The sequence below is a fragment of the Kineococcus sp. NBC_00420 genome, assembly GCF_036021035.1.
Classification (GTDB): domain Bacteria; phylum Actinomycetota; class Actinomycetes; order Actinomycetales; family Kineococcaceae; genus Kineococcus.
The window spans coordinates 1,093,407-1,151,077 of record NZ_CP107930.1 but is presented as its reverse complement, the minus strand read 5'-3'; the positions used below and the strand labels follow the sequence as shown (position 1 = coordinate 1,151,077).

Below are 57,671 nucleotides of genomic sequence, written 5' to 3'. Positions count from 1 at the left end.
GACGACGTCCCTGCGCATGATCAACCGGATGATCGAGCCGACCGGTGGGCGCATCACCATCGACGGCGACGACGTCCGCAGCAAGGACCCCGCGGCCCTGCGCCGCGGCATCGGCTACGTCATCCAGCACGCGGGCCTCTTCCCGCACAAGACCGTCCTCGACAACGTCATGACGGTCCCCAAGCTCGTCGGCCGCGGCAAGCAGCGTCAGGTCGCCCTCGAGCTGCTCGAACGCGTCGGCCTGCCGACGGCTTTCGCCGACCGCTACCCGGCCCAGCTCTCCGGCGGCCAGCAGCAGCGCGTCGGCGTCGCCCGGGCGCTCGCGGCCGACCCGCCCGTCATGCTCATGGACGAACCGTTCTCCGCCGTCGACCCCATCGTGCGCGGTCAGCTCCAGGAGGAGTTCCTCCGGCTGCAGGGCGAGCTCGGCAAGACCATCGCCATCGTCACCCACGACATCGACGAGGCCATCACGCTGGGGGACCGCATCGCCGTCTTCCGCGAGGGCGGCCACCTCGCCCAGGTCGGCTCGCCCCGGGACCTGCTGACGAAACCGGCCGACGACTTCGTCCGCCACTTCGTCGGCCGTGACCGCGGCTACCGCGGGCTCTCCTTCGAGGGCCTGCAGGACCTCCCCGTGCGGCCCGTCACCGACGAGACCTTCACCACCCTCGCCCTCGACGAGGCCGGGCGACCCGTCGGGATCGACGGCTTCCGCGCCGGCGACTCGCTGCGCACCGTCATCGACCTGACCCTGACCTCCCCGCACGGGATCGCCGTCCAGGTCGACGACGAGGGCCGCGCGACGGGGTTCGTGCACCACCACGACGTCGTCGACCTGCTGGAGAAGCGCCGGTGAGCTCGATCCTCGACTACCTCCGCGACAACTCCGGGATCGTCCTCGACGCCCTCGGCCAGCACGTGCTGCTCGCCGTGATCCCGCTCGTCGTCGGGGTGGTCGTGGCGCTGCCGATCGGCTACCTCGGGGTGCGGTTCGGCTGGCTCTACCACCCGATCCTCAACATCTCCGGCGTCGTCTACGCGATCCCGTCGCTGGCCATCTTCGTCACCCTGCCCTACGTGCTCGGGACGAAGATCCTCTCCCCGGTGAACATCGTGGTGGCGCTCGCGATCTACACGGTGGCGCTGATGTCGCGGACCGTCGCCGACGGTCTGCGCTCCGTCGACCCGGCGCTGACGGAGGCCGCGACGGCCATGGGCTACAAGCGGACCCGTCGCCTCCTCGAGGTCGAGCTCCCGCTGGCGGCGCCCGTCATCCTCGCCGGGGTCCGGGTCGCGGCGGTCTCGAACATCTCCCTCGTCAGCGTCGGGGCCCTGCTGGGGATCGGTGGCCTCGGGGCCCTGTTCACCCGCGGGTTCCAGCTCTTCTACACCGCACCGATCGTGGTCGGGATCGTGCTCTCGATCCTGCTCGCCGCGATCGCCGACGTGGTGATCGTGCTGTTCCAGCGGGCCGTCACCCCGTGGACCCGAGCCGGGGCAGGAGCCTGACGTGAACGACACCCCGTACCTGCTCGACCCCGCCCACTGGGACTGGGGGACCACCGGTTCGATCCCGCACCTGCTGGTGACCCACCTCGGCTACACCGCGATCTCGGTGCTCGTCGGCTTCGTCATCGCCTTCCCCATCGGGCTGCTCATCGGCCACACCGGCAAGGGCTCGTTCCTGGCCATCAACGCCGGCAACGCCGGCCGGTCGCTGCCGACGCTGGGGCTGCTGAGCCTGCTCGTGGTCCTGATGGGGCTGCGGTTCACCCCCGTGCTCATCGCGCTCGTCGTGCTGGTCATCCCGCCGATCCTGACCTCGACCTACGCGGGGCTGCGCTCGGTGGACCGCAACGCCGTCGACGCGGCGAAGGGGATGGGCATGACGTCCACCCAGGTGCTGTTCCGCGTCGAACTGCCGATGGCGCTGCCCGTCGTGTTCGGCGGGCTGCGCGCCGCGGTGCTGCAGGTCGTCGCGACGGCCACCGTCGCGGCCTACGTGGGGCAGTCCGGTCTCGGTCGCCTGCTGGTCGACGGCCTCGCCGTCAACGACTACGGCCGGGTCGTCGCGGGGGCCGTCGTGGTCGCCGCGCTGGCCATCGTGCTCGACCTGCTGCTCGGTCTCGTGCAGCGCTACGTCGTCTCGCCGGGGATCACCGGGCGCGGTCTGGGCCGCGCACGGGCCACAGGATCCGTGGCAGAGTCCCCCGAAGAAGTTGAACTCGTTGGTGCTGGATCGTCGAAAGGCTCGTCATGAACCGCCGGAACCTCCTCGGACTCGCCCTGGTGGGCTCCCTCAGCGCGACCCTGGCCGCGTGCGGTGGTGGGGACGACCCGTTGTCCACGACCGACACCTCCTCGGGGTCGGTCGACAGCGCGACGGTCATCGTCGGCTCGGCGAACTTCCCCGAGAGCGAACTGCTGGCCGAGATGTACTCGCAGGTCCTCGAGAAGGCCGGCGCGAAGGTCACCCGCAAGTTCAACATCGGGGCCCGCGAGGTCTACCTCAAGGCCCTCGACGACGGCTCGATCGACCTGCTGCCCGAGTACAACGGCGCCCTGCTCGCCGGCCTCTCCGACAGCGGCAGCGCCCCGGAGGGTGTCTCCACCCCCGAGCAGGTCCTGGACGCGCTGAAGAAGGTCCTGCCCCAGGGCACCGAGGTGCTCGAGCAGTCCGCGGCCGAGGACAAGGACACCCTTTCGGTGTCCGCGGCCACCGCGAGCCAGTACAGCCTCAAGACCATCGAGGACCTCGCGCCCGTCGCGAAGGACCTCGTCTGCGGAGCCGGGCCGGAGTTCCAGGAGCGCTACCAGGGTCTCGTCGGGCTCCAGGAGCTCTACAGCGTGAAGTTCAAGGAGTTCAAGGCCCTCGACGCGGGTGGCCCGCTGACCGTCGGTGCGCTGGTGGACGGCTCGATCCAGGTCGGCAACATCTTCTCCACCGACTCGGCCATCGAGACGAACAAGTTCGTCACCCTCGAGGACACCAAGAACCTGTTCCTCGCGCAGAACATCCTGCCGCTGATCCGATCCTCCAAGAACACCTCGCAGATCACCGACGCCCTCAACGGGCTGTCGGCGAAGCTGACCACCGCGGACCTGACCAAGTACCTCGCGGAGGTCCAGGTCGACAAGAAGCCGTCGGCCACCGTCGCCAAGGACTACCTGACCTCCCTCGGCCTGCTCTGATCCGGCCTGCTGCGACCTGGAGTTGACCTGGAGTCGACTCCAGGTCGTAGCGTCTGCGCCATGACGCAGACGTACCAACGCACCCCGCAGGAACCGGTCGGCTCCGGATTCGGACACGACTCGACCGCGATCGAGGTCCTCGAGGGCATCGACCTGACAGGGAAGCTCGTCGTCCTCACCGGCGGCTACTCGGGCATCGGCCTCGAGGCGACCCGGGCCCTCACCGCGGCGGGCGCGCACGTCGTGGTCCCCGCCCGCCGCCCGGAGCACGCCGCCGCGGAACTGGGCGGCGTCGGTGAGGTCGCGGAACTCGATCTCGGGGACCAGGGCAGCATCGCCCGGTTCGCGAACACCTTCCTCGACTCCGGCCGCAGCATCGACGCCTTCATCGGCAACGCCGGGATCATGGCGAACCCGCTGATCCGCATCGAGGGTGGCTGGGAATCGCAGTTCGGGACCAACCACCTCGGTCACTACGCCCTCGTGAACCGGTTGTGGCCGGCGATCGCCGCGGGCGGTGGACGGGTCGTGTCGCTGTCGAGTTCCGCCCACCACCGTTCCGGCATCCGGTGGGACGACGTGATGTTCGAGCGCTCCGAGTACGACAAGTGGGCGGCCTACGGCCAGGCCAAGACGGCCAACGCGCTGTTCGCGCTCCACCTCGACGCACTGGCTGCGCCGCAAGGGGTCCGCGCCTTCTCGGTGCACCCGGGCGGGATCCTCACACCTCTGCAGCGCCACCTCCCCCGCGAGGAGATGGTGAACCTCGGCTGGATCGACGCCGACGGGAACCTCCTGATGGACGGGTTCAAGACCCCGGCCGGGGGAGCCTCGACGGAGGTCTGGGCGGCGACGAACCCCAAGCTCGACGGCCTCGGCGGGGTGTTCTGCGAGGACTGCGAGATCGCCCTGCCCGTCGACGCCGAGCGCCCGCGGTTCACCGTCGGGGTGGCCCCGCACGCGACCGACCCCGAGGCCGCGGCCCGGCTGTGGGCGTTGTCGGCGGAACTGACCGGCGTGGACGCCTTCGCCTGAGTCGCCCCACGCGAACGGCCGACGGTCCGGCAGGGTTCTCCCCGCCGGACCGTCGGCCGTCGTCAGTTCCGGGTGGTCCCGGTGATCAGCGTCAGGCGGGGACCAGCCAGGTCACGCCGAGCGGCGGGACGCGCAGGGCGGTGGAGAACTGCTGACCGTTCCAGGCCACGTCCTCACCCTTCAGGACGCCGGTGTTCACCACACCCGATCCCGCGAACTCCTCAGCGTCGGTGTTGAGGATCTCGCGCCACGGCCCCGCGCTGGGCAGGCCGACGCGGAAGTCCTCGTAGGCGGCACCGGAGAAGTTGCAGACCGCGACGAGCGGTTTGCCGTCGGTGGACCGGCGCACGAACGAGATGAGGTTGCGCTGGTTGTCGGCACCGTCGATCCACTGGAAACCCTCGGACGTGAAGTCGTCGGACCACAGTTCCGGGCGTGTCTTGTAGACGGCGTTCATGGTCGAGACCAGGCGGTGCAGACCCTGGTGCCACGGGGTGTCCAGCAGCCACCAGTCCAGCGAGCGGGACTCCGCCCACTCGGACTCCTGGCCGAACTCCGAGCCCATGAACAGCAACTGCTTGCCGGGGTGGGACCACATGTAGGCGAGGTAGGCGCGGACGTTGGCGAGCTGCTGCCAGCGGTCGCCGGGCATCTTGCGCAGCAGCGAGCCCTTCCCGTGCACGACCTCGTCGTGCGAGATCGGCAGGGTGAAGTTCTCGGTGAACGCGTAGACCAGGCTGAACGTCAGCTCACCGTGGTGGTACTGCCGGTTCACCGGGTCCTGCGCGAAGTAGCGCAGCGAGTCGTTCATCCAGCCCATGTTCCACTTCAGGCCGAACCCGAGACCGCCGCCGCTGGTGGGGGCCGTGACGCCCGGGTAGGCCGTGGACTCCTCGGCGATCATCATGATGCCCGGGGTGCGCTTGTAGGCGGTGGCGTTGGCCTCCTGCAGGAAGGCGATCGCCTCGAGGTTCTCCCGGCCGCCGTGGCGGTTGGGGACCCACTCGCCCTCGTTGCGGGAGTAGTCCAGGTAGAGCATGGAGGCGACCGCGTCGACGCGCAGGCCGTCGGCGTGGAACTCCTCCAGCCAGTACAGCCCGGAGGCGACGAGGAAGTTGCGGACCTCGCTGCGCCCGAAGTTCGGGATGTAGGTGCCCCAGTCCATGTGCTCGCCGAGACGGGGGTCGGGGTGCTCGTAGAGCGCGGTGCCGTCGAACTTCGCCAGGGCGAACTCGTCCTTGGGGAAGTGTCCGGGGACCCAGTCGATGATGACGCCGACGCCGGCCTGGTGGAGGGCGTCGATGAGGTGACGCAGCTCGTCGGGGGAGCCGAAGCGGGAGGTGGGCGCGAAGTAACCCGTGACCTGGTAGCCCCAGGACCCGCCGAACGGGTGTTCCATGACGGGCAGGAACTCGACGTGGGTGAAGCCCGCCGCGCTCACGTAGTCGACGAGCTCGGTCGCCAGGTCGGTGTAGCTCAGCCCCTGCTTCCAGGACCCGAGGTGCACCTCGTAGACCGAGACCGGCCCGTCCTGGGCGCTGCGGGCGGCGCGCTGCTCCAGCCACGCCGCGTCGTTCCAGGCGTAGGACGACTCGGTGACGACCGAGGCCGTCGCGGGCGGGACCTCGCTGGCGCGGGCCATCGGGTCGGCCTTCTGACGCCAGTGGTCGTCGGCGCCGAGGATCTCGAACTTGTAGCGGGACCCCGCGGCCACCCCGGGCACGAAGATCTCCCAGACCCCGGAGGACCCCAGCGAGCGCATCCCGTGCTCGCGGCCGCTCCAGTGGTTGTGGTCGCCGACAACGCGCACCGCCTTCGCCGCGGGCGCCCACACGGCGAACGCCGTGCCCTCGACGGCCCCCCGCGGCCCGTTCCAGCGCTTGACGTGGCTGCCGAGGACGTTCCACAGCTCCTCGTGGCGGCCCTCGCCGATGAGGTGCAGGTCGACCTGGCCCACGGTGGGGAGGAAGCGGTACGGGTCGTCGAGCAGGACCGGTTCCGCGCCGGGGTAGGTCACCTCGACGCGGTAGTCGCCGACCGCCCCGCCCGGCTGGACGCCGACCCAGACGCCGTCGTACTCGTGGACGAGCCCGACGCGGCTGCCGTCCTCGGTCACGACGGTGACGGCCGAGGCGAAGGGCTTGAGGACCCGGTAGGTGAGCGCGTCACCGTCGGGGTGGGCGCCGAGGACCGAGTGCGGGGACCAGTGCGCCCCGGCGGCGGCCCGGGCCAGGTCGTCGGCGTCGACGGGGCGGGGGGTCGGGGCGGGGGAGGGGGCTTCACTGGACATGGTCGGAGTCTCCCGTGGTGATCAAGACCTCGCCTCTCAGGACGGGTCGGTGGAGGCGGTCTGGAGCAGGCGGTGGACGGCGTCGAGGGGGATGCGCAGCCAGTCGGGCCGGTTGCGGGCCTCGTAGACGACCTCGTAGAGGGCCTTGTCGAGTTCCAGCGCGGCCAGCAGGACCGCCTGGTCCCCGGCGCGCGGGTCGGCACCGACGACCTCGGTGTAGCCCGCGAGGAACGCCTCGCGGCACGCCTCCCCCCAGCTACCGGGGTCGGGGACGGTCGAGGCCGCGTAGTCGAAGGACCGCAGCATCCCCGCGACGTCGCGCAGCGCGAGGTCGGGCACGCTGCGTTCGGCGAGCGGTCGCAGCGGCTCGCCCTCGAAGTCCAGCAGGACCCAGCCGCGGGTGGCGGAGTGCAGGACCTGACCGAGGTGGTAGTCGCCGTGCACGCGCTGCAGGGCCGGGGCGTGGGTGACGTGGCGGACAGCGTCGACGCGGGCGCGGGCCGCCTCGGCGACGTCGCGCAGCTGCGGTACGGCGGTGCACGCCCAGGCGACCCGTTCCAGCAGGCCGTCGGCGAGCACCCCCAGCCGGTCGGGGGTGGCGGTCTCGGTGGGCAGTTCCACGGCGAGGACGGCGTGGACCTCGGCCGTGGCCCGACCCAGCTCGCGCGCCTCCGGCGAGAAGTCGCGGCCCTGCGCGACGGCCGCGGTGGCGACGCGCCAGGCGTCCTCGGAACCGGCGAGGAACTCCGTCACGTGCACGAAGTGCCCGACGGCGCGGCCACCCTGCGCGTCGGTCCACTGCCCGTCCACCCAGCCCGAGGGGCGGGGCACGCGGCCGCAGCCGGCGTCGGCGAGCGCCGTCTGGACGACGACGTCGGGGTTGTCGCCCGCGGAGAGGACCCGGAACACCTTGGCGATGAGCGGGGTCTCGCCCTCGTCGGCGGAGACGACGATGGAGGTGTTGGACTGCTCGCCGCTGAGCACCTTGGTGCGGGCCGCCGCGGGGACGGGCAGACCACCGTGGGCGCTGTGGCCGTGCACGCCGAAGGCGCGCGAACCGGCACCCTCGCCGCTGGCGACGAGGGTCAGCAGGGAGCGGGTGAAGGTCGGGTCGTGCGGACCGTCGTAGATCCAGGCGCGGACGCCGTCGACGTCGGGCAGTTCGCCGATGAGAGCGTGCGCGAGCGCCTCGTCGGGGGCGGGCCGGACGCTGATGGGGACGGAGTAGACGGTGCGGGGGGCGTCGTCGGCCTCACCGGAGCGGACGGTGAGCGCGACGAGCTGCGCGACGCCGGTCTCGTCGAGCGGGGTGCGTTCGATGCGTTGCACGTGGGCCGCGACCCCCTTGTGCGCGAACCAGCGCTGGGCGGGCGCCCAGTCCCGCAGCAGGGAGGCGATGGCCTCGTCGGAGGCGGTGGAGGTCCTGACGTCGGCGCTCACGAGGTCACCTTCAGCCAGTAGAAACCCCGCGAGCCGAGCGTGACGACCAGCGACCCGTCGGCGTCGACCTGCCCGAAGGCGGCACCGCCGAAGACGTCGCGGACGGTGGCTCCGGCGTGGTCCGGCATCCGCAGAGCGGCGGCCTGGGGGTGGTCGGAGAGGTTGTTCAGGCAGAGCACGGTTTCACCTTCCTCGTCGTGCGTCGGCTGCAGCACGCGCAGGAACGCGAGCACCGCCTCGTTGCTGCAGGAGCCTTCCTCGGGGCGTGCCTCGGCGCGCGTCGGGAGCGGCACGTAGGCCCCGCGCCCGAAGGCCGGGTGCGCCCGCCGCACGGCGAGCACGTCGCGGACCCAGTGCAGCAGCGAGGATCCCGTCGCGAGCTGCGCTTCGACGTTCACGGACTGGTAGTGGTAGACGAGCGACTGGATCGTCGGCAGGTAGAGCTTGCCGGGGTCGGCGGAGGAGAACCCGGAGTTGCGGTCGGGGGTCCACTGCATCGGGGTGCGGACGGCGTCGCGGTCGTCGAGCCAGATGTTGTCGCCCATGCCGATCTCGTCACCGTAGTAGAGGCACGGACTGCCCGGCAACGACAGGACGAGGGCGTGGATGAGCTGGATCTCGGGTCGGGAGTTGTCCAGCAGTGGTGCGAGCCGGCGGCGGATCCCGACGTTGGCGCGCATCCGCGGGTCCGGGGCGTACCAGCCGTACATGGCGGCCCGTTCCTCGGTCGTCACCATCTCCAGCGTCAGCTCGTCGTGGTTGCGCAGGAACGTGCCCCACTGACCGCTGGAGGTGGGGATGTCGGGGGTGGCCGAGAGGATCTCCGAGATCGGGGTCGCCCGCCCCTCCCGCAGCGCGTAGTACAGCCGGGGCATCACCGGGAAGTGGAAGCACATGTGGCACTCCGGGGCCTCCTCGGTCCCGAAGTACTCCACGACGTCGAAGGGCCACTGGTTGGCCTCGGCGAGCAGGACCCGGCCGGGGAACTCCTCGTCGACCATCTTCCGCAGCCGGTGCAGGTAGTCGTGGGTCTGGGGGAGGTTCTCCCCGTTGGTGCCCTCCTGGACGTAGAGGTAGGGCACGGCGTCGAGGCGGAAGCCGTCGATGCCCATGTCCAGCCAGAAGCGGACGGAGTCGAACATCGCCTCCTCCACGGCCGGGTTGTCGAAGTTCAGGTCCGGCTGGTGGGAGAAGAAGCGGTGCCAGAAGAACTGCCGCCGGACCGGGTCGAACGTCCAGTTCGAGGTCTCGGTGTCGACGAAGATGATGCGCGCGTCGGGGTACTTCGTGTCGTCGTCGCTCCAGACGTAGAAGTCCCCGTAGGGCCCGTCGGGGTCGTTGCGGCTCGCCTGGAACCAGGGGTGCTGGTCGCTGGTGTGGTTCATGACCAGGTCGATGACGATGCGGATCCCGCGCTGGTGGGCCTCGGTCACCAGGCGCTGGAAGTCGTGCAGGGTCCCGAACTCGGGCAGCACCGCGTTGTAGTCGGAGATGTCGTACCCGCCGTCGCGCAACGGGGAGGCGTAGAACGGCGGCAGCCAGAGGCAGTCGATCCCGAGCCACTGCAGGTAGTCGAGCTTGGCCGCGAGCCCGGCGAAGTCACCGGTGCCGGAACCGTTGGAGTCCGCGAAGGCGCGCACCAGCGCCTCGTAGAAGACCGCCGTCTTGTACCACTGGGGGTCGTTCTTCAGCCCGCCGCGGTCCCCGAGCCCGGCGAAGTGGAGACCTTCCACCGTCAGGACCGCACGTGGAACACGTGCGCGGGTTCCTCGTAGGGGTTCAGCCGCACGAAGTCGTGCTCGCCCCACTCGAACTCCGCACCGGTGAGTTCGTCGCGCACGGTGAAGCGTTCCCACCACTCGCGCCCGATCGCGGCCATGTCGAGGTGGACGTTGGTCTCGCGGACGGCGTGCGGGTCGAGGTTCACGACGACGAGGACGAGGTCCTCGGTGCCGTCGGCCTCGACCCGGCGACGGCTGAAGCACAGGACGTTCTCGTCGTCGGTGGCGTGGAAGACGGTGCCCCGCAACTGCTGCAGGGCCGGGTGCGCGGCGCGGGCCTGGTTCAGCTTCTTCAGGTAGGGCGCCAGCGACCAGCCCTCGGCCTCGGCCTTGGCGAAGTCGCGGGGACGGAACTGGTACTTCTCGTTGTCGAGCTGTTCCTCGGCCCCCGGACGGGCGGCGTGCTCGACGAGTTCGTAGCCGGTGTAGATGCCCCAGGACGGGCTGAGCAGGGCCGCGAGGACCGCGCGCAGCTTGAACACCGGCGGCCCGCCGTACTGCATGGTCGGGGTGAGGATGTCGTGCGTCGTCGGCCAGAAGTTCGGCACCATGTAGTGCGCGGACTCCTGGGAGAGCTGCTCGACGTACTCGCGGATCTCCCACGCGGCGTTGCGCCACGCGAAGTAGGAGTACGACTGCTGGAACCCGACCTTGGCCAGGGTGTGCATCATCGCCGGCTTCGTGAACGCCTCGGCCAGCCAGATGACCTCGGGGTGCTCGACGCGCACCTCGGTGATCAGCCACTCCCAGAACTCCACGGGCTTCGTGTGCGGGTTGTCGACGCGGAACAGCGTCACCCCGTGCTCGATCCACACGTCGACGACCCGCTTGACCTCGGCGTAGATGCCGGCGGGGTCGTTGTCGAAGTTCAGCGGGTAGATGTCCTGGTACTTCTTCGGGGGGTTCTCCGCGTAGGCGATCGTGCCGTCGGCGCGCGTGGTGAACCACTCGGGGTGGCTCGCCACCCACGGGTGGTCCGGCGCGCACTGCAGGGCGATGTCCATCGCGACCTCGAGGCCGAGCTCCCGGGCGCGGGCGACGAAGAAGTCGAAGTCCTCGAAGGTGCCCAGGTCGGGGTGCAGCGCGTCGTGGCCGCCCTCGGCCGCGCCGATCGCGTACGGGGAGCCCGGGTCGAGCGGGCCGGCGGTGAGGGAGTTGTTGGGGCCCTTGCGGTTGATCCGCCCGATCGGGTGGACGGGCGTGAGGTAGGCCACGTCGAAACCCATGTCGGCGATCGCGGGCAGCCGCTGCGCGGCGGTGCGGAACGTCCCCGAGACCCAGCGCTGCTCGTCCTCGAGCCAGTGCGCCCCCTCGGAGCGGGGGAAGAACTCGTACCAGGAGCTGAACGTCGCCAGCTTCCGTTCCACCCGCAGCGGGAAGGTCTGCGACGGGCTGACCAGGTCGCGGACGGGCAGGGCGTCCAGGACGCCCCGGACGGCGTCGCCGCGCCCGGCGTCGAGACGGTCGTGGTCGCTGCGGGAGGTGTCGCGCAGGCCGTTGGCGGCGTCGTGCAGCACCTGCGCGTCCCCGTCGGGACGCCCCGGGGAGGCCGCCGCGCGCTCCATCAGCCGCGCACCCTCCTCCAGCATGAGGGCGACGTCGACCCCGGCCTCGACCTTGATCGTCGCGTCGTGGTCCCAGGTGCCGTAGGGGTCCGACCACCCTTCGACGCGCAGGCCCCAGTCGCCCTCGGCGTCGGGGGAGAGCGTCGCCACGTAGGCGTCGAGGCCGGCGTTGACCAGCGTCATCCGCGTCGAGGGGCCGTCCGTGCCGTCCGGGCGGACCAGCACCGCGGTCGCGGCGACGGCGTCGTGACCTTCGCGGAAGACGGTGGCGCGCACGGGGATCAGCTCACCGGGAACGGCTTGGGCGGGCCAGCGGCCGGCGTCGACGACGGGACTCACCCCGAGCACCGGGATGCGCCCCACGACGGGGGTGCTGGTCGCCGTGCTCTGCACGGTCAGCGTCTCGAGGTCTGCGGCGCGGTCGGTCGTCACGGGGCGAACCTACCGAGGGCCACGCCTCCCGTCGCGCGGGAGGGGCACGGGGAGTCGGGCGGGAGTCGGAAAGGTCTCCGCGCGTCGTCGCGGTGGCGTGATCCCGAGGACTAGGGTCCGGCGCGTGAGAGCAATCAGGCGCTTCACCGTCCGCACCGTGCTGCCCGCGCCGTTGGCGCCGCTGGGTGAGCTCGCGAGCAACCTCCGCTGGTCCTGGCACAAGCCCACCCGGGACCTCTTCGAGTCGATGGACCCCGCGGCCTGGGTCGCCGTGCACCGAGAACCCGGGGCGCTGCTGGGCGCCCTGAGCACCGAACGCCTCGAGGCCCTCGCCGCCGACCCGCGGTTCGTGGCGCGGGTCGAGGCCTGCGCGGAGGACCTGCACACCTACCTGGAGCGACCGGGCTGGTACGCCACGCTCGGGGCCGACGCGCCGGCGACCGTGGCCTACTTCTCGATGGAGTTCGGCATCACCGGTGCGCTGCCGCAGTACTCCGGCGGCCTCGGGATCCTCGCCGGGGACCACCTGAAGTCCGCGAGCGACCTCGCCGTCCCCATCGTCGGCGTCGGCCTGTTCTACGCCACGGGGTACTTCAAGCAGTCGCTGTCCCGTGACGGCTGGCAGCAGGAGACCTACCCGGTGCTCGACCCCGACGGGCTGCCGCTGTCGCAGCTGCGCGAGACCGACGGCAGCGCCGCCAAGGTGTCCGTCGACCTGCCCGGCGGGCGTCGGCTCTGGGCGCAGGTCTGGAAGGCGCAGGTCGGGCGCGTCCCGTTGCTGCTCCTCGACTCCGACGTCGAGGAGAACGACGACGCCGCCCGGGGGGTCACCGACCGTCTCTACGGCGGCGGCGGCGAGCACCGGCTGCAGCAGGAACTCCTCTGCGGCATCGGCGGTGTGCGCGCCCTGCGCCTGCACGCCCGTCTCACCGGGACCCCGCAGCCGGAGGTTTACCACACCAACGAGGGCCACGCGGGGTTCCTGTCGGTGGAACGGATCCGCGAGCACGTCGAGCGTGGACTGAGCTTCGACGAGGCCCTGGAAGCCGTCCGCGCCGCGACGGTGTTCACCACCCACACCCCCGTCCCGGCCGGGATCGACCGCTTCGGCCGGGACCAGATCGAGCTGTACTTCGGCGGCGACAACCCGCTGCCGGGCGTGCCCGTCGAGCGCATCCTGGCGCTCGGGGCGGAGGACTACGAGGGCGGGGACCCCGGCGTCTTCAACATGGCCGTCATGGGGTTGCGGCTCGCGCAGCGCGCCAACGGGGTGTCCCAGCTGCACGGAGCCGTCAGCCGCGGGATGTTCGACGGCCTCTGGCCGGGTTTCGACGCCCCCGAGGTGCCGATCGCCTCGATCACCAACGGTGTCCACGCCCCGACGTGGGTGGCGCCCGAGGTCATCTCCATGGGCCGGCAGTACATCGGCAAGGAGATCGCCCGCGACGGTCTGGGCTTCGAGAAGGTCGGCCAGGTCCCCGACGAGGAGATCTGGCGGACCCGGCGGGTGCTGCGTGGTCGTCTCGTCGAGGACGCGCGGCGGCGGCTGAAGCTGTCCTGGTTGCAGCGGGGGGCCTCCGAGGCCGAGCTCGCGTGGACCAAGGACGTGCTCGACCCCGACGTGCTCACCATCGGTTTCGCCCGTCGCGTCCCGACCTACAAGCGCCTCACGCTCATGCTGCGCGACCCCGAGCGGCTCAAGGCGATGCTGCTGCACCCGCAGCGTCCCGTGCAGCTGGTCATCGCGGGCAAGTCGCACCCGGCCGACGAGACCGGCAAGCGCCTCATCCAGCAGATGGTCCACTTCGCCGACGACCCCGAGGTGCGGCACCGGATCGTCTTCCTGCCCAACTACGACATCACGATGGCGCTCTCGCTCTACCCCGGCTGCGACGTCTGGCTGAACAACCCGCTGCGCCCCTTCGAGGCGTGCGGGACGAGCGGGATGAAGGCCGCGCTGAACGGCGGCCTGAACCTCTCCATCCTCGACGGCTGGTGGGACGAGTGGTACGACGGCGGCAACGGCTGGGCGATCCCCACCGCCGACGGCGTGGAGGACGCCGAGCACCGCGACGACCTCGAGGCCTCCGCGCTCTACGACCTCGTCGAGAACTCCGTCGCCGCGCGGTTCTACGACCGCGACGAACGGGGTCTGCCGGCCCGCTGGCTGGAGATGGTCCGCCACACCCTGGCCTCCCTCGGCCCGAAGGTGCTGGCGAGCCGGATGGTCACCGACTACGTCGAGCAGCTCTACGTGCCGGCCGCCCGGGCCGGCCGCGCGGCGCTCGCGGGTTCGGGGGCCGCGGCCAAGGACCTCGCCGCCTGGAAGGGCACCGTCCGCCGGGCCTGGCCGTCCGTGCGGGTGGACCACGTCGAGAGTTCCGGGGTCGGTGACTCCGCCGAGATCGGCGACGTCGTCCACGTCCGGGGCTTCGTGTCGCTGGGGGAGCTCTCCACCGACGACGTCGAGGTCCAGGTCGTCCACGGCCGGGTCAACGACTCCGACGAACTGCGACCCTCGGGCACGGTGTCGCTGCACCACGGTGAGTCCTTCGGCGACGGCCGGCACCGGTTCGAGGGGGAGTTCACCCTCCGCCAGACCGGCCCGTTCGGCTACACCGTGCGCGTCCTGCCGCGCCACGCGGGTCTGGCCACCCCCGCCGAGCTGGGCCTCGTCGCCAACGCCTGAACCCCGGGCGCCTGGTCACCCCCTCCGAGGGGGGTGACCAGGCCGTGGCGAGCGGCGCCGGGGAGCCCGACGGGTCGTGTCGACGCCGACACGGCCGCGCCGGACCCGGCCCCGCGTTTCGTGAGAGTTCCGTGTCCTGAACGTGCTTGCGTCCGCCGAGGGGGGTGTCGTAACCTCACGTAATCCATTGCGCAATGGATTACGTCTCGAGCCACAGGCAAGGGTGCCCATGAGCGAGTGATCAGCCGTCGATCTCCACCGCACTCCACCGGCACCGCACTCCACCCGTGGTCGCACCCACCGCGCCCGTCCACCCCGTGTCCCGAGCTCGCGGTCCGCCGCGGCGGACACCCCGACGCACCACCCGTCTCCGACGGGCCCGCCCAGCAACGTCCAGACCTCGTCGAGGTCACCAGGAGGAACAGTCATGCGCGCCACCACCCGCAGGTCCCGCACCATCGCCCTCGCCGCCGTGCTCCTCGCCGTCCCCACGGCTCTCGCGGGCTGCAGCGCCACGAAGACGGGTGACACGGGCGCCAGCGGCGACAGCGGCGGCACCCTCAAGATCGGTCTGGTCACCAAGACCGACTCCAACCCCTACTTCGTCTCCATGCGCGACGCCGCCACGAAGGAGGCCAAGGCCGAGGGCGCGGAGCTGATCGCCAAGGCCGGCACCGCCGACGGGGACAACGACAGCCAGGTCACCGCGGTGGAGAACCTCATCGCCTCCGGGGTCAAGGCCATCCTCATCACCCCCAACGACTCCAAGGCCATCGTGCCGACCCTCAAGGCCGCCCAGGCCAAGGGGATCTTCGTCGCCGCCCTCGACACCCAGACCGAGGGCAACCAGGGGGTCGACGCGACGTGGGCCACCGACAACACCAAGGCGGGCGAGGAGCAGGGCGCCTACGTCAAGGCGGCCCTCGGCAGCACGGCCCCGGTCCTCGCCATGCTCGACCTGCAGCCCGGCGTCTCGGTCGGCGACCAGCGCCACGACGGCTTCCTCACGGGCATCGGGCTCACCGACGACAGCCCCGAGATCGCCGGCAAGCAGGACACCAGCGGTGACCAGGCCAAGGGCCAGACCGCGATGGAGAACCTGCTGCAGAAGAACGACGCCATCAACGCCGTCTACACGATCAACGAACCCGCGGCGATCGGCGCCTACACCGCGCTGAAGAACGCGGGCAAGGACACGACCACGGTGCTGGGCTCCATCGACGGCGGCTGCACCGGCGTCACGGCCGTCAAGGACGGCAAGATCGCCGCGACCGTCATGCAGTTCCCCTCCAAGATGGCGGTCGAGGGTGTGAAGGCGGCCGTTGCGTTCGCGAAGGACGGCACGAAGCCCACCGTCCCGGCCTCGGGGTACATCGACACGGGCGTGCAGCTGATCACGGACAAGCCGCTGGGTGGCCTGGATGCGAAGGACACCACGTGGGGCCTGCAGAACTGCTGGGGAACCGCCTCCTGATCCCGCGCGGTCCGGCGCGGCGTCGCGCCGGACCGCGGTCCTCGACCGTGAACAGCGACCCGAAAGGCGTCCCGATGTCCGACTCCCTCCAGGTGGCGAGCGAGAAGGCGGCCGAGGTACCCGACACCTCGGGAACCCGCGCCGCGACCCTCGCGGACCACATCTTCCGCAACCCCGTCCTGGGCCCCCTGTCCGCCCTGGTCCTCGCCATCGTCGCGTTCTCGATCCTCACCGAGAACTTCGCGAGCGTGGACAACTTCTCGCTGATCCTCCAGCAGTCCGTCGTGGTGGGGACCCTCGCCCTGGGGCAGACCCTCATCGTCCTGACCGGCGGCATCGACCTGGCCAACGGCGCCATCATGGTGCTGGGGACCCTCGTGGTCGCCAAGCTCGCCGCCGGCAGCACCGGAGCGCAGGTTCCCGCGCTGTTCGCGGGGCTGCTCGTCTGCGCGGCGCTCGGGCTCGTCTCCGGCCTGATCGTCTCCAAGCTGGGACTGCCGCCGTTCATCGTCACCCTCGGGTTGCTGACGATCCTGCAGGCCGCCTCGCGCCTCTACACCAAGGAGACCGTCCTCGTCGACGACGGGCCCCTGACGGTCCTGTCCAAGGGCGGTTACCTCTTCGGGCAGTTCCAGGTCACCACCGGCGTCGTCGTGGTGCTGATCAGCGTGGCGGTCCTGCACTACGCCCTCACCCGCACCGCGTGGGGCCGGCACGTGTACGCCGTCGGCAACAACGACCTCGCGGCCAAGCGCACCGGCATCAACGTGAACCGGGTCCTGCTCTCGGTGTACGTGCTGGCGGGCGTGTTCTACGCCCTCGCCGCGCTGCAGGCGTTCGGCCGCAGCCCGGCGACCTCCCCCAACGCGTTCCCGACCGCGAACCTGGACACCATCACCGCCGTCGTCATCGGCGGCACCAGCCTCTTCGGCGGCCGCGGCACGGTCGTCGGCACCTACATCGGGGCCCTCATCGTCCTGGTGCTCCAGTCCGGTCTGACCCAGGCCGGCATCGACCCGCTGTTCCAGAACATCGTCACCGGCGTCCTGGTCATCGCCGCGGTGGCCCTCGACACCGTCACCCGGAGGAAGGCGCGATGAGCGACACCGTCTTGGAGGCCCGCGGCATCGTCAAGCGCTACGGGCACGTCACCGCCGTGGCCGGCGCGGACTTCGACCTGCGCGCCGGGGAGATCCTGGCGGTCATCGGCGACAACGGCGCCGGCAAGTCCAGTCTCATCAAGGTGCTCTCCGGCGACGTCGTCCCCGACGCCGGAGAGGTCCTGCTGGACGGGAAACCCGTGCACTTCCGCAGCCCGCAGGACGCTCAGCGGGCCGGGATCGAGACCGTCTACCAGGACCTGGCGATGGCTCCCGCCCTCGACATCGCGACGAACCTCTTCCTCGGCCGCGAGCTGCGCCGGAAGGGGCCCCTGGGCTCGGTCCTGCGCATGCTCGACGTCAAGGAGATGCGCCGCCAGTCCCGCCAGCAGATGGACGAGCTCGGCATCACGACCCTGCAGTCCATCACCCAGCCCGTCGACAGCCTCTCCGGCGGTCAGCGGCAGACGGTGGCGGTCGCACGGGCAGCCGCCTTCGGGCGTCGCGTCGTCATCATGGACGAGCCCACGGCCGCCCTCGGGGTGCGGGAGTCCCAAGGGGTCCTGGACCTCATCCGCCGCATCAGCGCCACCGGGATCCCCGTGGTGCTGATCAGCCACGACATGCCGGCCGTGTTCGAGGTCGCCGACCGCATCCACATCCACCGCCTCGGTCGTCGGGCCGCCGTCGTGCGGCCCCAGGACCACGAGATGAACGAGGTCGTCGGGTTCATGACCGGTGCGCTGCCGCCGCCGGAACCGGTGCAGGAGGTCGCGTCGTGAGCATCGTCGTCGGCTACGTCCCCGACGGCACCGGGTTCCTCGCCGTCACCGAGGCGGTGCAGCAGGCACGCTGGCGCGGCAGCGACGTCGTCATCGTGAACACCGTCGACCGGGCCGGGTACACCAGGCCGACGGCCGCCGACGAGCGCGACCTCGACGCCCTGCAGGAACGCATGACGGACGAGGGCGTCCCGTTCCGCATCGAGCACCGGGACGCCTCCTCCACCCCGGTCGCCGAGGTGATCCTGGAGATCGCCGAGGAGATCGGCGCGGAACTCATCGTCGTCGGCCTCCACCGCCTCTCCCCGGTCCGCAAGGCCCTGCTGGGCAGCACCGCCCAGCGGGTCCTGCTGGAGGCGACCTGCCCGGTGCTCGCCGTGCGCTCCACCTCGTCGTGAGCGGCGCAGAACTCTGACCGCGGGTCTCACGCGCCGACGACCTCGTCCGGCGCGTGAGACGCCTGCGGGGCGGCGGGAACCGGGTCCTCCGTCAGTTCGAGGAGGCCGTGGCCGCGGCGATCGCCCCGGCCACCGAGGTTTCCGTCGTCCTCACCGGGGGGAACCACCTGCGCAGCCGGGCGGCGACGAGGACGACGCCGTGGAGGTGCTGCGCAGTTCCCGGGACTACGCCGACCGGGTCATCGACGGGGACCGGCTCGACGTGGCGCTGCCGGGTTCCCCGGCGTCGTGCGGCGCGTGACCGCTCGCCCCGGTGTTCTCCCAGTGCAGACCGCCGGGGCGTGCCGGGCGCCCGGGTGCGACACCCCCGCAACCGCACGACGTGCGGTGTGCGACGACGGGGCGCAGAACTTCCCGCCGGACGGCGATCGAACTGTCCGAGCGCCGGCTGTTCAGCATCTCCACCGCCCGCTGGGCCATGGCCCGCACGGGCTGGGCGATCGCGGTGAGGGCGGGCTCGAACAGGTCGGCCCACTCGAAGTCGTCGAAGCAGACCAGGGCCATGTCGTCGGGAACGCGCCGGCCCCTCGTCTTCAGCGCCCGGAGCGTCCCGATGGTCATGGCGTTGTTGCCCGCCACCAGTGCGGTCGGGGGGTTGCTCAGGTCCAGCATCTCCTCCACCGCCTCCCGGGCTCCGACGCTGCTGCTGCGACCGGACCTGACCAGTGCGGGATCGACGTCCAGGCCCGCTTCCTCGTGGGCCAGGAGGAAACCTCGCAGACGTTCCTCGCTGGTGGTCATCCCGGGAATCCCCGTGACCATCCCGAGGCGCGTGTGGCCCAGGTCCAGCAGGTGCGCCGTGATCTCACGGACCGGTTCGACGTTCTCCACCGCCACCTGATCGCAGTCGATCCCCGTGTCGATGCGGTCCACGACCACCAGGGGGCCGCCGTAGCGGGCGGCGAGACGCAGAGCACGTTCGGGAGACCGGCTGGGAGCCAGGACGAGGCCGTCGACGCGGCGGGACATGAGGTCCTCGACCACCCGGTCCTCGATGACCGGGTCGTCGTGGGTGTCGGCGAGGATTATCGAGGTTCCGGTGCCCCTGAGGTTCCGCTCGATCTCCTGCACGATCGTGGCGAAGTACGGGTTCGAGATCGCCGACATCGCGATGCCGATGATCCCGCTCGTGCGGGTGCGCAGCGAACGGGCGAACGGGTCACGGACGTAGCCCAACTGCTCGATCGCTTCGTGCACACGGCGTTCGGTGGCGGGGGTGTGTCGCCGGGACTTGTTGACGACGTGGGAGACGGTGGCCGTCGACACCCCGGCGAGCCGCGCGACATCCGCCATCGTCAGCGATGAGCGTCCCGACACAGTGGCTCCCAGGAGGTGGTGAGGATACGACTCGACCTCCATCATAGCGGGCCCGGTCCGGGCGGCGGGTTCCCGCGATCCCACCTCGGGGAGTTTCCCGGGTGACGTCATCTCACCCCGGTGGGCCACCGCGCAGGGCGCGGATCTCCGCGCGGAGTCGTGCCTTGACGTCCTCGGGAGCGAACGCCGCCGCCACCCCGTTCAGGGCCAGCTGTTCGACCACGTCGTCCCCGAAACCGAGGTCGAGGCCGACGTGCTCGAACTCGGCCTGCAGGCTCGTGGCGAAGAACACCTCGTCGTCGGTGGAGAGGTTCACCGACAACCCGGCCTCGATCATGCGGGCGACGGGGTGCTGCGCGTCGAAGGCCCAGCCGGAGAGCAGGTGCGCCGACTTCGGCGTGCAGCAGAAGTGCACCCCGGCGGCCCGGGCACGCTCCACGACGGCCGGGTCGTCGAGGACGTGGTACCCGTGGTCGACGCGGTCCAGGTGCAGCACCTCGACGGCCTCCACCACCGACGCGGCGGTCGAGGTGGCGATCTCGCCGACGTGGGCGGTGAGGCGCAACCCCGCCGCGCGGGCCCGGGCGTAGACGGGTTCCCACGCCAGCGGTGACTCGTACCCGTCGGCGGCGAGGTCGTCCTGACCGAACCCCACGACCGCCGGGTGCGGGTTCGCGAGGACGACGTCGAGGGTGGCGTGCGCGGCCGCGAGGTCGAGGGAACGGTTCAGCGCCGGCACGATCCCGAAACCGACGCCGAACTCCTCCTCGGCGCGGGTCAGGCCCTCCACCAGCCCGGCGAGCACGACCGGCCACGGCAGGCCCAGCTCGGCGAAGTTGTGCGGGTTCACGGAGTACTCGCGGTAGCGCAGGTTCGTCGTGGCGACCGCCGCCCGGACGCCCTCGTACGCGACGAGGGCCACGTCCTCGCCCGAGCGGAAGACCGCGTGCGCCGCGTTGAACAGGACGAGGAAGTCCTGCAGACCGGTGTAGCGGGCCAGTTCCGCCGGGTCGTCGCTGGGCAGCGGCACCCCGCGTTCGCGGGCCCACCGCAGCAGCCGCTCCGGGCGGATGGTGGAGGCGAAGTGGCAGTGCAGCTCCGTCTTGGGCAGCGAGCGCAGGAACTCCGGGGTGGACGCGCTCACCCCGCGAGCCACGCGTCGACGGCCGCGACCTGGGTGGCGACGAGGTCGGCCGGGGCGGCGGAGCCCTCGAGCGAGGCCTTGGCGACGCCGGCGAGCTCCGCGTCGGTGAGCTTCAGCTCGGTGCGGGCGGTCTCGTACTCCTCCAGCAGGCCGGGGCCGAAGAGCAGCGGGTCGTCGCCGTTGAGCGAGCAGCGGACGCCGGCCTCCAGGAGGGCGGGGAGCGGGTGCGCGCCGATCTCCGGGACGACCCAGAGCTCGACGTTGGAGGTCGGGCAGACGTCGAGGACGATGCCCTCGGCCGCGAGCCGGCGGACCAGCTCCGGGTCCTCGACGGCGCGGACGCCGTGCTGGATGCGCTGCGCCCCGAGCTTGTCGAGGGCGCCGACGATGCTCTCCGGACCGAGCAGTTCCCCGGCGTGCGGGGCCGACTTCAGGCCGGCCTCGCGGGCGATGTCGAAGGCCCGTTCGAAGGGGGCCGGCGGCCAGAGGGCCTCGTCGGCGGCGAGCCCGAAGGAGACGACACCGCGTCCGGCGAACTCGGCGGCCAGGACGGCGAGGGTCTCGGCCTCGCTCGTGGGGAGGCTGCGGATGGCGACGGCCATCAGGCCGAAACCGATGCCGAGCCGGGTGGCCTCGGTCTGCCCGACCTCGAGCACGAACGTCAGGACCTCCTCGGGCGTCCCGAACCGCGGGACGTAGAACATCGGGTTCGCCTGGGCCTCGATCCAGACCGCGCCCGCGAGCGCGGCGTCCTCGACGACCTCGCGCACCACCCGTGCGAGCTGTTCGCGGGTGCGGATGAACGCGACGGCGCCGTCGTAGTGCTCGACGAACTGCGGGAACGAGGTGAAACCCCGGGTGGGGGGAGCGGCCTCACCGGCCTCCGCCGCGAACTCGACGAGGGTGGCGGGACGCATCGCACCCTCGAGGTGGATGTGCAGGTGCGCCTTGGGCAGCGTCGCGAGATCGCGCATGGTGTCTCCTGGTGGGTGGATACCCTGTCGGGATGGAACGGGACCGGTTGCTGCGGCTGGTGGCGGAACACGTCCTGGCCCACGGTGTCACATCGCTGACGTTGCGCGGGCTGGCCCGGTCCGTGGGTTCCAACCACCGGATGCTGTTGTACTACTTCGGCAGCAAGGAGCAGTTGATCGGGGAGGCGCTGCAGGCCGTCGGCCGCGACGCGTTCCCCTCCTTCGAGAACGCGTGGGTCGCACTGGAGAACGGTGAGGGCGATCTGCGGGGCGATCTGCAGCACGTCTGGGACCAGATCGCCGACCCGGCCAACCTGGCGTTCCTGCGGTTGTTCTTCGAGGTGTTCGGCCAGGCCTCCCAGCAGCCCGGGTACGCGGAGCTGCTGGGGGACATCGGGTCCTGGCAGCGACCCGCCGTGGCGCGGTTGGAGCGGGAGGGACTGGCGCCCGCGCTCGCCCGGGCCCGCGCCACCGAACTCATCGCGTTGTGGCGCGGGCTGCAGATGACGCTGATCATCACCACCGACCGCGCCGGGGTGGACGCGGTGCAGACGCAGGCGCTCGAGGCCTTCTGCGCCCGCACCGGCGCTCAGACCGTGGTGGGTTCCGGCACGTAGCGCGCGCCCGGGTGGTCGGCGCTCAACCGCGGCGAGGAACCCCCGATGCGTTCGCGCAGGGACCCGGAACCCGCCGGGCGGTCCTCCTCGGCGAGCAGGCGCCCGCGACGCCGGAGTTCCGGCACGACGAGTTCGCAGAACAGGCGGTGGTCGGAGGGGGAGAAGATCGCCTCGAGCAGGAACCCGTCGACGCCGGTGACGTCCATGATCTCCTCGAGCCGGTCGGCCACCTCGATCGGGTCGCCGACGACCGTGAAGCCGCGGGTGCCCCGGCCCCGCAGTTCCTCGAGCACCTCGCGCACCAGGGGCCAGGTCCCGTCGGCCCGCCTGAACCGGTCGATGTTGCTCTGCCCCATCTGACCGATGCGGCCGTCGCTGCTCTCGTGGATCTGGCTGAGCGGGCGGTCGGGGTCGAGGGCGGAGAGGTCGATCCCGGTGTTGCCGGCGTAGATCACGGCGGCGACCTCGTCGGTCTGCATGTCCTCGAACTCGGCCCGCCGCGCGATCGCCTCGTCGTGGGTGGCGGCGACGGTCACGGTCGCGCCGACGAGCACCTTGACCGACTGCGGGTCGCGGCCGGCGGCCGCCGCGCGGGTGCGGATGTCGGCGACGTTGGCCGCGGCGTGCGGCAACGTGGTGCCCTGCAGGAAGACGCACTCGGCCTGCCCCGCGGCGAACTCGCGACCGCGGTCGGAACTGCCGGCCTGGAAGAGGACGGGGGTGCGCTGCACGGAGGGCGCGACGGTGAAGAACCCCGAGGAGCGGAAGTGCTTGCCGACGTGCTCCACGCGGTGCAGCTTGTCGCGGTCGGCGAAGACCCCCGACTCCTTGTCCTGCACCAGGGCCGCGTCCTCCCAGCAGCCTTCCCACAACTGCAGGGTGAGGTCGACGTACTCCTGGGCCATCTCGTAGCGGGTGTCGTGCGCGACCATCTCGGTGTGCCCGAACAACTGGGCGATCGTGTCCTGGGAGGCGCCGGTCACGATGTTCCAGCCGATGCGGCCGTTCGTCAGGTGGTCGAGGGTGGCGAAGCGTCGCGCCGTCGCCACCGGGTGGTCCACGCCGGTCGAGGAGGTCAGCACGAAACCCAGCGTGGAGGTGTGGTGGGCCAGCGTCGGGATGATCATCATGGGGTCGATCCCGCTGAAGTTCAGGCCGCCGGCGGCGGCCACGGCCGGTAGGTCACCGCCCACGGTGGGGTAGCCGTAGCCGTCGGCGAAGAACAGGAAGTCGAAACCCGCGGCCTCGAGGAGCTGGGCCACGTCGATCCAGTGCTGCAGTTCCCGGTGGTGCACGGAATCGCTGTACGGGTGTGACCAGCTCAGCGTGCCACCGACCTGCGGCCCCGCGACCTCGAAAACTCCCAGGTGCATCGTGCGCACTGGTGTGACCCCTCTCGTTGAACCGACTGGTTCAGATGACAGCACACGCGTGTTTCGGGCGTGTAAAGCTCGTGCGAGGTGCGTCCGGGGACACGGGGTGGGCGTGGCCGCGCCCGGCGGTGTCTCCCCGTGGGCGACCGTGACGGATCGGTGACCACTCGTCCCCCGGTCGACCCACCCCGGAGTCCCGTAACACGGTTGTCACACGATGAGTCGCCACGTAACCCCGCGTTCACGCGGACGTGACAGCCCCGCAGCGCGCAGGTGCTTCAGTACCGGATCAGAGCCGAACGTCAGCCGGCCTCGTCTGTCCGCGCCGATCCGTCCCGGACCCGTAGGACACCCAAGCACCCGTGGAGCAGCTCATGAACGAATCCCGTCCGCGTCTCGTCGGCGACCGTCGCACCTTCCTCCGCGGCACCGGCCTCGGCGCCCTCGCCGTCGCCGGGGTCACCGGCCTCGCCGCCTGCGGCAACGACGACGCCGGCTCGACCACCGGTTCGAGCAGCGGCGGTTCCTCCGACGGTTTCGGCGAGATCTCGGTCCAGCTGTCCTGGATCAAGAACATCGAGTTCGCGGGCGAGTACATGGCCGACAGCAAGGGCTACTACACCGCGGCGGGCTTCTCCAAGGTCAACCTGCTCGCCGGTGGCAGCTCGGGGACCGCGGCCGAGGCGATGGTCCTCTCCAAGAAGGCCCTCGTCGGTCTGTCGTCGCCGACGCTGACCGGTCCCGCCATCGCGAACGAGGACGCGCCGCTGAAGATCATCGGTGCGACCTTCCAGAAGAACCCGTTCTGCCTGGTGTCGGTGAAGGAGAAGACCCCGGTCGCGACCATCGCCGACCTCGCCGGCAAGAAGGTCGGGATCCAGACCGGTGGCAACGAGACGATCTTCGACGGCTTCTGCAAGGCCAACGACATCGACAAGTCCACCTTCACCATCGTCCCCGTGCAGTACGACCCCTCCGTCGTGGAGACCGGTGAGGTCGACGCGTTCATGGCCTACCTGACCAACGAGCCGATCCTGCTGGCCGGGCGCAAGCTCACCCCGGTCACGCTGGGCTTCGCCGACAACGGCCTCCCCGTCGTCTCCGAGACCTTCACCGTCCTGCAGGCCACGATCGACAAGGACCGCGACCTGCTCAAGGCCTTCCTCAAGGCCGAGATCCAGGGCTGGAACGACGCGGTCGCCGACCCGGCCGCCTCCGCGACGCTCGCCGTGACCGACGCGCGCTACGGCAAGGACCAGGACCTCGACCTGGCCGAGCAGACCCAGGAGGCGACCGCGCAGGCCGCGCTCATCGTGTCCGAGGACACCAAGGCCAAGGGGCTCTTCACGATGACCCAGGCGCTCATCGACGAGAACATCCAGGCGCTCGAGGTCATGGGCACCAAGATCACGGCGGAGGACCTCTTCGACTTCTCCCTGCTGGAAGAGGTCTACCAGGAGAACCCCGAGCTCATCACCGGCTGAACCACCGGCTGAGACACCCTGCGCGGTACCCCGTCGCCGTCCTCGAGAAAGGTCAGACCGTGTCGTACGACACCCCGTCCCTGTCCGTCACCACCGGCGCCGCGGGAACGCTCTCGGCCACGACCGATCCCAAGGGCCACCCCGAGGCGGCGACGGGTTTCAACCTCCAGGGCCTGACCAAGCGCTTCGACCTGGGCCGCAAGAGCGTCCTGGCGCTGGAGCAGACGAACCTGGGGACGCGCAAGAACGCGTTCCTCTCGCTGCTCGGGCCCTCCGGCTGCGGGAAGTCGACGATCCTGCGCATCCTCGCGGGGCTCGAGACCCCCTCGGGCGGGGAGGCGCTGGTCAACGGCATGACGACCCGGGAGCTGCAGCGCGCCCACGAGCTGGGCGTCGCGTTCCAGGACTCCGCGTTGCTGCCCTGGCGCACGGTCGCCCAGAACATCCGGCTGCCCCTCGAGGTCGCCGGGGTCAGCCCGTCGAAGGGCCTCGTCGACGACCTCATCGGCCTCGTCGGCCTGAAGGGGTTCGAGAAGGCCAAGCCGGCCCAGCTCTCCGGCGGCATGCGCCAGCGCGTCTCCATCGCCCGCTGCCTCGTCGTGCAGCCCACGGTGATGCTGCTCGACGAGCCCTTCGGGGCGCTGGACGACATGACCCGCCAGCGCCTCAACGTCGAACTCCTGCGCATCTGGACCGAGAAGCCCGCGACGACCCTCATGGTGACGCACGGGATCTCCGAGGCGATCTTCCTCTCCGACGTCGTCGCCGTCATGAGCCCGCGCCCCGGCCGGGTCGTGGAGGTCGTCGAGATCGACCTGCCGCGCCCGCGCACGCCGGAGATGATGCGCACCCCGGAGTTCCACGCCTACCACGACCGGCTGTCCGAGATCCTCTTCGGCGGCGGCAGCGGGGACGAGCACTGATGGCGAGCTCGGTCCAGGAGGAGGCGGCCGTCACCGGTGTCGCCGGCGCCACGGCCCCCCGCAGCAGGCGCGTCGTCGCCGGGAAGGAGATGCCGCCGTGGGTCGGCGGCGTCATCGGCGTCGTCTCGGTGCTGGCGGTCTGGAGCCTCGTCAGCTCGATCTTCTTCGGCAGCAACGGGATCGTCCCCACTCCGTGGGGCGTCCTGCGCCAGTTCGGCGACACCGGGTTCCAGACCTACTGGAACAACCTCTCGGTCACGACGTCGTCGGCGGCGCAGGGTTGGCTGTGGGGGAACCTCGCCGCCATCGCCATCGCGGTGGTCGTGCTGCTCATCCCGCCGTTGGAGGGGGCGGCGAACCAGGTCGCGGTCATCTCCTACTGCATCCCGCTGACGGCGATCGGGCCCATCGTCCTCATCGTCTCCGACCCGGGTGCGCGGACTGCGTCGATCTTCCTCGCCGCGATCAGCGTCATCTTCACCTCCGTCGTCGGCTGCCTGCTCGGGTTGCGCGCCGCCGACCGCACCGCCCTCGACGTGGTGCACGCCTACGGCGGGTCGACGTGGACCGCGCTGGTGAAGGTGCGCCTCATCGCCGCGCTGCCCAACGTCTTCGGTGCCCTCAAGCTCGCCGCCCCGGCCTCCTTCCTCGGCGCGGTGCTCGGTGAGTACCTCGGTGGGGTGGACTCCGGCATCGGCATCATGATCATCGCGGCGCAGACCAACCTGAAGTACGCGCAGATCTGGGGCCTGGCGATCCTCTGCGGCCTCATCGCGGGCCTCGCCTACGTCGTCATCGGCCTCGTCGCGAAGCTCCTCACGCCCTGGTCCTCGACCGGTGAACGGAAGGCGGGTCTCTGATGGCCACCACGACCACGGGTGCACCCGCGGGCACCGAGGTGCACGAGAACCGCAGCAACGCCTCCGTCGCCTCCGCCGTGGGCAAGCGCATCGGGATCTCCGTGCTGACCCTGGTGATCTCCGCGGTCGTCCTCGTCATCGCCTGGTACGCCCTGCTGCGCATCCTCGCCATCGACGAGTTCGTCGGCAAACGCCCGCTCGACGTCTACCAGTGGCTGTTCGCCGACGACAAGGCCGCCGCCAACCGCAGCGACATGTGGGGCTGGCTGAAGGTCACGCTCACCGACTCGATCACGGGTTTCCTGGCCGGGGTCGTGGGCACGATCGTCGTCGCGTCGCTGTTCACCGTGATCCGTCCGCTCGAGTTCGTCTTCATGCCGCTGGCCATGATGCTGCGTTCGGTCCCGCTCGTCGCGATGGCCCCGATCATCGGGATGACCTTCCACTCCGAACTGCTGCGTGCGGCGACCATCGGCGGCGTCGTCGTGTTCTTCCCCGTCCTGGTCAACGCGGCCATCGGTCTGCGTTCGGCCTCCCCGCAGGCGATCGACGTGATCCGGGTCAACGGCGGGACGAAGTGGACGGCACTGCGCCTGGTCGCCGTCCCGACCGCGCTGCCCAACCTGTTCGCCGCGATCCGCATCTCGGTGCCCGGCGCGGTCATCGGCGCGATGCTCTACGAGTGGCTGTTCAGCGGGACCGGGCTGGGATCGGAGATCTTCCGCGCCAACGCCAACGTCCAGTACAACAAGCTCTGGTCGATCGTCGTCGTCGTGACGTTCACCTCGATCCTGCTCTACACCGTCGTCAGCATCGTGGAGACGCTGGTGCTGGCCAAGTGGGGACCCAACGCCGGACGGCGCTGACCACCGCGTCGGGTTCGGTGAGGTGCGGCCAGTGCCCGGGGGAGAGTTCGCGCAGGTCGACCGAACCCACCCCCGGGTTCAGCGCGTGCAGGGCCGCGGCGTCGACGTCGCGGCTGGAGCGCACGTGGAGCGCCGGGACCCGCAGCGCGGCCAGGAGCGGGCGCGGGTCGAGGGCGAGCACGTCGAACCACAACGGACGCAGCGCGGCCTCCGGGGTGGCGAGGATCCCGGCCACGACCTCCTCGCGCAGTTCCGGCCGGCGAGGACCCCACGAGGAGCGCATCGACTCCTCGAGCACGGTGCGCCACACCGGTCCCCGCACGTCGGCTGCGCGGGCGACCTTGCGCGCCAACGCCTCCGGGGTGACGGGCACGTTGGAGTCCAGCAGCACCAGTCGCTCGACGAGCGAGGGGTGTCGCGCGGCGATCACCAGGCCGACGATCCCGCCGGTGCTGTGACCCACGAGCACGGAACCCGCCGGGACCCGCGTCGCCACCTCCTCGGCCACGGCGTCCAGGGACGCCCAGCCCGCCACCGCAGGCGCACCGTGGTGGCCGGGGAGTTCGAGCGCCCGCACGTCGAACCCGTCGGAGAACGCCCCGGTCAGGAACCGGAACTGCGAGGCGTCGCAGCCGAGGCCCGGGAGCAGGACCAGCGGGTTCACGCGGTGGCGAGGACCCGCACCGACCACGGCGCCAGCCGCAACGAGCGACCGGCCGGGGCGGCCCGGTGGCGGCGGTCGGCGGTGCTGGACCAGCGGGGCTGGAACGTCGGCAACCCCTCGACGCTCGGCAGCACGACGTCACGCTGACGCGGTCCACCGTTCACGACGACGAGGACCGAGGCCTGACCCCGGTCACGGCCGTCGACCAGGACCTGCAGGATCCGCCGGTCCGCCTCGTGCCAGTTCTCGCCGCTCATGGGCGTGCCGTCCTCGGCGAACCACATCAGGTCGCTGCGCTGGTCGCGGATCGGCGACCCGCGCCGCACCCCGGCCTCGCGCAGCACCGGGTAGCGCCGGCGCAGCGCCAGGAGTTCGCGGACGTCGTCGAGCAGTTCACGCTGCCAGCCCTCGAGCTCCCAGTCGATCCACGACGTCTCGTCGTCCTGGCAGTAGGCGTTGTTGTTGCCGCCCTGGCTGCGCCCGAACTCGTCACCCGCGGTGATCATCGGGACCCCGGTGGCGAGCACCAGCGTGGCGAACACGTTGCGGATGGCGCGTCGGCGCAGCTCCAGGACCGCCGCGTCGGTCGTCTCGCCCTCGACGCCGTGGTTGTAGCTGGTGTCGGAGTCGCTGCCGTCGCGGTTGCCCTCGCCGTTGGCCTCGTTGTGCTTGCGGTCGTAGGCGGTGAGGTCGGCGAGGGTGAACCCGTCGTGGGCGGTCACGAAGTTCACGCTCGTGAGCCGACCGCGCGCGACGTCGAAGGTGTCGGCGGAACCGGCGAAGCGGGTCGCGAGTTCCGGCAGGCCCCGGCCCCCGGCGACGGGGGCCGGGTGGCCCCAGGAGATCTCGCGGGCGTCGGTGAGCCAGAACCGGCGGATGCCGTCGCGGAACCGGTCGTTCCACTCGTGGACGGGGGCCGGGAACTGTCCGGTGCGCCAGCCGTGGGGCCCGACGTCCCACGGTTCGGCGATGAGCTTCGTACCGGCCAGCACCGGGTCGGCACCGAGGGCGACCAGGAACGGGTGGTCGGGGGAGTACCCGTCCCGCCCACGCGCCAGGGTCGTCATGAGGTCGAACCGGAACCCGTCGACGCCGTACTCGGTCACCCAGTGCCGCAACGAGTCCAACGCGAACTGCACGACGCGGTGCTCGGCGAAGTCGAGGGAGTTGCCGCACCCGGTCACGTCGAAGGGGCGGCCGCCGGCGTCGCGCAGGTAGTACGTCGAGTCGTCCAGACCGCGCAGCGAGAGGTGCGGACCGTCCGGCCCCTCCTCGCAGGTGTGGTTGTAGACGACGTCGAGGATGACCTCGATCCCGTTCTCGTGCAGGGCCATCACGGCGCGCCGGAACTCCTCGCGCACGGCGTCGGCCCCGGCGTCCCGGGCCGCCGCGCTGGCGTACCCGGCGTGCGGGGCGTTGAACCCGAGGGTGTTGTACCCCCAGTAGTTCGACAGCCCGCGCCGACGCAGGGCGATCTCGGAGGTGCTCGCGTGCACCGGCAGCAGTTCCAGGGCCGTGACGCCGAGGGAGTTCAGGTGGGCCAGGACCGCGGGGTGCGCGAGCGCCGCGTAGGTCCCGCGCTCGGCCTCGGGCACCTCCGGGAACCGCTGGGTCAGCCCGCGCACGTGCGCCTCGTAGAGGACGGTGTCGGACCACGGGGTCCGCGGTCGTTCGTCCTCGAGCACCCGCAGCGCCTCGGGCATCGGCGCGAGCACCACCCCGCGGGGGACGTGCGGGGCGCTGTCGCGGGGGTCGGCGACCGCGAGGTCGCCCTCGAGGTCCTCGCCGACGGTGTGCCCGAAGATCTCGGGGGTGAGGGCGACCTCGCCCTCCACGCCCCGGGCGCAGGGGTCGAGCAGCAGCTTGGCCGGGTTGTGCCGCAGCCCGCGCTCGGGGTCCCAGCGGCCGTGCACGCGCAGGCCGTAGCGGGTGCCGGCGACCAGACCGGGGACGTGACCGTGCCACACGCCGAGCTCGACGTCGGGCAGGGCCGTGCGGGTCTCGCGTCCCGCGTCGTCGAAGAGGCACACCTCGACCCCGTCGGCGTGGGCCGCCAGCACCGCGACGTCCGCCCCGTCACCGGTGAGCGTGACCCCCAGCGGGTGCGCGCGGGTCGGCGCGCCGCGACCGGGCGACGACGCTGCGGTGGGCTCTCGGTGGGTCGGGACAGGCACCGGCGCAGTCTGCCAGTCCTTAGACTGTCGGGTGTGAGCGCGTACCTGGACCACGCCTCGACGACGGCCCTGCGCCCGGAGGCGCTCGAGGCGTTCGTCGGCGAGTCCCGCGTCGGCGCCGGCAACCCGTCCTCGCTGCACTCCGCGGGCCGTCGCGCCCGGGTGGCGGTGGAGGAGAGCCGCGAGGCGCTGGCGAGCGCGCTCGGCGCCCGCCCGGGGGAGGTCGTCTGGACCTCCGGGGGCACCGAGAGCGACAACCTCGCTCTGCAGGGACTGCTGCGCGCCCGTCGCGCCCTCGACCCGGCCCGGCGGCGGGTGCTGCTCAGCGCCACCGAGCACCACGCCGTCCTCGACTGCGTCGAGTGGCTGCAGGCCCACGAGGGGGCCGAGGTGACCTGGCTTCCCGTCGACGCGAGCGGGCGCACCGACCTCGACGCCCTGGCCGCCGCCCTCGCCGACGGCGGGGGTGACGACGTGGCCCTCGTCTCGCTGATGTGGGCCAACAACGAGGTCGGCACCGTCCAGCCCGTCGCGCAGGCCGCGGAGCTCGCCCACGCGGCGGGGGTCCCGCTGCACACCGACGCCGTCCAGGCCGTGGGGCACCTCCCGCTCGACTTCGCCGCCTCCGGCGCGGACCTGCTCTCCCTCTCGGCCCACAAGTTCGGTGGTCCCGTCGGCAGCGGGGCGCTGCTGGTCAAGCGCGGCACCACGCTCGTCCCCCTCGTCCACGGCGGCGGGCAGGAGCTCGGCGTCCGGTCGGGGACCCTGGACGCGGCGGGGGCCCGGGCGACCGCGGCCGCGCTCACCGCGGCGACCGCGGGCCTGCCGGCGGAGGTCGCCCGGCTCTCGGTCCTGCGCGACCGGCTGGTCGCCGGCCTGCTGGAGGTCCCCGGCGCCACCCTGCGGGGAGCCGCCGCTCCCGACCGGCTGCCGGGCAACGCCCACGTGACCTTCGACGGCTGCGAGGGGGACTCCCTCACCTACCTCCTCGACGCCGCCGGGGTCGAGTGCTCGACCGGGTCGGCCTGCCAGGCGGGTGTCCCGCAACCCAGCCACGTCCTGCTCGCGATGGGCCTGAGCGCGACCGAGGCGGCCGGCGCCCTGCGGTTCTCGCTGGGCTGGAACTCCACCGACGCCGACGTCGACGCGGCGCTCGCCGCGATCGGGCCGGCGGTCGAACGGGCCCGGCGGGCGACGGGGTCGCGCACGGCCCGGGCGCGGCGCCGTCCGCGCACGACGAAGGAACTGGCCATGGGATCGACCGGGGGAGTGTCCTGATGCGTGTGCTGGCCGCGATGAGCGGTGGGGTCGACTCGGCGGTCGCCGCCGCCCGGGCCGTCGACGCCGGGCACGAGGTCGTCGGCGTGCACATGGCGCTGAACCGCAACCCCGGGACCCTGCGGACGGGCTCCCGCGGCTGCTGCACGATCGAGGACTCCCTCGACGCGCGCCGCGCCGCGGACCTGCTCGGCATCCCGTTCTACGTCTGGGACCTCTCCGACGACTTCGTCGAGGACGTCGTGGAGGACTTCGTCGCCGAGTACGCGGCGGGCCGGACCCCGAACCCGTGCGTGCGCTGCAACGAGCGGATCAAGTTCGCGGCCCTGCTCGACAAGGGGATCGCCCTGGGCTTCGACGCCGTCGCCACCGGTCACTACGCGCAGATCGTCACCGGGGCCGACGGGCGGGCGCAGCTGCACCGCGCCGCGGACGCGGCCAAGGACCAGTCCTACGTGCTCGCCGTCCTGGACGCCGACCAGGTCGCGCACGCGATGTTCCCCCTCGGCGACGCCCCGACGAAGGCCGAGGTCCGGGCCGAGGCGACGCGGCGCGGGCTGCCCGTGGCGAACAAGCCCGACAGCCACGACATCTGCTTCATCCCCGACGGCGACACCCGGGGTTTCCTCGCCGACCGCCTCGGTGAGGTCCCCGGCGAGATCGTCGACGAGTCCGGGGAGGTGCTCGCGACCCACTCCGGCACCTACGGCTACACCGTCGGCCAGCGCAAGGGTCTCGGGATCTCCAAGCCCGCCGCCGACGGTCGTCCGCGCTACGTGCTGAGCATCGAACCCGTCCGCCGCACCGTCACCGTGGGCCCGGCGGAGCGGCTCGCGGTCCAGGCCCTCGAGGCCGTCGACGCGATCTGGAACACCGAGGCACCGCTGGGACCGGTGGAGGTCCACGTCCAGGTCCGTGCCCACGGCGAACCCGTGCCCGCCGTCGCCGAACTCGTCGGCGAAGTGCTGCAGGTGCGGCTGCGGACCCAGCTCACCGGCGTCGCGCCGGGGCAGACGGTCGCCGTCTACCGCGGGACCCAGGTGCTCGGTTCCGCGACGATCTCCGGGACGACCACGGCCTGAGCCACCCGTCTCCACTGCGCCTCAGGCGGACGCGACCTGCGGGGCCGGCGCCGCGGACAGGGCGCCCTGGGCCTGCCCCGCGATGTGCGCGGGCTGCGGTCGGGCGTAGAGGTAGCCCTGGGCGTAGGTGCAGGACAGGTCCCGCAGCACCTGGGCCTGCTGCTCGGTCTCCACCCCTTCGGCGACGACGTCGAGGCCCAGGCTGCGGGCGAGTTCGATGATGCTCGCGACCAGCGTCGTCGCCGACCCGCCCTGGGCGAGGTCGCTGATGAACGAACGGTCGATCTTGACCGTGTCGACCGGTAGTCGGCGCAGGTAGGAGAGGCTCGAGTAGCCGGTCCCGAAGTCGTCGATGGCCACCAGGACGCCGGTGGCGCGCAGCTGCGCCAACCGCGCGGACACCGCCTCGAGGTCGTCGACGAGGACGCTCTCGGTCACCTCCAGCGTGAGCTGGTGCGGACGCAGGCCGCTCTCGCGCAGGGCCGCGCGGACGGTCTCGATGATCTCGTCGGACGCCAGCTGGACGGCGGAGAGGTTGACGGCGATGCCGACGGGGTGACCGCGTTCGGCCGTCCAGGTCGCGGCCTGCATCGTCGCGGTGCGCAGCACCCAGGCCCCGATGGCGAGGATGTCCCCGCTGGCCTCGGCCAGCGGGACGAACTCCAGCGGCGGGACGGTGCCGCGCTTCGGGTGCTGCCAGCGCAGCAGCGCCTCGTACCCCTTCGTGGAGGTCTCCTCCCCGCCCTTCCGGTAGTCCACCGTCGGCTGGTAGAAGACCTCGAACTGGTCCTCGGCCAGCGCGGCCGCGAGGTCGTCGCGCAACGAGGCCTTGTCCTGCGCGGCCTGCGACATCCCCTCGGCGTAGGCGACGAGCCGGTTCTTGCCGCTGGTCTTGGCCCAGTACATCGCCAGGTCGGCGTTGCGCAGGAGTTCCGCGGGGGCGTCCAGATCGCTGACCGTGCCGCACATCGTCGCCGTGTCGGCGGTACCGAGGCTGGCGTGGACGTAGATCTGCTGTCCCTGGACGTCGACGGGCTGGGCCAGGCTGGCGAGGAACCGTTCACCGACCCGGCGCGCGGGGCCCGATCCGCCGTGGATGACGACGGCGAACTCGTCCCCGCCGAGGCGGGCGACGAGGTCGGCGCTGCGGACCGAGGCGCGCAGGCGCTGCGCGACGGCGAGCAGCAGCTGGTCGCCGGCCGCGTGGCCCCGGGAGTCGTTGACGTTCTTGAAGTCGTCGAGGTCGACGAAGAGCACCCCGAGCTCGTCGTGACGGGACAGCCCGCGGGTGAGGAACTCGGTGAGCATCGTGCGGTTGGCGAGGCCGGTCAGGGGGTCGCGCAACCCCTGCTGCTCGTTGAGCCGCCAGGACGAGAGGTGCGTGACGCTGGCCGCCAGGACGAACCCGGCGTGGATCGCCATCCACCGCCAGGGGTGGGTCATCGCGGAGTGGTGGTCGTAGACGTCCTCCGGGAAGAGGGTGCCGATGAGGCCGTGGTGGACGACGACGATCGCCAGCCCGACGCTGAAGGGGACCCAGTCCTGGTAGAGGGCGACGAGGCCCACCATGACGAAGAAGTGGAAGTGCGCCTCGGTCTGCCCGTGCCAGAACTGCACGAGCACCGTGGAGGCGAGGAACAGGCTGACCGAGGCGGTCGCCGACCGGAGCTTGCGCGAGTAGAACGTCGGGGTCGCCAGGACCAGCGGAGCCGCGACGAGCGCGCCACCCGCGAAGCTCACCAGGACTCCCTGCCCTGCGAAGGCACCGAAGACGACCAGCGCGACCGCCTGCAGACCGGCGACCCGCACGATCGCCCGGTGGCGGCGGTGCCACACCTCGTCGGGCAGCATCCGCCCGCGCGGCAGCAACGAGAAGGCAGCACTGGCCCGTCGACGCACGAGGTCCCAGACGGAGGTCACCCTCCTGCATCGGCAGGCGGTACCGCGGTGGAGATCCGGACCACCCGAACGGCCCAGTCAGCTGACGAGCACCGTGACCGTGTGGATGAAGACCCCGACCAGACCGCCCACGACCGTGCCGTTGATGCGGATGAACTGCAGGTCGCGACCGACGTGCAGCTCGATCCGCTGGGCCGCGTCGTCACCGTCCCAGCGGGCCACGGTGTCGGAGATGACCGTCGCCAGTTCCGGGGCGAAGCGGCGCACGACGTGCCCCGCGGCGTCGGAGACGTGCCCCTCGACCCGCTTGGCGAACACCTCGTCCTCGACGAGGCGGTGGCCGAGGTCGACCAGGGCCTCCTCGCTGCGGGCCCGCAGCGAGGACGTGGGGTCCTCGAGCGCCTCGAGCAGGAAACCCCGCACGCTGGACCACAACCCGGCGACGGTGTCGGCCAGGCCGGGGGAGTTCAGCAGCCGCTGCTGGAACTCGTCCGCCTTGGCCCGGGTCTCCGGGTCGTTCTGCAGCGCGTCGGCGTAGCGGGCCAGCAGGTCGTCGATGGCCTTGCGGCCCGCGCTGTCGCGGTCGGCGACGACCTCGTCGACCCAGTTCTGGGCCTCGGTGTAGACGCGTTTGCCGAGCCGGTCGTTGAGCCAGTCCGGGACCCACAGCGGTGCCCGGCCGGTGACCATCGTCCGGACGCGGTCCTCGTTGGCCCGCAGCCAGCGCTGCGCCTCGGCCAGCGTCAGGTCGACGACGGGGTGGTGGGTGCCGTCGGCGACGACCTCGCCCAGCAACCGGCCCACCGTCGGGCTCCACGACTGCGCCCCGAGGCGCCGGACGACGACCTGGTCGAGGACGTTGGTGACCTCCTCGTCGCGCAGGATCCCCAGCGCCCCGGTGAGGACCGTCGAGGCCTCGTCGACGACGCGGGCCGCGCCGCCGCGCTCGGTCAGCCACGACCCCACCCGGCGGGGGATCCCGGCGCGCACCACCTTGTCGCGCACGACCTCCTCCGCGAGGAAGTTCTCGGCCACGAACTGCTCGAGGCTCTTGCCCAGCGCCTCCTTGCGGCGCGGGATGAGCGCGGTGTGCGGGATCGGCAGCTTCAGCGGGTGCCGGAACAGGGCGGTGACGGCGAACCAGTCCGCGACCGCGCCGACCATCGCGGCCTCGGCGGCGGCGTTGACGTAGCCCATCGCCCCGGTGTCGCCGATGGTCAGGGCGTAGACGATCGCGGCCAGCACGAGCAGGCTCGTCGCGATCGTGCGCATGCGGCGCAGCGCGGAGCGGCGTTCGTCGTCGGTCATCGAGGGCTCACCGGCTCATCCTCACCCAGGACCGCCCCTGGTCGACACCGCACGCCCGCCGGCGCGGGTGCGCGGTCCGGCGGTCACGACCCCATCAACGCCCACCGCAGGGCCTCCCGCCAACGGGCCGACGGCTCGACCCGGGTCCGTCGGAGGACGGACCCGGGCCGGGCGGGGTTCCTCAGATCGAGGAGCCGGCGCGGGCCGCGCGCAGCACCTTCGCCAGCAGGTCCTCCCCGGGCCCGCCGGCGACCGGCGGCAGCCCGACCCCCTCGCAGGAGAGGTCGCCGGCCGGGGTCGCCCCGGTGGTCAGGAACGCGTCGACGACGTCGTCCACGCAGGCGTTGCCCATCCCGTAGATGCCGTGGTCACCCTCGTCCTCGACGGTCAGCAGGATCGAGGAACCCAGCGCCTCGTGCGTCTTCACGGCACCCTCGTAGGCGGTGGCCGGGTCGTGGCGGGACTGCACGATGAGCAGCGGCGGCAGGTCGGCGCCGTCGACGTCCGGCAGGCGCAGGTCGGCGCGGTCCCAGTACGCGCAGATCTGGGCCGACTGCCCGTAGCCCAGCAGCGGGTACTTCGCGCCCTGCTCGTCCCCGACGGCGTTCCAGTGCTCCTGGCTGCGGTTCCACGGGCTGTCGTTGCAGGTGGTTGCGGCGAACGTCGCCGTCTGGCTCTCGGCGGCCGGGGGTGCGGGGGCCAACGCGCGGGCGAGGGCGGCGACGCTCGAGCTCAGGGCCGCCGGGGCCTGCGCGTCACCGGGACCCCGCAGGTCGTGGAGGAGCTGGACGCCGGAGAGCAACCACGAGAGCTGACCGAAGCTCGACTTGCCGTACATCGACTGCGCCACGAGGGCGTCGAGCACGGTGCCGTCGAGGGGCAGACCCGGGATCTCCAGCGGCCGGGCGGCCAGGTCCGCGCGCAGCCGGTCGTAGGTCGCCACGACCTCCTCGCCGGTGGAACCCAGACCGTAGGAGGAGTTCCCGGCCGCGGCCCAGGGGGCGTAGTCCTGCTCGAAGCGGCGCTGGAAGGCCATCGGCTGGTAGGAGAAGACCTGCTCGTAGCCGGCGGTCGCGTCGACGGTGGAGTCGAGCACGAAGCGCCCGACCCGGCCCGGGAGCTGCGTCGCGAACTGCGTGCCCAGCCAGGTCCCGCCGGAGTAGCCGACCCAGTCGATGGTGTCGCGGTCGAGCGCGTCGCGGACCAGGTCGACGTCGAGCACCGTCTGCCGGGTGTTCACCACGTCCTTCAGCGGGTCGTCCGCGCAGGCGTCCGCCGCGGCCTGCACGACCTTCGCGGTCAGGGCGAGGGCCTCGGGGGAGCGGTCGTGGGGGTCGGGGAGCGCACCGTAGGCCGAGGTCAGGTCGCCGCCGCAGGTGAGGGGCGAACTCGCCCCGGTGCCCCGGACGTCGAGGCCGATGACCTCGGTGGCGGCGAGCGCCGGGATCGAGGAACCCAGCGTGGCCAGCGTCAGACCCGCACCTCCCGGTCCGCCCGGGTTGGTGATGATGCTCCGCTGCGGGCGGGGACCCGCGTGCGGGACCCGGCTGATCGTCACCTGCAGCGGGTCGCCCTCCTCCGGGGCGTTCCAGTCGCGCGGGACGGCCACCTGCGCGCACTCCAGACCCCCGACGAGGGCGTTGAGGACCCCGATCTGCGCGGGCGTGCACGGGGTCCAGGCGAGGTCCTGGTCCCGGTAGCGCTGGGGGGTCCGCGCCTCGAACTCCCGCTGCGCCTCCTCCACGGTGGCGGGGCGCTGGATCCCCGGGACGGAGGGTTGCGCGGCGGCGGGCTGCACCACCATCAGCAGGGGCCCGGCGAGCGCGAAGGCGCTCACCGTGGCGAGGACGGCGGGTCGGCGGTGGGGCACGGGTGGACCTCCCGGGTCGCCCGGGACCTCGGTGGATCCCAGGTGTCGGCTGTGAGCCCGTCCATCCACCCGCATCCGGAACCCCGGTGTCACCGGGCGAGCGGTGATCGTCGCATCCTCCCTTCGGGGGACCCGCCCCCGCCGCGCTACGGTCGCGACGTGCCAGAAGACGTGTCAGAGAACGCACCAGGAACGGCCGCCGCCGTCGGATCCATGCCGGGGGAGGACCCGCGCGAGGCCGCGCGGACCGTCTTCGGTGAGCTCGGCGAACCCCCGCACGTCCCGCACCTGCCGCAGCTGCCGGCCCGGGGGCCCGGGGCGGACGCGCTGGGACGCACGGCGTCGCTGCTGGTGGACCTGCACGTGGACCTGCAACCCGCGGGGTGGCGCTTCGTCGACGCCCCCGGCCGCGACGCCGGGCGGGCGGCGTCGTTCCTGCGCGCCGACCTCGACGAGCTCGCCGAGGCCGCCGACGGCTGGAGCGGCCCGCTGGCGCTCGCCGTCGTGGGGCCGTGGTCGCTGCTGGCCGCGGTCGAGCTGCACCGCGGCGAGCGCGCCGTCTCCGACCACGGCGCCCGGCGCGACGTGATCGCCTCACTGGCCGAGGGGTTGAAGGTGCACGTCGGCGACGTGCGGCGCCTCGTCCCCGGCGCGCAGGTCGTCGTGCACGTCGAGGAACCCTCCCTCGCCGCCGTCCTCGAAGGCCGGGTCCCGACCCAGTCCGGGTACGGGACGTTGCGCTCCGTGGACCGCTCGCTCGTGCGCGACGGGTTGCGCGACGTCCTCACCGCCGTCCGCGACGCGGGCGCCGAGCCCGTCGTCCGGCTGCGGGCCGAGGACGCGCCCTGGGCGCTGGTCCGGGAGGCGGGGGCGGCCGGCATCGCGCTCGACGTCCGCGACCTCGGCGTGGCGGGCTGGGAGTCGGTCGCGGCGGGGATCGAGGACGGGCTGCGGCTGTGGGCGGGGATCCTGCCCGTGACCGGGACCGCCCCGGCGGTCGCCGCGCTCGTCGACGTGGTGCGGGTGCCGTGGCGACGGATCGGGTTGCCCGCGACCGGGTTGGCCGATGTCGTCGTGACCCCGGCCGAGGGGTTGTCGCAGACGGACCCCGCGGCCGTGCGGGGACTGCTGACGCGGCTGCGCGAGGCGGCCGGGGCGATGGCGGAGGCCTCCGGTGACTGACCTGACCTTCCGCGAGGCGGAACCCGCCGACGTGGCCGACGTCGTGGCCCTCGTCGAGTCGGCCTACCGGGGGGACTCGAGCCGGGCCGGCTGGACGACCGAGGCGGACCTGCTGGACGGTCGCCGGACCGACGAGGCGGGGATCGCCGCCGTGCTCGCGGCGCCCGACGCGACCCTGCTGCTGGCCGAACGCGACGGCCGGACCGTCGGCTGCTGCGAACTGCGACGGGTCGGGGAGCTCGGCTACTTCGGGACCTTCGCGGTCGACCCCGCGATCCAGGGCGGGGGCATCGGCGCCCGGCTGCTCGCCCACGCCGACGCGGAGGCGGTGCGGCGCTGGGGCGCGCCCGCGCTGGAGATGACCGTCATCGCCCAGCGCGGGGACCTCATCGCCTGGTACGAACGGCTCGGGTTCGTCGCGACCGGTGAGCGGCGCCCGTTCCCCTACGGCGACGAACGGTTCGGCCGGCCCCGCCGCGACGACCTGGAGTTCGTGGTCCTGCGGCGGCCGACGGGAACCAGTCGCCGTTGACCGATCGGCCCTGACCCGCTCCCGGGCACGTGTCGGACCTGCGCGGCAGGATGGCTCCCGTGAACGACGACGGTCTGGTCCCGCCCGCTGCGAGGCACCGCTGGGAGGAGCTCGTCGCCCGGATCGAGGGTGCGCGCTTCTCCTACTACGTGCGCGACTCCTCGCCGCTGAGCGACGGGCAGTACGACGAGCTGGAGAAGGAGCTGCGCGCGCTCGAGGACGAGCACCCGCAGCTGCGGACCCCCGACTCGCCCACCCAGACCGTCGGGGGGACCTTCTCGACGGAGTTCACCGCCGTCGACCACCCCGAGCGGATGCTCAGCCTCGACAACGCCTTCTCCACCGACGAGCTCTCCTCGTGGGCGGCCCGGGTGGAGAAGGAGGTCGGCGCGGGCGCCCGCTACCTGTGCGAACCGAAGATCGACGGCCTCGCCATCGACCTCGTCTACGAGGACGGCCGCCTCGTCCGGGGCGTCACCCGCGGCGACGGTCGGACGGGGGAGGACGTGACCTTCAACGTCCGCACGATCGACGACATCCCGCACCGCCTCCGCGGGGAGGGCGTCCCGGAGTTCCTCGAGGTCCGCGGCGAGGTGTTCTTCCACCTGGAGGGTTTCGCGGCCATCAACGCGGGGCTCGTCGAGGCCGGGAAGCCCCCGTTCGCGAACCCGCGCAACGCCGCCGCGGGGTCGTTGCGGCAGAAGGACCCCCGGGTGACCGCGACGCGTCCGCTGCGGATGCTGGTGCACGGCATCGGCGCGCGCCGCGGGATGGAGAACGACTCGCAGTCCGGGGCCTACGAGAAGCTCGCCGCCTGGGGGCTGCCGACGTCCCCGCGGGTCAGGGTCGTGGACACCCTGCCCGAGGTGGCGGACTACGTCCGGTACTACGGCGAGCACCGCCACGACGTCGAGCACGAGATCGACGGGGTCGTCGTCAAGGTCGACCAGGTCCCCCTGCAGCGCAGGCTGGGTTCCACCTCGCGCGCACCGCGGTGGGCCATCGCCTACAAGTACCCGCCCGAGGAGGTCACGACGCTCCTGCGCGACATCCAGGTCAACGTGGGTCGCACCGGGCGGGTCACCCCGTTCGCGGTGCTCGAACCCGTCCTGGTGGCGGGGTCGACGGTCGGCATGGCGACCCTGCACAACGCCGACGAGGTCAGGCGCAAGGGCGTCCTCATCGGTGACACCGTGGTGGTCCGCAAGGCGGGCGACGTCATCCCCGAGGTCCTCGGCCCGGTCGTCGAGTCCCGGACCGGTGACGAACGCGAGTTCGTGATGCCGACGCACTGCCCCGAGTGCGGGACGGAACTGGCCCACCAGAAGGCCGACGACGTCGACATCCGCTGCCCCAACTCCCGCAGCTGCCCGGCGCAGCTGCGCGAACGCGTCTTCCACCTCGCGGGTCGGGGGTCCTTCGACGTCGAGGCCCTCGGCGACAAGGCGGCGACGGCGTTGCTGGAGGCCGGGGTCATCACCGACGAGGGCGACCTCTTCACCCTCACCGAGGACGACCTGACCCGCGTCCCGCTGTTCACGACGAAGGCGGGTGCGATCTCCGCCAACGGCAAGCGCCTGCTGAAGAACCTCGAGGAGCGCAGGTCGCAACCGCTGTGGCGGGTGCTGGTCGGGTTGTCGATCCGCCACGTCGGCCCCACCGCCGCCCGTGCGCTGGCCGACCGGTTCGCGTCGATGACCGCGATCGAGGAGGCGAGCTCCGAGGAGATCGCCTCCGCCGAGGGCGTCGGCCCCACGATCGCGGACGCGGTGGTCGAGTGGCTGGCCATCGACTGGCACCGCGACGTGGTCCGCAAGTGGCGCGAGGCCGGGGTGCGGATGGCGGACGAGCGCGACGAGACGACCCCGCGGGTGCTGGAGGGGTTGTCGATCGTCGTCACCGGTTCGCTGACCGGGTTCTCCCGCGACGAGGCGAAGGAGGCGATCTTGTCCCGCGGCGGCAAGGCCTCCAGCGGCGTCTCGAAGAAGACGGACTACGTCGTCGTCGGGGAGGCCGCAGGGACGAAGGCCGACAAGGCCGAGCAGTTGAAGGTCCGGGTCCTCGACGAGGAGGGTTTCGTCACGCTGCTCGAGGGTGGGCCCGACGCGGTGGCCCTGCCCGAGCCGGACGCGGAACCCGACGAGGAGGCCGAGCCCGAGGGCTCGTGACGTCCCCGTCGCACCCACCGGTGTCACCACGTGGAGTGAACCGTCGGTGCGACGAAGACGGCGTCATGGCGCCCGGTTCGGCACACCGACAGGCGCACCCACGGCGGATTCAACCGGTCGGATCAGCCCGGACGTTCAGCGCCGCACGACGAGGGTGCAGCACTTCGCGCCCCCGCCACCCTTGAGCAGCTCCGAGAGGTCGACGGGCACCGGCTGGTAGCCGCGTTCCGCCAGCAGGTCGGCGTAGCGCTGCGCGCGGGGGGAGAGCACGACGTGCAGGCCGTCGCTGACCGCGTTCATCCCCAGCACCGCGGCGGTCTCCTCGTCGGTGAGCAGCGCGTCCGGGAACAGCTGCTGCAGGACGGCCTGGGCGGCGGGGGAGAAGGCGCCCGGGAAGTAGGCGACGTCGGGGTGTGCGGGGTCGTCGTCGAGGACGGTGAGCGCGGTGTCGAGGTGGTAGAACCGCGGGTCGACGAGTTCCAGCGAGGTGACCTCACGACCGAGGACGCGGGCCAGTTCCGCGTGCGCGGCCAGGGCGGTGCGGAACCCGAACCCGGCGAGCAGGTGGTCACCGACGACGAGTAGGTCGCCCTCGCCCTCGTTGGTCTCGACGGGGCGGTGCACCGGACCGAAGCCGTTCTCCTCGAGCCAGCTCGCGTACGCCTCGGCCTCGCCGGCGCGTTCGGGGTGGGTGAAGCGGACCCCGACGTTGCCCCCGGCGGTGAGCAGCGCCCCGTTGGCGGCGTAGACCATGTCGGGCAGTCCGGGGACGCCGGGGACGACGTCGACGATGTGGCCGAGCCGTTCATGGGTCGCCTTGAGCTCCTCCCACTGGGCCAGCGCCACGTCGGCGTCGACGGCCTGCGTGGTGTCCATCCACGGGTTGATCTCGTAGGAGACCGTGAAGTGCGTCGGGCGGCACATCACGAAGTGGCGGGGGCGGGCCACGCGGTCGGCGCGGGAGGTCTCGGTCAACGATGCGGTCACGACGTCAACGCTAGGATCCGCCACGACGCAGCTCAAGGCCGATCCGCTGCGTCGACGCGCAGGTTCCTTGCGTGTGACGCGGCAGGACTGGAGATGCGTTGCGCGACCTCGACGACGTCGACCGCGAGCTCCTCGTCCTGCTCGCCCGGGACGGCCGGGCGACCTTCAACGACCTCGGCGCGCGGGTCGGCCTCTCCGCCCCGGCCGCGAAGCGCCGCGTCGACCGCCTCGTCGCCGACGGCGTCATCGCCTCCTTCACCGCCGTCGTCGACCCGGCGGCCCTCGGCTGGCGCACCGAGGCCTTCGTCGAGGTCCGCTGCCACGGGACCGTCTCCCCGGCGGAGCTGCGTCGGGCCTGGCAGGGGATCCCCGAGATCGTCGGTGCCTACACCGTCACCGGCCCCGCCGATGCGTTGATCCACGTCCTGGCCCGCGACGTCCAGCACCTCGAGCAGGCCCTGGAGCGGGTCCGGGACGAGGCGAACATCTCCGCCACCGACTCCGTCATCGTGCTCTCGCGCCTCGTGGACCGGGGACGGTGACCCGCGATCGTTGGTGACCTGGGTCACACAACGATCATCGGGGTTGACGGTTCCGCCGGGCGCACCGATAGGTGGGACTGTGAACCGACTTCCCGGTAACGCACTGCTCGCGACGTTGGTCGTCGGCGGGGCGGGCCTGCTGGCCGACCGGGCCTCGCGACACCTCGACGGTCGGCTGATCAGCGCCTGCCTCCTGCTCGCCATGCTCATCGGAACGCTGTTGCTGCACCGTCGGCGGCGGGACCCGGGGTTCGACCGGGGCATGTCGCCGACCACGTGGCGTGCCTTCAGCGCCGCCGGCGTCGTGCTCCTCCTGACCGCCACCGCCGACCTCGCCGTCGGCGTCCTGGACGGTCGCGGGTTCTGGACCGGCATGCCCCTCGGTCTCGGCACCTTCGTGGCCGGGCCGCTCATCATGCACGGGCTGTTCCACTGGAACTCCCAGGTCCGCCACGTCCTGGCCGGGGGGCAGGCGCTCACCTCGGGCAGCGCCGTGCTCGTCGTCGTCGCCGCGGGGAACCTGTTGCTCCCGCACCTGCCCGCCGACTTCGGCGACTGGGCCTGGTGGCAGGTGCAGGTGTGGCTGCTCACCGTCGGGATCCTGCTCGTCCTGCTCGGGACCACCCTCGTCGTCGCCCGCACCGCCGGGCTGGCCCGCGACGTGCGCATCTGGTCGCTCGGGGGGTCCCTGCTGGCCTACGCCCTCGTCGACGGCTTCGTCGCCGTCGAAGGTGGCGCCGGGTTCACCGCCGTCCAGGCCGCGGGTGCCACCGGGGTCCTCGTCATGGGCGCCGCGGTCCTGCGGGCCCGCACACCGACCCGGGTGATCGTCAACGCCGAGGTCTCCGCGGGCGGCGCGATGCTCGTCCTCGTCACGGCCTTCTGCGTCGTCGCGCTCGCCTGCGTGCACGACCTCACCCCGACGGCGATCCTCTGGGGCTCCCTCGCCGCCCTCGGCAGCGCGATCTGCCTGGCCCGTCACCTCGGTCAGCTCTCCGAACTCGCCCGGGCCCGCGTGGAGGCCCGCACCGACGACCTGACCGGGGTCGGGAACCGACGGGCCCTCGTCGACCAGGTCGAGGAACTCGCGCACGGCGGATCGGGCGCAGCCCTGCTCAAGGTGGACGTCGACGACTTCGGCCTGGTCAACGAACGCCTCGGTCACCACGACGGGGACCAGCTGCTCGTCACCCTCGCCGAGGCCGTCCGCGCCGCCGCCCCGCCGACGGCGCTCGTCGCCCGCAGCGCGGGCGACACGTTCGCGGTCCTGCTCGCGCACGCCGACGAGGCCGTGGCGCTCCGCCTGGCCGCGCGCCTCGAACGGGTCGTGCGCGAGCTGCCCACCCCCGGGCGCCTGGGCACCGGCATCAGCGCCAGCATCGGGGTGGCCACCACCGCCGCCGGGGACCCCAGGACGGCCGACCTCGTGCACCGCGCCGGCGCCGCGCTGGTCCTGGCCAAGACCGGCCAGCGCGGGATCGCCTGCTACGACGGCGAGCTCGAGGCCCGTGCCCGCGACCGCCTCAGCCTGATCGCCGACCTCACCGCAGCTCTCGACGACGCCTCGCGCGCCGAGGTGGAACTCCTCCTGCACTACCAGCCCCAGCTCGAGGTGCGGACCGGCCGGGTGGTGGGCGTCGAGGCCCTCGTCCGCTGGCAGCACCCCGCACGCGGGTTCCTCGGCCCCGACCGCTTCCTCGACCTGGCCGAGGAGAACGGCCTCATGGACGACCTCACGGCGCACCTGCTGGAGCGGGCCGCTCGCGAGGTCGCCGACTGGGAGGTCGACGACGTCCCGCTGCGGGTCTCGGTCAACCTCTCCGCCGGCTCGCTCGCCTCGCCCGACCTGCTGCCCACCGTCGACGCCGTCCTGCGGCGCACCGGGCTCGACCCCACCCGCCTCGTCCTCGAGATCACCGAGACGACCCTCATGGACGACCCCGAACTCGCCGTGCAGGTCACCGAGAGCCTCGTCGCCCGCGGCATCTCGCTCAGCATCGACGACTACGGCACCGGCTACTCCTCGCTGGCCTACCTCACCGACCTGCCGGCCAGCGAGCTCAAGCTCGACCGCGCCTTCACCCTGCGCATCACCACCGAACCCCGCACCGCCGCCATCGTCGAGGGGACCGTCGCCCTGGCCCACCGCCTCGGCCTGCGGGTCATCGCCGAGGGCGTCGAGGACCTCGAGGCCCTCGGCGTGCTGCGCGACCTCGGCGCCGACGAGACCCAGGGCTACCTGCACAGCCGCCCCCTGGCCCCCGCCGCGTTCCGCACCTGGCTCGCCGACCGCTCACGGGAGTCCGACGCGCTCCCCGCATAGACTCACCGATCGTGTCCGCTATCTCCCGTTCCGAGGTCGAGCACCTCGCGCGCCTGGCGCGCATCGACATGACCGACGAGGAGCTGGACCGCATGGCGGGCCAGCTCGACGCCGTCCTCGATGCCGTCGCCCAGGTGTCGTCCGTGGTGACCGACGACGTCCCCGCCACCTCGCACCCCGTGCCCCTGATCAACGTGACCCGCCCCGACGTGGTCCGTCCCGGCATCACCGCCGAGGAGGCGCTCGCGGGCGCCCCCGCCAGCGAGGACGGCCGCTTCCGCGTGCCGCAGATCCTGGGGGAGGAAGCGTGAGCGTCAACGAGCTCGTGCAGTGGGACGCCGTCCGGCTCGCCGAGGGGCTGCGCAGCAAGGTCGTCTCCGCCGAGGAGGTCACCCGGGCCCACCTCGACCGCATCGACGCCGTCGATGGACCCACCTCCGGGGTCAACGACAGCGGGGTCCACGCGTTCCTGCACGTCGACCACGAGGGCGCGCTGGCCCGCGCCCGCCAGATCGACGCCGACCGCGCCGCCGGCGCCGACCTCGGCCCCCTGGCCGGGGTCCCCGTCGGGGTCAAGGACGTCCTGACCACCAAGGGTCTGCCGACCACCGCCGGGTCCCGCATGCTCGAGGGGTGGGTCCCGCCCTACGACGCCACCGTCGTCCGCGAACTGCACGCCGCCGGCCTCGTCGTCCTCGGCAAGACCAACATGGACGAGTTCGCGATGGGCTCGACGACCGAGCACTCCGCCTACGGCGACACCCGCAACCCCTGGGACCCGACCCGCATCCCCGGTGGATCCGGCGGTGGCTCCGCGGCGGCGCTCGCGGCCTTCGAGGCCCCGCTGACCGTCGGGTCGGACACGGGGGGCTCGATCCGCCAGCCCGCGGCCCTCACCGGCACCGTCGGCGTCAAGCCGACCTACGGCGCGGTCTCGCGCTACGGCCTCATCGCGCTGGCCAGTTCGCTGGACCAGGCCGGCCCGTGCGCGCGCACCGTCATGGACACCGCGCTGCTGCACGCCGTCATCGCCGGCCACGACCCCTACGACTCCACGTCGATCCCGTCCGCGGTGCCGGACGTCGTCGGCGCGGCCCGGCTCGGCGCCACCGGCGACCTCACCGGCGTGCGGATCGGGGTCGTGAAGGAACTCTCCGGCGAGGGCTACGAGGCCGGGGTCCAGGCCCGCTTCGACGAGTCCCTCGACGAACTGCGCGCCGCGGGTGCGGAGGTCGTCGAGCTCAGCCTGCCGAACATCGTGCACGCCCTCGCCGCGTACTACCTGATCCTGCCGAGCGAGGCGTCGAGCAACCTCGCCAAGTTCGACGGGATGCGCTACGGCCTGCGGGTCGTGCCCGAGGGCGAGCACGTCACGGCCGAGGCCGTCATGCGCGCCACCCGCGCCGCGGGGTTCGGCGAGGAGGCGAAGCGCCGCATCATCCTCGGCACCTACGCCCTCTCCGCCGGCTACTACGACGCCTACTACGGCAGCGCGCAGAAGGTCCGCACCCTGGTGCAGCGCGACTTCGACGCCGCCTTCGGTTCCGTCGACGTGCTCGTCTCGCCGACCGCGCCCACGGTGGCGTACCGGCTGGGCGAGAAGCTCGACGACCCGCTGGCCATGTACGCCGGCGACGTCGCGACGATCCCGGCGAACCTCGCCGGGATCCCGGGGATGTCGCTCCCGGCCGGCCTGTCCGACGGGCTGCCGGTCGGGTTGCAGATCCTGGCCCCCCAGCAGGCCGACGACCGGTTGTACCGGGTGGGGGCCGCGCTGGAGGCACGGTTGAACGACAAGTGGGGCGGGCCGTTGCTCGCGAAGGTTCCGACGTGGCAGGGGGTCTCGGCGTGAGCGTCGAACTGGTCGACTACGACGAGGCGATCGGGGAGTTCGACCCCGTCCTCGGGCTCGAGGTGCACGTCGAGCTGAACACCGCGACGAAGATGTTCTCCGGGGCGCCCACGGCGTTCGGCGCCGAGCCCAACACCCAGGTCGACCCGACGTCCCTCGGGCTGCCCGGGGCGATGCCGGTGCTGAACGCCAAGGCGCTGGAGTCGGCGATCCGCATCGGCCTCGCGCTGAACTGCTCCATCGCGGAGCGCTGCCGGTTCGCCCGGAAGAACTACTTCTACCCGGACATGCCGAAGAACTTCCAGACGTCGCAGTTCGACGAGCCGATCGCGTTCGACGGGTACCTCGACGTCGACGTCCCGGCGAGCGAGGACGGGACGAAACCCGCCTTCACCTACCGGGTGCTCATCGAGCGCGCCCACATGGAGGAGGACACCGGGAAGTCCCTGCACGTCGGGGGTTCCACCGGCCGCATCCACGGTGCCGACTACTCCCTGGTCGACTACAACCGCGCCGGGATCCCGCTCATCGAGATCGTGACGCGTCCCCTGGAGGGCGCCGGCGACCGCGTCCCCGACGTGGCCCGGGCCTACGTCGCGGTGCTGCGCGACCTGCTGCGGGCCCTCGACGTGTCCGACGCGAAGATGGAACAGGGGTCGGTCCGCGCGGACGTCAACCTGTCCCTGCGCCCGACCCCGACCTCCCCGCTGGGGACGCGGTCGGAGACGAAGAACGTCAACTCGCTGCGGTCCATCGAACGGGCCGTGCGCTACGAGGTCTCCCGCCACGCCGCCGTGCTGCGCTCCGGCGCGAAGGTCGTGCAGGAGACCCGGCACTGGCACGAGGACACCGGGGTGACCACCTCGGGCCGGGAGAAGTCCGACGCCGAGGACTACCGGTACTTCCCGGAACCGGACCTCGTCCCCATCGTCCCGGACCGGGCGTGGGTGGAGGAACTGCGGGCGACCCTGCCGGAGCCGCCGGCGGAGCGTCGCAAGCGGCTGCACGCCGAGTGGGGCTTCTCCGACCTCGAGTTCCGCGACCTCGTCAACGCGGGTGCCGTCGACATCGTCGAGGAGACCGTCGCCGCGGGCGCCTCGCCCGCCGCGGCCCGCAAGTGGTGGTCCGGGGAACTGGCCCGTCGCGCCAACGTCGACGGGGTCGCCCTCGCCGACCTGACCGTCACCCCCGCCGACGTCGCCGAACTGGCGAAGCTGCTCGAGGACGGGAAGCTCACCGACGGGCTGGCCCGTCAGGCCCTCGAGGGTGTCCTCGCCGGTGAGGGGTCGGTGGCCGAGGTCGTCGAGCAGCGCGGGTTGATCGTGGTGCAGGACGACGGGGCGCTGAACGCGGCCGTGGACAAGGTCGTCGCCGCGAACCCCGACGTCGTCGAGAAGATCCGCGGCGGCAAGGCGCAGGCCGCCGGGGCGCTCATCGGCCAGGTCATGAAGGAGATGAAGGGCAAGGCGGACGCCGCCCGGATCCGCGAACTCGTGCTGGAACGCGTCGGCTGAGTTCAGCCCGGTTCAGCCCAGTCCGGTGAGGACGAGTCCGGCGGCGCGCGCGATGAGCGCGTCGTCGGACGCGGCGTCGGGCTCCGGTCGGTCGGAGAACACCACGAGGACCCACGGGGCCCTGCCGTCCGCGGGCCAGAGCACCGCGACGTCGTTCTGGTTGCCGTACACGCCCGCGTGGCCGGTCTTGTCGCCCACGACCCATCCCGCGGGAACCCCGGCGCGGATCTGGTCGTCGCCGGTCGTGGTGCGCTGCAACCACTCCGCGAGCTGCGTGCGGTCGTCCGGTTCCAGGGCGTCGCCCAGCGCGTAGGCCTGCAGGTCCCGCCCGAACGCCCGCGGTGAGGTGGTGTCCCGCTCGTCGCCGGGACGCACGTCGTTGACCCCCGGCTCCTCGCGGTCGGCCTGCGTGACGTCGTCGCCCAGGGCCCGCAGGTCCCGCTCGAAACCGTCCGGCCCGCCGAGTTCGTCGAGCAGCAGGTTCCCTGCCGTGTTGTCGCTGACCGTGATGGCCGCCTCTGCGAGGTCGCCCAGGGTCATCCCCGTCGCGACGTGGTCCGCGGTGACGGGCGAGTACGCGACGAGGTCCGCCGCGGAGTACGTCACCACCCGGTCGAGGTCGGCGCCGGAGTCGAGCACCGCGGCCGCCGCGAGGGCCTTGTAGGTGGACGCGAAGGCGAACCGTTCGTCGGCGCGGTGCTCCAGCGTCCGACCGGTGCCCGTGTCGAGGGCGAAGATCCCGAGCCTGGCCCCGAACTCCTGCTCCAGGGCCGCGAACCCCGGGTCCGTCGGTGACGGGGAACTCGTGACGGTGGGCTTCGTGCTGGGCTGCGTGGTGGGAACGGGCGGCGAGGGTGGCGTCGTGCAGCTCGCGAGCAGGACGGTGACCGCGGCGGCGAGCGCGAGGCGGCGGTTCCCCCGGGTCATGCCTGGCGGGGACGCACGACGCGTTGCAGGACCAGGTCGACGCAGAACCCCAGGGCGAGGGCGATGACGATGCCCAGCAACGCCCCGACCAGGGGGGTGGACTCGATCCACTGCCCGGCCAGCGAACCGATGGCGATCGAGTACGCGGCCCACGTGCAGGCGGCGAGGGCGCTGAGCCCCAGGAACCGGCGCCGCGGGAACTGCACCGCGCCCGCCGTGAGGTTCACGGCGATCCGCCCGACCGGTACGTAGCGGGCGGCGAGGATCGCGAACGCCCCCCGCTTCTGCAGTTCCCGGGCCGCGCGGGTGAAGGCGTGCTCGAGGCGGCGGTGGCCCGCGATCCAGCCGCGCAGCGGGGAGTGCCGCCCGATCGTGTACGTGAGGTTGTCGCCGAGGAACGCCCCCACCATCGCGCAGACGAAGAGCACCACGCGGTTCGGGTGGCCGGTGTCGGCCGCGATGGCGGCCAGGCCGATGACGACGGACTCACTGGGCAGCGGGGGCAGGAACGCGTCGAGCGCCGACAGCGCCAGCACGACCACGAGCACCCACGGGGCCCCCGCGTGGGCGGTGACGAAGGCGTTGAGCTGGTCGAACACTCTCTCAGCCTGGCACGCCCGCGCGGGGCGGGACCGGGGTGGTCGACACCGCGCCCGCCGGTGTTCTGGCCCGAGCGGGTGGCGGTCTTCCCCGGGACGGTCGTGACGTCGCGCGGGAGGTGATGATGGTCGGGTGATCCCGCCCCGACCGGCAGCCGCCTGGTTCGCGCTGCAGGGTCTCGCGGTGCCCGCGTGGTGGGTGGCGCTGGCGGTGTGGCCGGCGTTCCGGGCCGTCTTCGAACTCGGGGAGCGTCAGGTCCTGCAGTCGTTCCTCGTCCCCGACGTGGCGTTCGGACTCGCCTCCCTCCTCGCTGCGCGGCTGATCGTGAGCGGCCACCCCGCGGCCGTCGCGGTGGCGGGGATCACGACGGGAGCGGTGGGGTACAGCACCGTCCTGACGTTCGGCCACGTGCTCGCCGCGGGTGAGGGGGCGGTCGGTGCCGTCGCGATGACCTTGGCCACCCTCGCCAGCGCGGTCGCGCTGCGTTCCGTAGCGCGAGGGGCCCGGTGAGGCTCTACCGGGTGTCGCGACCGGCCTCGCCCCGTCGTCACCTCGCCAAGACGTTCGGCTGGATGGTGGTCGTCTGGTTCCTCGCCCTCGTCGCGCTGCCGGTCGTCCTGCGGTTCGTGGAACTCCTCCTGGGGATCGAGCGTCACCTGCTGCCCGGTGGCCGCGTGCTCGGCGCCGCCGTCCTGGTGGCCGCCAGCATCGCCGGGATCCGGTGCGCCGTCGTGATGGCGCGGGGGGAGGGGACCCCGGTTCCCTTCGACGCCGCCGCGCGGCTCGTCGTCGAGGGGCCCTACCGGTGGGTGCGGAACCCGATGGCGGTCTGCGGGGTGGGTCAGACCGTCGGCGTCGCGCTCCTGCTGGGCCGGCCGCTGTACTACCTCGTACCGCCCGCCGGGGCGCTGCTGTGGCAGTTCGTGATCCGCCCCTCCGAGGAGAGGTTCCTCGCGCAGCGCTTCGGCGCGGAGTACGCCGGGTACCGACGGACGGTCCCGTTGTGGATCCCGAGGAGACCTCGCCGCGTCCCACGGTGAGAGCTCGCCCCCCGCGAGATCGCCGTGGTCCTCGGGGTGAGCGTCAACGCCGCGACGGTCCGGCTGCACCGGCGAAGGCGCGGTTGCGGGCCCGACTGGGCCAGGGGGCAAGAACCCCGGGCGTGCCGGACAGGAACGGGATGGAGGGGGGTGAAGACCGTGACCGACGACGAACTGCGCGCACTGCTCCAGGAGGTCGACCCGGCCCGGGACCTGACGCGCCTGTCGACCCACCACGTCCGAGCGAAGGCGGAGGACACGATGACCACCGAGACACCGCGACGACGCGCGGCCCGGCCCCGCGGACGTACCCGCATCCTCCTCGGCGCGGGGGTGGGGGTGGTGGCGGCCACCGTCGTGGTCCTCGGGGTCGTGGGCCGGGGTGACCCCTCCGTGACCCGGCTGACCGCCGCCGTCACCGACCCCACCGCCTCCTGCGCGGTCCTGAGCCCTGACCTGCTCACCGACCGGGACACCGCGTTCGCGGCCCGGGCCGTGGCGGTCTCGGGGGGTGAGGTCACCCTCGAGGTCACCCACCGGTACCGGGGTTCCGTCTCCGAGCAGGTGCGGGTCGAGCAGCCCGGGGACCCGTCGTCCGAGGACGGTGCGGCTCCGTTGGCGGCGGGGACCGACTACCTGCTCAGCGCCGACGGCGGCCGGCTGACCGGTTGCGGTCTGAGCGGTCCGGCCTCCCCGGAACTGCAGGCCCTCTACGACACGGCTTTCGGGTGATCGCTTCCGCCGACTAGCCACGTGGTGCATAGTGGCCCACGTGACGGTCGGCCACGCGCTCCTCGGGTTGCTCGTACCCGGGGAACGCCACGGGTACGACCTGAAACGTCGGTACGACCAGCAGTTCCCGGCCGCCCGGCCGCTGGCCAGCGCTCAGGTGTACGCCACGCTGGCCCGGCTCTCCCGCGACGGTCTCGTCGTCCAGGGGGAACCGGAACGGGACGGTGGACCGGACCGGACGGCCTACGGGTTGACCGGTGACGGCCGGGAGGAACTCCGGCGGTGGCTCGACGAGGTCGAACCGCCCAGTCCGTTCGTCGCCAACCCGTTGGCGGTGAAGCTGACGGTGGCGCTGCTCACGGCGGGGGAGCCTGCGGCGCAGGAGTACCTGCGCCGCCAGCGAGCAGCGCACCTTCAGCGGATGCGGGACTACACCCGGGCCAAGACCGAGCCGGGGGTCACGGTGGCGGAACTTCTGGCCGCCGACTACGCCCTGGAACACCTCAACGCCGACCTGCTCTGGATCGAGAACGCCCTGGCCCGCACGCCCGTCCTGACCGAGGAGGTCACGTCGTGGAACCACACCTGAGTGCCCAGGGTCTGGTGAAGTCCTACCGCAACACCCCGGCCCTGCGGGGCGTCGACTTCGCCGCCCGCCAGGGCGAGGTCGTCGCCATCACCGGACCCTCGGGTTCGGGGAAGTCGACGTTGCTGCACTGCCTCGCGGGGATCGAGGTCCCCGACGCCGGATCCGTCGCCCTCGGGGGGCGACGGATCGACGACGCGGGGGAGGGGAAGCGTTCCCGGTTGCGGCGCAGCAGGTTCGGAGTCCTGTTCCAGTTCGGCCACCTGGTCGCGGAACTCACCGCGGCCGAGAACGTGGCGATGCCGTTGTTGCTGTCGGGCGTGCGCCGGCGGTCGGCGATCGCCACGGCGACGGACTGGCTGGCCCGCTTCGACGTGGCGGAACTCGCGGGGCGCCGGCCCGGCGAACTCTCCGGGGGGCAGGCGCAGCGGGTCGCCGCGGCGCGTTCGCTGGTGACCCGTCCCGACGTCCTGTTCGCCGACGAGCCGACGGGTGCCCTCGACAGCCTCGCAGGGGAACAGGTGATGATCCAGGTGACCCGGGCGGTGCGCGAGGTGGGGACGACGGTGCTGCTGGTCACCCACGACGCCCGCATCGCGGCCTACGCCGACCGCGAGGTCGTCGTGCGCGACGGGTTGATCGAGGCCGGCCGGTGACCGCGACGACGACGACCGTCCCGCTGCTCCACGCCGACGGCAGCGCGCGGTTCACCACCCTGCTCCGGCTGGCGGTCTCCGGCGGTCGCGCCGACCGGACCCGGATCGCCCTCACCGCAACGGGTTCCGCCGTGGCCACCGTGGCCCTGAGCGCGGCGGCGAGCGTCGCGGTCAGCGGGCCGGGCGACGGGCCCTACACCTCCGAGGTCCTGAACCAGCCGGGTCTGCACGTCGGGGTCGTCACCGCGCTGGTGCTGCTGTGCCTGCCCGTGCTGGGTTTCGTGGGGCAGTGTTCCCGGATCGGTGCGCCGGGCCGGGACCGCCGGCTGGCCGCGCTGCGGTTGCAGGGGGCGACCCCGGGGGACGTCGTCCGCGTCGCGGTGGTGGAGACGGGGTTGTCGGCCGGGCTCGGGACCGTCGCCGGGCTCGGTCTGTTCTTCGGGCTCCGCGTCCTGCTCGACGCTCCGATCACCGCCACGTACGACGTGACCACCGTCGACGGGGACAGCACCAGCGTCGAGACGGTGACCGGGGCGGCGCTGCCGTTCCCCACCGACGTCCTCCCGCCGTGGCCGGTCCTCCTGGTGTTCGTCCTCGCGATCCCCCTGGCGGCAGCGGTGTTCGCGACGTTCGCCATGCGTCGGGTCGTGGTCACCCCGTTCGGGGTCGACCGGTCCCAGCCGCCGGAACCCCGTCGGGTCGTCCCCGCGATCCTCTTCGTGGCGGGCACGGTGGTGATGGTGACGTTCGACAGCCTGCTGCGGTTCGTCCCGCACCGGGTGCTCGCGTCGGAGTTCGCCGTCGCCCTGTTCCTCGTCCCGATCGGGTTGACCCTCGCGGGGCTGCTGATGGGGACGACGACCCTGGCCTCGCTCGTCGGGGAGTTCATCGCGCGACGCACCGCACGGCCGGCTCTCCTGCTGGCCGCCCGCCGGATGGTGTCCGCTCCGAGCCACACCAGCCGGGCCAACTCGACGCTCCTGCTCGTCGTGCTGCTGGCCGCCTTCACCCAGGGGATCCGGGCGAAGTTCCTGGCCGAGACCCAGAACTACGGCACGACGTTCTACGCGGACACCTTCGACCTGGTGAACCTCGCCCTCGTCCTCGGGGCGGTCATCGCCGCGGCGGGTCTGCTCGTGGGCACCGTCGACGGCGTCCTCGGTCGCCGCCACGTCCTCGCCGGGCTGCACGCCGTCGGCGTACCGCGGGGCACGATCGCGCGTTCGGTCCTCGGCGAGAACCTGCTGGCCCTGGTCCCGGCGGTCGTCCTGGCCACGGCCGCGGGGATCGTGGCGGCGCGCGGGCTGTTCGGCACCTCCGTCACGTGGTCGGACCTGCAGGCCGACGGGACCTACCGCGAGGTCGTCGCCACGGTCGGTGTCCCCTGGGGGTCCCTCGGCGGCCTCGTCGTCGTCGTCCTGGCGGCCGCGGCCCTCGCCACGGTGGCTTCGTTCCCCGTCCTGCGGCTCAGCCTGCACCCGTCGGAACTGCGGGCGGACTGAGTTCGCGCAGGATCCCGACGACGACCTCGCGCAGCCAGGTGCGGGCCGCCGCGAACGGGTTCCGTTGCCCGGCCGGGTTCCGGGTCAGACCAGCGGGACCGTGACGAGCCGGTCGTCGCCCGCGCGGGGTTCCCCGCGGAACGTGTTGGACGTGAGGATCCACAGCGACCCGTCCGGCCCGACCTCGACGGTGCGCAGTCGCCCCAGGGTTCCCTCGAGGTAGGCGTCGGGGGTCCCGGTCGGGCCGTCGGGGTTCAACGGCACGCGCCACAACCGCTGCCCCTTCAACGCCGCGACGTAGACCGCGTCGGGGGTCACCGCGACCCCGCTGGGGGAGGCGTCGTCGGTCGCCCAGGTCTGGACCGGGGCGACGAACCGCCCGCCCCCGTCACCCGGACCCTCGACCTCGGGCCAGCCGTAGTTCCCGCCGCCGCGGACGACGTTGAGCTCGTCCCAGGTGTCCTGACCGAACTCGGAGGCGATGAGCCGCCCGGTGGAGTCCCACCCGAAACCCTGGGGGTTGCGGTGCCCGTAGGACCAGGTGCGCGAACCCGGGAAGGGGTTGTCCGCGGGGACGGAACCGTCGGGCAGGATCCGCAGGATCTTGCCGCCGAGGGCGTTCACGTCCTGGGCGGCGGGTCGGTTCTGGGCGTCTCCCGTCCCGACGTAGAGCATCCCGTCCGGTCCGAAGGCGATGCGGCCCCCGTTGTGGGTGGAGTTCTTGGGGATCCCGGTGAGGACCGGCGTGGCCTGCGTCAGCCGGTTCTGGGTGAGGGTGTAGCGCACGACGCGGTTGTCCGCGCGGGCGGTCTGGTAGAGGTAGACGAACCCGTCGCTCGCGAACTGCGGGGACAGGGCGATCCCGAGCAGTCCGCCCTCGCCGTCGGGCACCACGTCGGGGACCTTGCCGTCCGGTTCCTCCGTGCCCAGGGAGTTCAGCACCCCCGGGCCGACCTGGACGACCCGGGCCTCGTCCCGCAACGTGACCAGGGCCGTGCCGTCGGGCAGGACCGCGAGACCCCACGGGACGTCCAACCCCGTCGCGATGTCGCTCGGCTGACCGGGCACGCCCGTCGCCGCCGCCAGCGCGTCGGCCGGCGCGGTGCTCGACGTCGGCGCGGGGGCGGGCGGGTCGGAGGGGGTGGGCGTGCCGGGAGGAGCCGGTGTCCCACTGCCGTCGGAGCAGCCGGCCAGCAGGCCCAGCGCCAGAGCGCTCCCGGCGGCGAGGGCTTCGCGTCTGCTGTGCACCGGCCCATCGTCACCCGCGTCCGGCCCGCCCGCACGGCTGGGTAGCGTGCGCGGGGTGAGCACCGCACCCTTCGTCGTGAGCCTGCCCACCGAGTCCTGGGTCAGGGCCCTCGGTCCCGTCGACGGGGTGGAGGTCGTCGTCTGGGACGGTTCGTCCCCCGCACCGGAGCCCGCGCCGCGCCTCGTCGTCCCCGACTACGTCGCGACGCCCGACCTCTCGACGCTGCCGGTGGGCACCGAGGTGGTCCAGTTGCTGACCATCGGCTTCGACGGGGTCGCGGAGCAGCTCCCCCCGGGGGTGCGGTTGTGCAACGCGGCCGGGGTCCACGAGACCTCGACCGCGGAACTCGCCGTGGGGTTGGCGATCCTCGCGTTGCGGGGTCTGGGGGAGGACGTGCGCTCGATGGCGAGGGGGGAGTGGAAACCCTCCCGGCGCACGTCGCTGGCCGACCGCAGGGTCCTCGTGCTCGGCTGGGGCGGGGTCGGTCGCGCCGTCGCCGCCCGCCTCGAGCCCTTCGAGTGCACGGTGACCGCGGTGGGTACCCGGTCCCGGGTCCAGGACGGGGTGGACGTCCACGCGAACTCGGAACTCCCGCAGCTGCTGCCCGAGCACGACGTCGTCGTCCTGGCCTGTCCCCTGACCGGGGAGACCCGGGGCCTCGTCGGCCCGGAGTTCCTCGCCGCGATGCCCGACGGGACGCTGCTGGTGAACGTGGCCCGCGGTCCGGTCGTGGACACCGCGGCCCTCGTCGCGGAACTGCGCACGGGCCGGCTGCTGGCGGCCCTCGACGTCACCGACCCGGAACCGCTGCCGGGCGACCACGAACTCTGGTCGCTGCCGGGGGTCGTCGTCACCCCGCACGTCGGCGGGAACTCGACGGCGTTCCGGCCCCGCATGGTCGCCCTGCTGCGCCGGCAGCTGGAACTCCTGCTCGCGGGTCAGGAACCCGTCAACGTCGTCGCCTCGTCGTAGCGGGCCAGCACCAGGTCCACCAGGGCGGGGTGCACCCCCAGGGGTTCGGCGACGACCTCGGCCCCTGCTCCGCCCAGGCGCACCGAGAACACCCCGGGGGCCAGCAGGTACCCGGCGACCGCCACCGAGCGAGCCCCCTCGGCCCTCGCCGCGGCGACGGCCGCGGCGACCGTCGGTTCCTGCGCCGAGAGGAACCCCGACGTCACCCGACGTCCCGTCCGCGCCGACAACGA

General features: G+C 72.3%; 50 protein-coding genes (2 of these 50 cut by a window edge). 32 read left to right on the top strand and 18 right to left on the bottom strand.

The features are described 5' to 3' along the window. The 5 genes in view from OG218_RS05605 to OG218_RS05585 are tightly spaced (at most 60 nt apart) and all read left to right on the top strand, a layout consistent with a single transcriptional unit that may run on beyond the window. On the top strand, window positions 1–859 hold the 3' portion of the coding sequence (locus OG218_RS05605; protein ID WP_328292215.1) for an ABC transporter ATP-binding protein. It extends 122 nt beyond the left edge of the window; the window shows 859 of its 981 coding nt (coding positions 123–981); its start codon lies off the left edge, out of view; the stop codon is at window positions 857–859. After that, a complete protein-coding gene (locus tag OG218_RS05600) occupies window positions 856–1,512 on the top strand; it encodes an ABC transporter permease (RefSeq protein ID WP_328292214.1) in 657 nt (218 codons plus the stop codon). The genes OG218_RS05605 and OG218_RS05600 overlap by 4 nt, the downstream gene beginning before the upstream one ends. Before the next feature lies 1 nt (window position 1,513). After that, window positions 1,514–2,263, top strand: a complete 750-nt coding sequence (locus OG218_RS05595) for an ABC transporter permease (protein ID WP_328292213.1) — start codon at window positions 1,514–1,516, stop codon at window positions 2,261–2,263. Then, window positions 2,260–3,195, top strand: a complete 936-nt coding sequence (locus OG218_RS05590; protein ID WP_328292212.1) for an ABC transporter substrate-binding protein — start codon at window positions 2,260–2,262, stop codon at window positions 3,193–3,195. The genes OG218_RS05595 and OG218_RS05590 overlap by 4 nt, the downstream gene beginning before the upstream one ends. Window positions 3,196–3,255: 60 nt before the next feature. Then, window positions 3,256–4,230: an SDR family NAD(P)-dependent oxidoreductase gene (locus OG218_RS05585; protein WP_328292211.1), complete on the top strand. Its 975-nt coding sequence runs from the start codon at window positions 3,256–3,258 to the stop codon at window positions 4,228–4,230. 91 nt (window positions 4,231–4,321) lie between these two features. On the opposite strand, the gene glgB is transcribed toward OG218_RS05585, so the two are convergent. From glgB to OG218_RS05565, 4 genes are read right to left on the bottom strand one after another with little or no spacing between them, the layout of a single operon-like run. Continuing rightward, window positions 4,322–6,520 carry a 1,4-alpha-glucan branching protein GlgB gene (gene glgB, locus OG218_RS05580; RefSeq protein ID WP_328292210.1) on the bottom strand — a complete coding sequence of 733 codons (2,199 nt, stop codon included), beginning with the start codon at window positions 6,518–6,520 and terminating at the stop codon, window positions 4,322–4,324. 36 nt (window positions 6,521–6,556) lie between these two features. Beyond that, window positions 6,557–7,960 carry a maltokinase N-terminal cap-like domain-containing protein gene (locus OG218_RS05575; RefSeq protein WP_328292209.1) on the bottom strand — a complete coding sequence of 468 codons (1,404 nt, stop codon included), beginning with the start codon at window positions 7,958–7,960 and terminating at the stop codon, window positions 6,557–6,559. Further along, window positions 7,957–9,693 (bottom strand): maltose alpha-D-glucosyltransferase, encoded by a 1,737-nt coding sequence (gene treS / locus OG218_RS05570; RefSeq protein WP_328292208.1) that lies wholly within the window; start codon window positions 9,691–9,693, stop codon window positions 7,957–7,959. The genes OG218_RS05575 and treS overlap by 4 nt, the downstream gene beginning before the upstream one ends. A 2-nt stretch (window positions 9,694–9,695) precedes the next feature. After that, a complete protein-coding gene (locus OG218_RS05565; protein ID WP_328292207.1) occupies window positions 9,696–11,738 on the bottom strand; it encodes an alpha-1,4-glucan--maltose-1-phosphate maltosyltransferase in 2,043 nt (680 codons plus the stop codon). A gap of 124 nt (window positions 11,739–11,862) precedes the next feature. Here OG218_RS05565 and glgP point away from each other — a divergent pair, with 124 nt between their 5' ends. The 5 genes from glgP (at window position 11,863) to OG218_RS05540 (ending at window position 18,181) form a co-directional block, all read left to right on the top strand. Continuing rightward, entirely contained in the window at window positions 11,863–14,427 is a 2,565-nt protein-coding gene (gene glgP / locus OG218_RS05560) for an alpha-glucan family phosphorylase (protein WP_328292206.1), read from the top strand. A 427-nt stretch (window positions 14,428–14,854) separates the two neighbouring features. Continuing rightward, the gene (locus OG218_RS05555; RefSeq protein ID WP_328292205.1) at window positions 14,855–15,901 is read left to right on the top strand and encodes a substrate-binding domain-containing protein; all 1,047 of its coding nucleotides are present in this window, start codon (window positions 14,855–14,857) and stop codon (window positions 15,899–15,901) included. Between the two features lie 74 nt (window positions 15,902–15,975). After that, a complete protein-coding gene (locus OG218_RS05550; protein ID WP_328292204.1) occupies window positions 15,976–17,001 on the top strand; it encodes an ABC transporter permease in 1,026 nt (341 codons plus the stop codon). Further along, entirely contained in the window at window positions 16,998–17,783 is a 786-nt protein-coding gene (locus OG218_RS05545) for an ATP-binding cassette domain-containing protein (RefSeq protein ID WP_328292203.1), read from the top strand. Before OG218_RS05550 ends, OG218_RS05545 begins: the two co-directional genes overlap by 4 nt. Continuing rightward, the gene (locus tag OG218_RS05540; RefSeq protein ID WP_328292202.1) at window positions 17,780–18,181 is read left to right on the top strand and encodes a universal stress protein; all 402 of its coding nucleotides are present in this window, start codon (window positions 17,780–17,782) and stop codon (window positions 18,179–18,181) included. The genes OG218_RS05545 and OG218_RS05540 overlap by 4 nt, the downstream gene beginning before the upstream one ends. Before the next feature lie 225 nt (window positions 18,182–18,406). Here OG218_RS05540 and OG218_RS05535 read toward each other — a convergent pair whose 3' ends face one another. The 3 genes from OG218_RS05535 to add (OG218_RS05525) all read right to left on the bottom strand — a co-directional run bounded on the left by OG218_RS05535 (window position 18,407) and on the right by add (OG218_RS05525) (window position 21,676). After that, window positions 18,407–19,534: a LacI family DNA-binding transcriptional regulator gene (locus OG218_RS05535; RefSeq protein ID WP_328292201.1), complete on the bottom strand. Its 1,128-nt coding sequence runs from the start codon at window positions 19,532–19,534 to the stop codon at window positions 18,407–18,409. A 136-nt stretch (window positions 19,535–19,670) separates the two neighbouring features. Next, window positions 19,671–20,702: an adenosine deaminase gene (add, locus tag OG218_RS05530; protein WP_328292200.1), complete on the bottom strand. Its 1,032-nt coding sequence runs from the start codon at window positions 20,700–20,702 to the stop codon at window positions 19,671–19,673. Continuing rightward, window positions 20,699–21,676, bottom strand: coding sequence for an adenosine deaminase (add, locus tag OG218_RS05525; RefSeq protein WP_328292199.1), 978 nt, complete (start codon window positions 21,674–21,676; stop codon window positions 20,699–20,701). The genes add (OG218_RS05530) and add (OG218_RS05525) overlap by 4 nt, the downstream gene beginning before the upstream one ends. Before the next feature lie 32 nt (window positions 21,677–21,708). Between add (OG218_RS05525) and OG218_RS05520 the strand changes: the two genes are divergently transcribed. Then, on the top strand, window positions 21,709–22,293 hold the full coding sequence (locus OG218_RS05520) for a TetR/AcrR family transcriptional regulator (RefSeq protein WP_328292198.1): 585 nt from the start codon (window positions 21,709–21,711) through the stop codon (window positions 22,291–22,293). Here OG218_RS05520 and OG218_RS05515 read toward each other — a convergent pair. After that, window positions 22,266–23,666 (bottom strand): NtaA/DmoA family FMN-dependent monooxygenase, encoded by a 1,401-nt coding sequence (locus tag OG218_RS05515; protein WP_328296219.1) that lies wholly within the window; start codon window positions 23,664–23,666, stop codon window positions 22,266–22,268. The two genes, OG218_RS05520 and OG218_RS05515, sit on opposite strands and share 28 nt — an antisense overlap. A gap of 374 nt (window positions 23,667–24,040) precedes the next feature. Here OG218_RS05515 and OG218_RS05510 point away from each other — a divergent pair, with 374 nt between their 5' ends. Genes OG218_RS05510 through OG218_RS05495 form a run of 4 tightly spaced genes read left to right on the top strand, consistent with a single transcriptional unit; the run spans window position 24,041 to window position 27,799 of the window. Beyond that, window positions 24,041–25,150, top strand: coding sequence for an ABC transporter substrate-binding protein (locus OG218_RS05510; RefSeq protein WP_328292197.1), 1,110 nt, complete (start codon window positions 24,041–24,043; stop codon window positions 25,148–25,150). Between the two features lie 59 nt (window positions 25,151–25,209). Then, on the top strand, window positions 25,210–26,073 hold the full coding sequence (locus tag OG218_RS05505; protein ID WP_328292196.1) for an ABC transporter ATP-binding protein: 864 nt from the start codon (window positions 25,210–25,212) through the stop codon (window positions 26,071–26,073). Beyond that, window positions 26,073–26,933, top strand: a complete 861-nt coding sequence (locus OG218_RS05500) for an ABC transporter permease (protein WP_328292195.1) — start codon at window positions 26,073–26,075, stop codon at window positions 26,931–26,933. Before OG218_RS05505 ends, OG218_RS05500 begins: the two co-directional genes overlap by 1 nt. Further along, window positions 26,933–27,799 carry an ABC transporter permease gene (locus OG218_RS05495; protein ID WP_328292194.1) on the top strand — a complete coding sequence of 289 codons (867 nt, stop codon included), beginning with the start codon at window positions 26,933–26,935 and terminating at the stop codon, window positions 27,797–27,799. The genes OG218_RS05500 and OG218_RS05495 overlap by 1 nt, the downstream gene beginning before the upstream one ends. Here the strand turns inward: OG218_RS05495 and OG218_RS05490 are convergent. Both OG218_RS05490 and glgX read right to left on the bottom strand, forming a co-directional pair. Next, complete coding sequence (locus OG218_RS05490) at window positions 27,741–28,463, bottom strand: alpha/beta fold hydrolase (RefSeq protein ID WP_328292193.1); 723 nt, start codon at window positions 28,461–28,463, stop codon at window positions 27,741–27,743. The genes OG218_RS05495 and OG218_RS05490 overlap by 59 nt on opposite strands. Beyond that, window positions 28,460–30,637, bottom strand: coding sequence for a glycogen debranching protein GlgX (gene glgX, locus OG218_RS05485; protein WP_328292192.1), 2,178 nt, complete (start codon window positions 30,635–30,637; stop codon window positions 28,460–28,462). Before glgX ends, OG218_RS05490 begins: the two co-directional genes overlap by 4 nt. 33 nt (window positions 30,638–30,670) lie before the next feature. Between glgX and OG218_RS05480 the strand changes: the two genes are divergently transcribed. Then, window positions 30,671–31,915 (top strand): cysteine desulfurase family protein, encoded by a 1,245-nt coding sequence (locus OG218_RS05480; protein WP_328292191.1) that lies wholly within the window; start codon window positions 30,671–30,673, stop codon window positions 31,913–31,915. Then, entirely contained in the window at window positions 31,915–32,997 is a 1,083-nt protein-coding gene (gene mnmA, locus OG218_RS05475; RefSeq protein ID WP_328292190.1) for a tRNA 2-thiouridine(34) synthase MnmA, read from the top strand. The genes OG218_RS05480 and mnmA overlap by 1 nt, the downstream gene beginning before the upstream one ends. Window positions 32,998–33,018: 21 nt before the next feature. On the opposite strand, the gene OG218_RS05470 is transcribed toward mnmA, so the two are convergent. From OG218_RS05470 to OG218_RS05460, 3 genes are all read right to left on the bottom strand, one after another. Continuing rightward, the gene (locus tag OG218_RS05470; RefSeq protein WP_328292189.1) at window positions 33,019–34,917 is read right to left on the bottom strand and encodes a putative bifunctional diguanylate cyclase/phosphodiesterase; all 1,899 of its coding nucleotides are present in this window, start codon (window positions 34,915–34,917) and stop codon (window positions 33,019–33,021) included. A 57-nt stretch (window positions 34,918–34,974) separates the two neighbouring features. Beyond that, window positions 34,975–36,204 (bottom strand): DUF445 domain-containing protein, encoded by a 1,230-nt coding sequence (locus tag OG218_RS05465; RefSeq protein ID WP_328292188.1) that lies wholly within the window; start codon window positions 36,202–36,204, stop codon window positions 34,975–34,977. Between the two features lie 181 nt (window positions 36,205–36,385). After that, window positions 36,386–38,074, bottom strand: a complete 1,689-nt coding sequence (locus tag OG218_RS05460) for an alpha/beta hydrolase (protein ID WP_328292187.1) — start codon at window positions 38,072–38,074, stop codon at window positions 36,386–36,388. A 159-nt stretch (window positions 38,075–38,233) separates the two neighbouring features. Here OG218_RS05460 and OG218_RS05455 point away from each other — a divergent pair, with 159 nt between their 5' ends. From OG218_RS05455 to ligA, 3 genes are read left to right on the top strand one after another with little or no spacing between them, the layout of a single operon-like run. After that, window positions 38,234–39,256 carry a methionine synthase gene (locus OG218_RS05455; RefSeq protein ID WP_328292186.1) on the top strand — a complete coding sequence of 341 codons (1,023 nt, stop codon included), beginning with the start codon at window positions 38,234–38,236 and terminating at the stop codon, window positions 39,254–39,256. Then, window positions 39,249–39,788, top strand: coding sequence for a GNAT family N-acetyltransferase (locus tag OG218_RS05450; RefSeq protein WP_328292185.1), 540 nt, complete (start codon window positions 39,249–39,251; stop codon window positions 39,786–39,788). The genes OG218_RS05455 and OG218_RS05450 overlap by 8 nt, the downstream gene beginning before the upstream one ends. A gap of 50 nt (window positions 39,789–39,838) precedes the next feature. Then, window positions 39,839–41,956: an NAD-dependent DNA ligase LigA gene (gene ligA, locus OG218_RS05445; protein WP_380161497.1), complete on the top strand. Its 2,118-nt coding sequence runs from the start codon at window positions 39,839–39,841 to the stop codon at window positions 41,954–41,956. 135 nt (window positions 41,957–42,091) lie between these two features. On the opposite strand, the gene ddaH is transcribed toward ligA, so the two are convergent. Continuing rightward, window positions 42,092–42,943 carry a dimethylargininase gene (gene ddaH / locus OG218_RS05440; protein WP_328292183.1) on the bottom strand — a complete coding sequence of 284 codons (852 nt, stop codon included), beginning with the start codon at window positions 42,941–42,943 and terminating at the stop codon, window positions 42,092–42,094. 98 nt (window positions 42,944–43,041) lie between these two features. Between ddaH and OG218_RS05435 the strand changes: the two genes are divergently transcribed. The 5 genes from OG218_RS05435 to gatB all read left to right on the top strand — a co-directional run bounded on the left by OG218_RS05435 (window position 43,042) and on the right by gatB (window position 49,174). Further along, entirely contained in the window at window positions 43,042–43,485 is a 444-nt protein-coding gene (locus OG218_RS05435) for an Lrp/AsnC family transcriptional regulator (protein ID WP_328292182.1), read from the top strand. A 79-nt stretch (window positions 43,486–43,564) separates the two neighbouring features. Beyond that, window positions 43,565–45,808, top strand: a complete 2,244-nt coding sequence (locus OG218_RS05430; protein WP_328292181.1) for a putative bifunctional diguanylate cyclase/phosphodiesterase — start codon at window positions 43,565–43,567, stop codon at window positions 45,806–45,808. Between the two features lie 11 nt (window positions 45,809–45,819). Then, window positions 45,820–46,119 (top strand): Asp-tRNA(Asn)/Glu-tRNA(Gln) amidotransferase subunit GatC, encoded by a 300-nt coding sequence (gene gatC, locus OG218_RS05425; protein WP_328292180.1) that lies wholly within the window; start codon window positions 45,820–45,822, stop codon window positions 46,117–46,119. Beyond that, window positions 46,116–47,660 carry an Asp-tRNA(Asn)/Glu-tRNA(Gln) amidotransferase subunit GatA gene (gatA, locus tag OG218_RS05420; protein WP_328292179.1) on the top strand — a complete coding sequence of 515 codons (1,545 nt, stop codon included), beginning with the start codon at window positions 46,116–46,118 and terminating at the stop codon, window positions 47,658–47,660. The genes gatC and gatA overlap by 4 nt, the downstream gene beginning before the upstream one ends. Next, the gene (gene gatB, locus OG218_RS05415) at window positions 47,657–49,174 is read left to right on the top strand and encodes an Asp-tRNA(Asn)/Glu-tRNA(Gln) amidotransferase subunit GatB (protein WP_328292178.1); all 1,518 of its coding nucleotides are present in this window, start codon (window positions 47,657–47,659) and stop codon (window positions 49,172–49,174) included. The genes gatA and gatB overlap by 4 nt, the downstream gene beginning before the upstream one ends. Before the next feature lie 12 nt (window positions 49,175–49,186). Here the strand turns inward: gatB and bla are convergent, their stop codons facing one another. Together bla and OG218_RS05405 are read right to left on the bottom strand one after the other, a co-directional pair. Next, window positions 49,187–50,101, bottom strand: a complete 915-nt coding sequence (gene bla / locus OG218_RS05410; protein WP_328292177.1) for a class A beta-lactamase — start codon at window positions 50,099–50,101, stop codon at window positions 49,187–49,189. Continuing rightward, window positions 50,098–50,700: a DedA family protein gene (locus OG218_RS05405; RefSeq protein WP_328292176.1), complete on the bottom strand. Its 603-nt coding sequence runs from the start codon at window positions 50,698–50,700 to the stop codon at window positions 50,098–50,100. The genes bla and OG218_RS05405 overlap by 4 nt, the downstream gene beginning before the upstream one ends. Window positions 50,701–50,833: 133 nt before the next feature. Here OG218_RS05405 and OG218_RS05400 point away from each other — a divergent pair, with 133 nt between their 5' ends. The 6 genes from OG218_RS05400 to OG218_RS05375 all read left to right on the top strand — a co-directional run bounded on the left by OG218_RS05400 (window position 50,834) and on the right by OG218_RS05375 (window position 55,217). After that, a complete protein-coding gene (locus OG218_RS05400; protein ID WP_328292175.1) occupies window positions 50,834–51,211 on the top strand; it encodes a hypothetical protein in 378 nt (125 codons plus the stop codon). 11 nt (window positions 51,212–51,222) lie between these two features. Further along, window positions 51,223–51,741 carry a methyltransferase family protein gene (locus tag OG218_RS05395; RefSeq protein WP_328292174.1) on the top strand — a complete coding sequence of 173 codons (519 nt, stop codon included), beginning with the start codon at window positions 51,223–51,225 and terminating at the stop codon, window positions 51,739–51,741. Between the two features lie 150 nt (window positions 51,742–51,891). After that, a complete protein-coding gene (locus tag OG218_RS05390) occupies window positions 51,892–52,473 on the top strand; it encodes a hypothetical protein (protein ID WP_328292173.1) in 582 nt (193 codons plus the stop codon). 40 nt (window positions 52,474–52,513) lie between these two features. Continuing rightward, window positions 52,514–53,062 carry a PadR family transcriptional regulator gene (locus OG218_RS05385; RefSeq protein ID WP_328292172.1) on the top strand — a complete coding sequence of 183 codons (549 nt, stop codon included), beginning with the start codon at window positions 52,514–52,516 and terminating at the stop codon, window positions 53,060–53,062. Next, window positions 53,047–53,715 (top strand): ABC transporter ATP-binding protein, encoded by a 669-nt coding sequence (locus tag OG218_RS05380; RefSeq protein ID WP_328292171.1) that lies wholly within the window; start codon window positions 53,047–53,049, stop codon window positions 53,713–53,715. The genes OG218_RS05385 and OG218_RS05380 overlap by 16 nt, the downstream gene beginning before the upstream one ends. Continuing rightward, window positions 53,712–55,217 (top strand): FtsX-like permease family protein, encoded by a 1,506-nt coding sequence (locus tag OG218_RS05375; protein ID WP_328292170.1) that lies wholly within the window; start codon window positions 53,712–53,714, stop codon window positions 55,215–55,217. The genes OG218_RS05380 and OG218_RS05375 overlap by 4 nt, the downstream gene beginning before the upstream one ends. 84 nt (window positions 55,218–55,301) lie before the next feature. Here the strand turns inward: OG218_RS05375 and OG218_RS05370 are convergent, their stop codons facing one another. After that, the gene (locus OG218_RS05370; RefSeq protein ID WP_328292169.1) at window positions 55,302–56,465 is read right to left on the bottom strand and encodes a PQQ-dependent sugar dehydrogenase; all 1,164 of its coding nucleotides are present in this window, start codon (window positions 56,463–56,465) and stop codon (window positions 55,302–55,304) included. A 55-nt stretch (window positions 56,466–56,520) separates the two neighbouring features. On the opposite strand from OG218_RS05370, the gene OG218_RS05365 reads away from it, so the two are divergent. Next, window positions 56,521–57,438: a 2-hydroxyacid dehydrogenase gene (locus OG218_RS05365; protein WP_328292168.1), complete on the top strand. Its 918-nt coding sequence runs from the start codon at window positions 56,521–56,523 to the stop codon at window positions 57,436–57,438. Here the strand turns inward: OG218_RS05365 and OG218_RS05360 are convergent. Continuing rightward, window positions 57,405–57,671: the final stretch of a sirohydrochlorin chelatase gene (locus OG218_RS05360; RefSeq protein ID WP_328292167.1), read on the bottom strand. It continues 459 nt past the right edge of the window; 267 of the gene's 726 nt are visible here — the last part of the coding sequence; the start codon falls outside the window, past its right edge; the stop codon is at window positions 57,405–57,407. The genes OG218_RS05365 and OG218_RS05360 overlap by 34 nt on opposite strands.

Bases quoted from the DNA above. Each gene is read 5' to 3' on its own strand.
- OG218_RS05555 (WP_328292205.1), top strand. From the start codon at position 14,855: ATGCGCGCCACCACCCGCAGGTCCCGCACCATCGCCCTCGCCGCCGTG.
- OG218_RS05515 (WP_328296219.1), bottom strand. From the start codon at position 23,666: ATGCACCTGGGAGTTTTCGAGGTCGCGGGGCCGCAGGTCGGTGGCACG.
- OG218_RS05590 (WP_328292212.1), top strand. From the start codon at position 2,260: ATGAACCGCCGGAACCTCCTCGGACTCGCCCTGGTGGGCTCCCTCAGC.
- OG218_RS05465 (WP_328292188.1), bottom strand. From the start codon at position 36,204: ATGACCGACGACGAACGCCGCTCCGCGCTGCGCCGCATGCGCACGATC.
- OG218_RS05585 (WP_328292211.1), top strand. From the start codon at position 3,256: ATGACGCAGACGTACCAACGCACCCCGCAGGAACCGGTCGGCTCCGGA.
- OG218_RS05495 (WP_328292194.1), top strand. From the start codon at position 26,933: ATGGCCACCACGACCACGGGTGCACCCGCGGGCACCGAGGTGCACGAG.
- ligA (WP_380161497.1), top strand. From the start codon at position 39,839: ATGGCTCCCGTGAACGACGACGGTCTGGTCCCGCCCGCTGCGAGGCAC.
- add (WP_328292199.1), bottom strand. From the start codon at position 21,676: ATGCGCGATCTCGCGACGCTGCCCAAGGCGCACCTGCACATCCACCTC.
- OG218_RS05510 (WP_328292197.1), top strand. From the start codon at position 24,041: ATGAACGAATCCCGTCCGCGTCTCGTCGGCGACCGTCGCACCTTCCTC.
- OG218_RS05500 (WP_328292195.1), top strand. From the start codon at position 26,073: ATGGCGAGCTCGGTCCAGGAGGAGGCGGCCGTCACCGGTGTCGCCGGC.
- glgB (WP_328292210.1), bottom strand. From the start codon at position 6,520: ATGTCCAGTGAAGCCCCCTCCCCCGCCCCGACCCCCCGCCCCGTCGAC.
- OG218_RS05545 (WP_328292203.1), top strand. From the start codon at position 16,998: ATGAGCGACACCGTCTTGGAGGCCCGCGGCATCGTCAAGCGCTACGGG.
- OG218_RS05535 (WP_328292201.1), bottom strand. From the start codon at position 19,534: ATGGCGGATGTCGCGCGGCTCGCCGGGGTGTCGACGGCCACCGTCTCC.
- OG218_RS05520 (WP_328292198.1), top strand. From the start codon at position 21,709: ATGGAACGGGACCGGTTGCTGCGGCTGGTGGCGGAACACGTCCTGGCC.
- OG218_RS05550 (WP_328292204.1), top strand. From the start codon at position 15,976: ATGTCCGACTCCCTCCAGGTGGCGAGCGAGAAGGCGGCCGAGGTACCC.
- bla (WP_328292177.1), bottom strand. From the start codon at position 50,101: ATGACCCGGGGGAACCGCCGCCTCGCGCTCGCCGCCGCGGTCACCGTC.
- mnmA (WP_328292190.1), top strand. From the start codon at position 31,915: ATGCGTGTGCTGGCCGCGATGAGCGGTGGGGTCGACTCGGCGGTCGCC.